Source organism: Clostridium bowmanii (genome assembly GCF_018861315.1).
GTDB lineage: Bacteria > Bacillota > Clostridia > Clostridiales > Clostridiaceae > Clostridium_AD > Clostridium_AD bowmanii.
On the sequence record NZ_JAHLDL010000023.1, the window covers coordinates 1 to 57,671 of the forward strand.

A 57,671-nucleotide genomic window follows, 5' to 3' on the forward strand; every position below is an offset into this window, starting at 1 on the left:
TTTGGTGCTGAAGACCGGAATCGAACCGGTACGGTGTTTAACCACCGCAGGATTTTAAGTCCTGTGCGTCTGCCAGTTCCGCCACTCCAGCTTATTTGCTTTCGACTTACACAATGTGAGATTTTACTTATTCAACGTAATGAGTAATTTAAAACTCATTGGTTGCGGGAGTAGGACTTGAACCCACGACCTTCGGGTTATGAGCCCGACGAGCTACCAACTGCTCCATCCCGCGATATTAAAGTTGAATCTAAAAATTAAAACTAATACAAAATCTTATTTTAATGATTAAACAGTATAACTATACAATCAATAATTTAAAACTTATTGGTTGCGGGAGTAGGACTTGAACCTACGACCTTCGGGTTATGAGCCCGACGAGCTACCAACTGCTCCATCCCGCGACATTAATTCTAAATTGTAAATAAGCTTTTTTGAAAACAATTATAATTTTATACTAATATGTACCATATGTCAATATTTTTTTATGAACTAAAGATTAAATGTAAATGGTAGCGGAAATAGGACTTGAACCTACGACCCTTCGGGTATGAACCGAATGCTCTAGCCAGCTGAGCTATTCCGCCACATTTGGTTGCGGGAGCAGGACTTGAACCTGCGACCTTCGGGTTATGAGCCCGACGAGCTACCAACTGCTCCATCCCGCGATATTTGGTGCTGAAGACCGGAATTGAACCGGTACGGTGTTTAACCACCGCAGGATTTTAAGTCCTGTGCGTCTGCCAGTTCCGCCACTCCAGCTTATTGACTATAATTTCATCTGCGTCTTGCTAATTAGTTACTAACTTAACTTGTTCCACATTTACTAGCATTCGAAGTGTTACTTGTCAGCAACATTTTTTATTATATATGATGTAGAAACTATTGTCAATAACTTTTTGTTTTTTTAAAATAGGAACTAAGTACTTAGTTCCTACAGATTTCACTAATAACTTGACGTTTTTTTACTATATCCTCTGCCTTTTCCCTCTTGATGTTTTTTAACGTCTTGAAATCTTTCTTCACTGTCTTTTAAAAATTTAGTCATTATGTCTTCAAATCCACTTGCATTTGCTTTGCTTTTTTCCTTTTCCCAATCTATCTCCATTGGTTTAATAGATTTTTTAGGCACTCCAGCTTGTTTTATGGACAAACTAATTTTACCATTATCATCTACAGAAATTACTTTAACTTTAACTATATCATTTTCTTTAAGATGATCATTAACATTTTTAACGAATGTATCCGAAACCTCAGATATATGCACTAGTCCTGTCTTGCCCTCCACTTCTACAAACGCACCAAAATTGGTGATATTTACTACTTTACCTTCTACAATGCTTCCAGCCATTAAGGTCATATTAAAAAGACTCCTCCTCAAAAATAATGTTTTTATTTTATATATTAATTTAATAATAAGCATAACAATAATTATAGCATTTAGTTTTTATTATCCATTACAGGAGTTTCACCTTCTTTAACAAGACCTAAAATTTCTCTTGCCAATTTTTCTATATATTTGTCAGTTTTAGATAACTCTACTTCATCCTGCAATACTTTTTTTTCTTCTTTTCTCTTTTGTAATTCAACATTATACTTTTGTAACTCATTCTTTTGTCTTACCATCGTTGCCTGTTGGTGAATTAAAACATAACATACATACACCACAGCAAAAACTAATACCACACTCTTAATACTAAATTTTTTTTTCATATTACATACCCTTTTCCTTTCAATGGAATGAGTATTCTATAAACTTCATAAATCTATTCTAAATTGTATTTCACATTTCTTCAAGCTATTTTTTTATAATTTACTATTTTTTTTTATTCCAAGCTTACAAAATAATAAATTTAATGGATACAAAATGTGATTCCATGCAATTCTAAATACTTTCCCATTGAGTTTTAGAGCTCTATATTGCAGTTTTATAAAAGCCCTACTTAAGAGTTTTAAATATAAGTATGCCCCTATTATCAAACATACATACACATAAAAGTTTATGTAGCCCTCATTAGTATACATCAAAAATATAAAAACGACTATAGAAGTTAATGTCCAAAATAGTAAATCTTGTATTATCGTTAAAAATTTGTTAGGATTTTCGAATCCTCTAATTAATCTATATATGTCAAAAAATATACCAGTTATTATTCCAGACAATAAACTGAAAATTATAAGTCTAACTTGGTTTATCAATGAAATTATCATAACTCTTTTACCTGAACAATCTTGATATTATACTATCTTTTTTGACTTTACTTTTGTCGCTAGTATAAACAAAAGCATCTACCTTCCCAGTTATTATTACATCTCCATTTTGAACATCTAATTTATTCATCTTTAATTCTTTTCCTTTTACTATCATTGTTCCTACATCTGTGTTCAATAATATTTGATTTTCATTGAAATTTATAACCTCAATAACTCCATTAATAGTGAGCTTTTTTCTGTTTTCAAGCATTAAATTGCTTTTTCTATCCTCTATTTTGGTTTCTTTCTTTACTTCCATAATATCCTCCTTATTAATTTTAATAATAAAAATTGGGAATTAAGAAGCTAATCCTATTCACAATTAGGTACATACCATTATATTCCTATAAAATGTATATGCTTATTAAACTTAATTAAGAATTATATTTAACAACATTTATTCATTGTCTTCTCTTCCTGAAACTATTTCATACATTTCTTTTGCACTATCTTTTGTTACATGTTCGGCAATATTTATAATTTTAGCTTGTAAAATTTGATTTGCAAATTGAATTTCGATAGTATCACCTTCAGCCACCACTGTCCCTGCTTTTGCTACTTTATCATTTATAGAAACCCTACCACTTTCGCAAGCTTCCTTTGCTATAGTTCTTCTCTTAATAATCCTTGAAACCTTTAAATATTTATCTAATCTCATATATGCTTCTCCTTTTTAATATGATTTGCTATTTTTAGCATTTGTAAAACAAAATTTTAAAACAAAAAACCCAGATAAATATCTAGGTTTTTCACATCACAGTAAAACTATTTATTTACTATATCTTTAAATTCTTTACCAGCTTTAAATACTGGAACTGTTGATGCTGAGATTTGAATTTCTTCTTTTGTTCTTGGGTTTCTACCCATTCTAGCAGCTCTTGCTCTTGTTTCGAAAGTTCCGAATCCAACTAGTTGAACTTTTTCACCTTTTTCTAATGTTTCTTCAATACTTTCTATAATACCTTTTAGAGCTGCTTCTGCGTCTTTTTTAGTTAACTTAGATTTGTCTGCAATACTTGTTATTAATTCTGATTTATTCACTTTTGTTACCTCCTTATTATTGAGTACACTACTTAGTAGTGCGTACGCTATTAAGCATATTCTTCACTATTAAATAGCATATTCTTCACCAATTTTAAAATTCCTTCTTTTGAACTTGTTTTATTTCTAAATAAATTTATCAACTTTTGGATTCGTTCCATAAAATGTCCATTTCTGCAAGTGACATGTTGCCTAAATCTATGTTTCTGCTACTTGCATTTTCTTCTATGTACTGAAAGCGCTTGATAAATTTATCTATAGTATAATTTACTGCAAATTCGGGGTCTGTGTCAAGTAGTCTAGCAACATTTACAGTAGAAAATACCAAATCTCCCACTTCTTCTAGTATTTTTGCCCTATTTTTGCCTTTATATACATCTTTTACTTCTTGTAGCTCCTCTAACACCTTTTCCATAGCTGGTTCAACTGAGTCAAAGTCAAAACCTATTTTCGATGCTTTTTCTTGAACCTTATGTGCTCTCATTAAACCAGGCAAATTTTTAGGAACATGCTTTAGAGTATCTGTGTAATTTGTAAATCCTTTTTCTTCCATTTTAATGTTTTCCCAGCTTTCTAAAACACCTTTAGAATCTTTACTTTCTGGAATTTTAAAAATATGAGGATGCCTTTTTATCATCTTATTTGTAATACCTTTAATAATATCATTTATATTAAAATATCCTTCATCTTTTCCTATTTGGGCATGAAAAACCACCTGTAGTAGCACATCCCCTAATTCCTCAATAATTTCATCTTCGTCCTTGTGGTCTATGGCTTCCAAAACTTCATAACATTCTTCAATAAGACATTTCTTCAAAGATTCATGTGTTTGCTCCTTATCCCACGCACATCCATTTTCACCTCTTAAGATATTCATAACTGCCAACAAATCGTAAAAATCCACTGCCGCTTCTAATTCTTTTGGCATATAAATTGAAGTTAAGTAGTCGATATCTTCTTGCCTATCTAGCTCATATAATTTAATATTTCTAGTATTTTCCAGTCCTTTTACACCCGCTGCTCTAACAAAATAAATTTCCATATCATCTTTGTAATACTCCAGCAGAGCAAGTTTTACGTCTGTTGCTATAGATTTATTGTAAACTTGTGTTATTAACAGCCCTACCCTTTTATCTAACACTTGATTTTTTATATCGAAGGCATCTATAATTTTTAGTCCTTCAATAGGATCTAATTTTAAGCTTTGAATAACTGCATCTATAAAACTAACTGCGGGGAGAATTTCTATATCTATGTTATTCTCTTCACAAAGTTTTAATAATAGTTTAACAGAAGTTTCTGCCACAAGGGGGTTACCAGGTACTCCATAAATTATATCTCCGTATGTTTCATGTTTTTGGATAAGATCCTCTGCAATGGCCTTATAAATATCATCAAAATTATTATTTTCTTCATATCTATGGTCATAGGTCTCAAATTTAATTGATAGTGTTTTTAGATATTCCACAGTAGGATGCTTTTCTGTTCTTAAATAAATTTTTTTCCCCGCTTTAAGAATCTCAACTGTTTCGATAGTTAGTGATCCTATTGCACCAGGACCCAGTCCCACTACTTTAATCATTAGCTTTCACTCCTTTGTTTTTTATTTTTGCCTAGAAAGCTTATTTTTAATTTCCTGATATTCAAATATTCTGAGCAAAAAAATTAATATTACGTAAACAATAATTCCTATTGTGATGGATACTACGCAAGCAAGTCCACTGCTCATTGTATAATTATAGACATTTGCGTTACTAAATACAACTGCAATTATCATTATACCAGCTGCAATTGATGGTTTTACAAAAGCATCTAAAATCTTAATTTTTATATTTAGTACATTCTTTAAATCCCTCATATTTAATAAGCAACTTGTAATATATCCTAAAATAGTTCCTATAACCGCACCATAGATATTTACAGATGAAAACGTAACTAATACATATGTTACAATAATCTTTATAATGCACCCCAGTGCTAAATTGTATACAGGTTTCATATAATTGCCTATACTTTGGAGTATTGCCGTGCTGGTTTGAGTTAAAATTAAAAATGGTATAGATATTGATATATATTTGAGGATTTCATACCCCGCTGCATCCTTCATAAAAACCAAATGCATTATAGGATAAGCCATAAAAAACATACCTAGTGACGATGGAAGTGAGATAACATTTGACAATTTCACAGCCATATCTACTCTTATAATGAGTTCTCTCCTTTTCCCTAAATAAAAGGCTTCTGCAATTATTGGCACCAAAGACGCGCATAGTGCCACAGAAAGAGCTAAAGGTACATTCATCAGGGTAAATGCCTTTCCAGTCAACTGGCCATACATTACTGCTGATTGTGTTTGCGTAAATCCGGCTTTTAGAAGTTGCTGGGGTACTAAAACTGAATCTATCAATGACATAATAGTACCCACTGCAGCACCTAAAGATATTGGTAGTGCAGCCTTACCTAAATCTGATAAAATATTTTTTTTCTTTGATGTTTTTCTTACTGGCAGCTCTTTTTTCATCCTAAAATAAGTTAGCATTAAATATATACTTCCCATAACTGCACCAACTAAAGTTCCAAGTGCTGCTCCTCCAGCAGCATATTCAATTCCCTTTGGAAACAATAAATATGCAAATAAAACTCCAGCCACAACTCTTCCCACCTGTTCAACTATTTGCGAAATAGCGGTAGGTCTAACATTCTGTAGCCCTTGGAAAAATCCCCTAAAGGTACACATAACAGAAACAAAAATTGGTGCTATTGCAATTACTGTAAAAGAGTAATAGGATTTAGGATCCCATTTTAAAATAGATATAATAGGCTTTGCAAACATTATCATCAGCATAGTAACCACTGACCCTAATGTAAGCATAAAAAAAAGTGTTTGCCTTAATACCTGCCCTACTCCTTCTCTATCATTTCTAGCATTCATCTCTGCAATAAGTTTAGACATAGCTATGGGAACACCTGAAGCTAATGCCACAAACGTCATGTAAAGCGGATACGACATCTGATAGTATCCCATGCCTTCATCCTTTATAAGCGCCTGTATTGGAATTCTAAAAAATAGTCCTAAAAATCTTGCGAATATTCCTGCCAGTCCAAGTATAATTGTCCCTTTTATCAATGAATGTTTCTTCATAATATCCTCCTTATAATGCTATGTGGTAGGTAATAATTACATTCTCTGATTATAATTATTTAACTTAAGGACTTATTATTACTTATATTAAAAAAATAAAAGTATATATTACCGCAAATATGTTTCACTTTGCCTCGTAATATATACTTTTAGGTGTTTACTTTTATTGTTCCATCTGTTTTCCTAAAAAAGATGCTGCAGTTTCTGCTAATTTCAATTCTAAATTTCCAAATTTAACTTCTGCATCTGTTGATATTATTAGTACTGCCCCAATTGCATCTCCTTCTGTTATTATAGGCGCTATTACCTGAGCCTTATATTTATTTTCCATCTCATCATCATACAAGGCTATAACTTTTTCTGAGCCTTCCCCTAATAGAACAGCTTTTCTATCTTCCATTGCTTTTTCTAACTCCATGCTAACTTTTTTATCAACATACTCTTTTTTAGCACCGCCGCTTACAGATATTATGTTATCTTTATCGCATATAATTATTATATTACCTATAGTTTGCTGTAATGACTCAGCATATTCTCTAGAAAATTCACTTAATTCCCCTATAGGCGAGTATTTTTTTAAAATAACTCCACCTTCTCTATCAGTAAATATTTCAAGCGGATCTCCTTCTCGTATTCTCAGAGTTCTTCTTATTTCTTTAGGGATAACAACTCTGCCTAAATCATCTATACGTCTTACTATGCCCGTTGCTTTCATTTAAATAATTCCCTCCTTAAATAAAATCTTATATAATATACTTGCACTATTATTATCTTTCTAAAGTTGGAATTTTATGCACATTTATATATGTTTTATTTTAATATTATAAATACGAATAAAAAAAATAGAGAATACCTAAATATTAAGGTATTCTGTATAGCTTTATAAATATAAAATCTTATAGATTTTTTTCATTTTTTGTTATCTTAGCTTCTGTTTGCCATTTTGTCATGGCAGCTTTCCATGCTGCTTCTTTTTCCTGTGCTATAAGGGTTTTTTCTACTTCTGCCTTAACCGCTTCAAATTTCTTTACAGGATACTCTTCTTTTGCAATGGTTTTTATTATATGCCATCCAAATTGAGTTTGAACAGGAGCTGAAATCTTACCTACTCCTAAAGTTGATGCCGCTGCCATAAAAGTTTTATCCATTTGAGTATCATTGTACTCTACGAATCCTAAATCTCCGCCATTCTCAGCAGCAGTTTGGTCTGTACTCTTTTCTTTTGCTACCTTTGCAAAATTCTCACCAGCATCTAATCGTTTTTTAACCGCTACCGCTTCTGCTTCCGTTTTAAGTAAAATATGAGCTGCATGAACTCTGTTTGGCTTTTCTGTGTATAGTGTTAAATTACTATTGTAGTATGCTTTTTGTTTTGTCTCATCTGTTTTAACATTTTTTGTAACTTCTTTATATAATGTATCTTGAATAATACTTGGTTTTATTCTTCCTTTTAATTGCTCTTCTGTAAGGTTAGCCTGTGTTAATGCTTCCTTATACTTAGCATCTGTTCCTAAGCTTTTCTTGATTTCTGCTAATTGCTTAGCAATTTCTTCATTTAATTTGGCTTCAGTAGGCATTACTTTTAACTCATTAGCTTTATAAATTACTATTTTTTCAGTAATAAGGCCTTCTAACACCTGTTGTTTTTGCTTTGTTATTTCTGTCATAGCTTCAGCATTATCTTTATAATTTGCTCCATACTGTGTTTCAATCTGTTTCATAACAGCCGCTAATTGTTCGTCCACCTGTCCTCTAGTTACTTTAGCATCGAAAACCTTAGCTACTGTACTTTTAGCAATACCTTCAGGTGTTTTTTCAATCATATTACAACCAACTAAAGATGTAGCAAATATAGTTATCAAAGCTGCAGTTATTATCTTTTTTACATTTTTCATTATATTTCCCCCATTCTGTATGTAATATTGACATTTAAAGTTTTGTTACAATACATTACATATTAATTTTAACACATATTTATTTTATCACAAATTCACTTTATTTCAACTATACTTTTTATAAACTTAACAATCTCTATAAGAATTGAAAGAATTTCTTCTTTCTTTAAGCTTTTGTATTTATATGCAAATACTGGTTTATTTCCTAATTTAAATATGATATTTCTATTATATTTACTAACTAAGGCTTTAACTAACTCTCCATTTATTCTTTCACTCCTATCAAATTGTAATACTACCTCCTCATTCACCTCCTTAATTTCTATTATCCCAACCTGTTTTGATATAGACCTAAGATAGGCAATATCCATAAGATTAGCAACTGGTGATGGAATATCTGAAAACCTATCTTCTATTTCCTCTTGTATATCTAACATGTCCTCATGGCATTCAATAGCTGCAATTTTTTTATAAATCTCAATTTTCTGGGACTCATCCTCAATATAAGTACTAGGAATATATGCATCTATCTTAATTTCAACTGATGTCTCAATAGGTTCTACTTCCACATCACCTCTTATTTTTTTCACTGTATCTTCTAGCATCCTACAGTATAGATCATAGCCTACAGCAGCCATATGACCATGTTGAGCGGCACCCATCATATTGCCAGCACCTCTAATTTCAAGATCTCTCATTGCAATTTTAAAACCTGACCCTAGTTCCGTAAAATCCTTAATTGCTTTAAGTCTTTTTTCAGCCACTTCAGTTAATACCTTATCTTTTCTATAAGTAAAATATGCATAGGCGATTCTATTTGAACGCCCAACTCTACCTCTTAATTGATAAAGTTGTGAAAGTCCCATCTTATCAGCTTCATAAATTATCATGGTATTTGTATTTTGGATATCTATTCCTGTCTCTATAATGGTAGTACACATTAATATATCGTACTTATTCTCCATAAAATCTATCATAACAGATTCTAATTCTCTTTCTGTCATTTGACCATGTGCAATGCCCACTCTAGCTTCTGGAACTAACTTACCTATAAATGCTGCCATCTCATTAATAGTTTCTACCCTATTATACACAAAGAAAACTTGACCATTCCTAGTTAGTTCCCTGAGAATTGCATCCCTTATTAGTTGGTCATTAAACTCCACCACATAAGTTTGTATTGGATACCGCTCCTCTGGTGGTGTCTCTATTATACTTATGTCTCTAACTCCAGTAAGTGACATATGTAATGTTCTAGGAATTGGAGTGGCTGTTAGAGTGATTACATCTATATTCTTTCTTATACTCTTTATTTTTTCCTTGTGAGTAACTCCAAATCGTTGCTCCTCATCTATTATTAGTACCCCTAAATCTTTAAATTTTACATCACGCTGAATTATCCTGTGGGTTCCTATTAGTATATCCACATTTCCTTCTTTTGTAGCCTTAAGAACAACTTTCTGCTGTGCGGGTGTTCTAAATCTACTTACCATTTCAATTTTTACAGGAAAATCTGAAAATCTTTTGGTAAGATTTTTATAATGTTGCTCAGCAAGTATTGTAGTTGGCACCAAGAACGCTACTTGTTTTCCATCCATAACTGCTTTAAATGCCGCTCTAATGGCTACTTCTGTTTTACCATACCCAACGTCTCCACATATCAATCTATCCATAGGTTTATCCGATTCCATATCTTTTTTAATCTCTTCAATTGCTATTAATTGATCTGGTGTTTCATCAAATGGAAATTCTTCTTCAAATTGTTTTTGCCATACAGTATCCTTGCTATATCTATATCCTTTAAGTGTTGCTCTTGATGCATAAAGCTTTACCAAGTCCTCTGCAATATCTGCAATAGAAATTTTCACCTTATTTTTTGCCTTAACCCATTCTACTCCACCTAATTTGCTAATCTTTGGAGCTTTGCCCTCACTTCCAATATATTTTTGTACCAAATCTAATTGTTCCACTGGAACATAAAGGGTATCTCCAGAATTATAACCAAGGTCTAAATAATCTCTTTTATGACCATGAACCTCTAATTGCTTAATTCCTCTGTATACTCCTATTCCGTGATTTACGTGAACAACATAGTCCCCCAGTTTAAGTTCTGTAAAACTTTTAATTTTACTTACACCCTTTTTTTTTGCACGACTAGTAGTTTTTCTTTTTGATTGTCCAAAAACCTCACTATCTGAGATAACACATAATCTTAATTCCGGGTATTCAAATCCCTTTAATTGATTACCAAAAGTTACAATCACTTGTCCAAACTGGATTTCTAAAATACTGTCTTTATAGACACTCTCAATGCCTCTATCCCTAAGTATATCTATAAGTCTCTCCCCTCTAGTTCTTGTACCAGAAAGAATTACCGTCTTATATCCTTTAACTTTTTTATCCTTTATATCTTCAATAAGCATATCTAATTGACCATGATAATCATGAATAGTAATTTGAGAAAAAGATATTATTGACCTGGGCTTAAGTATTTTTGTACTTTTAGCAATACCATTTATTGTCATAACCTCTAAACCCTCTAAATCTTCATATATATGCTCCTTATCAATCAAAAGTCCAGCTTGCCTGGGCAGTATACTTCCTCGTTTTAAAAAATTTTGATAGTTTTCCCGAAACTCAAAATACACACTATCTAGTTTACCGAAGCATCTTTGTGCATCATCGACTACTATAAATGAGTCCTTCATGTAATCTAAAAAAGTAGAGGTAGTATCATAAAAATAAGGCATATAGCTGTCAATGGCTTCAAATCTCCAGGTTTCTTTAAGTGCTTCTAAGTTAGAATTAACTAAAGATGTTATTCTTTCAATAACTTCTTTATCTTTTTTCTTATGAAAGCTAGCTCGTATAGTGTCAAAATCACTCTTTATTTCATTGTATCCCTTTTCCATTCTTTCCTGTGTTAGTATTATTTCCTTTGCCGGGAATATATCTATTTTTTTAACCTTGTCAATACTTCTCTGAGTTTCACTATTGAAGGTCCTTATAGAATCTATTTCATCATCAAAAAGTTCTATTCTAAAAGGCAACGCAGATATAGGGGGGTATAAATCTATAATCCCTCCTCTAATAGAAAATTGACCTTTATTATCTACTCTATCTACTCTTTCATATCCACACTGAATTAACTTTTCTGAAAAATCTTTTAAATTCAATGTACTTCCTACCGATAATTTAAAAATATATTTTTGTAATAAATCTATAGGAATATAAGTAGCCGCCAAAGCTTCAATACATGTAATTATTATTTTCTTACCCTTTTCTGTAATCTTTTTCATTACCTTAAGTCTTTCCCATCGAAGGTCCCCTGATATTGCATCCGCATTATAAAAACCCACTTCTCTGGTTGGGAAATAATACACATCATTTGCATAAAAAGATAAGTCATCATATATGTTTTTAGCCTCTACATCACTATGTGTTAAAATTAATATGGATTTGTCTAATTGCTCGTACACACCATTCACTAAATAATTCTTAGCTGATTCCGAAAGCCCGTATACACCTATTGGGTATGTTTTGTCTTCTATATTTTTCAATATATTTTCAAACTGTTTGCTATCTTTCAAAGGCTTCATAAGCCCACCCAGTCTCATCTTAACACCTCTCACTCACTGCATAAATATATAATAATATTTTAATAATAATTTTATTTAAGCAATAAAACCATTAAATTCGTTCATAGCTTCAGTACATCCCTTTGCTATTAGAGTTTCAACAGCTTTTATGCCAGCTTCAAAGGTCTTTTCTACGAGTATTCGATCCTCACTAGAGAATCGTCCTAAAACATAAGGTATTAATGACCTTTCTGGTTGTCCTACACCTATTTTTATTCTCGGAAATATATCTGAATTCATATTACTAATAATACTTTTTATCCCATTATGACCCCCAGCACTACCTTTACTTCGTATTCTTAATTTGCCTACATCCAAACTAATATCATCATATATTATGATGATATTTTCACTGAGAATTTTATAAAAAGAAGCGGCTTCTCTTACACTCTCCCCACTTAAATTCATATATGTATTAGGTTTTAATAGGATTACTTTTTCGCCTGCTATATTAGTTTCACCACACATGCCTTTAAATTTTATCCTATTAACCGAAATATTATACTTACCTGCCATTAAATCAATTACATCAAATCCTACATTATGTCTCGTATGTCTATATTCATCTCCTGGATTTCCAAGTCCAATTACCAAGTACATTATTGCCTCCAAATTTTATTATGTTTAAGCCATATATCTAGCACATAATTATTTTTTATTTTATTTCTAATATTATACTAAAAAAATATTTAAATCCATAAATTTATATAAAAAATTAGTTTTATATAGAATATACCATGTACTATATATTTTTCTTGTAGGTCAGCTTTTAAAAAACAACTAGTTATCATGCTTGCTGTTTTTCAGGAACCTAACCTATATACATGTTAAAATTATGTTAATTATATTATTAACATATTTCTTTTTTTTAGTACTTAATGCGTATTTTTTTGGAACAAGTTTTAATGAGCCTTTAATTCAGAGAGAATTATACTAATGCCTTTAATTTTACCGTCTCTCCAAATCTTACAGGATAAAGTCCCTCCAACCTTGTAACTTTCCAGCACCTTACTTAAATCCTCCATGTTTTTAACACTCTTTCCGCCTATTTCGGTTATAATGTCAGTAGGCATAATGCCGGCTACAGCAGCGCCACTCTCTCGTACAACATCTTGCACATACACACCCTCTACACCATCATCGCCCACCGAAATTGCAGTTCCTCCATAAATACCTAAAGCTGGTCTAATAACTTTACCATAGGTCATCAGATCATCAATAATTTCTTTAGCTTCATTTGTACTAATAGCAAAACCCGTTCCTTCACTTCCAATAACCGAATTAATTTTAAAACTATTTATACCAACAACTTCCCCATAGCTGTTGCACAATGCTCCACCACTATTCCCCGGATTTATTGCCGCATCAGTTTGTATTACTTTATATATAGTTTGTTCCCCAGTTTTTTTATTAACTATATTAATTCTTCTATCTAGTGCACTTATAATTCCAGCAGTAACACTTCCTGAAAACTGATCTCCCAGTGGATTACCAATGGCAATGGCTAAATCACCCACCTTAAGCTTTGAGGAATCTCCAAATTTTGCAATAGGTAAGTTATTAGCTTCAACTTTTATAACCGCCAGATCCGATATAGCATCACTTCCTACAACTTTTGCTTTCAAGACGTTATCATTACTCAGCTTTACTTTTATTTCTGTTGCACCTTCAACCACATGGTAGTTAGTAATAATAAACCCATCACTTTTATATATAATTCCTGAACCACTTTCTTCTGGAGTATCCCATAACCCTCCTTCTTTATTACTTATGCCAACTACTGCTGGTGATACCTTTTGAGAAACCTTCCAAATAGGATTTTCTGCTATTCCTTGAAGGCTGTTACTAAGAGTACTTGGGCTAGCATCTACCCCTTTATCTTTATTAACTACATACTGAGCTGTAATTCCGCCAGAAAGAGATGCTATTAGTATAAAACTAACTACTTTTAAAAATGATTTAACATGACTTTTTTTATTGCTTTTTCTAAATTTAATTTCACCAAAGATATCATTACCAGACTCTGCATTTTTCCACATAGCATCTTCTATTTCTTCACGTGATTCATATTTATTCTTATTACCCATAACATCACCCCCTAATGGTTATAATTAAATCATGCAGTATCTTATTTTACTTTCATTAATGTAAACGTAAAGCAAACACCATTTTCCTTATTTTCAACCCATATATCTTCCTGCAATTGGGTTATTATATTTCTCACTATAGATAATCCAAGCCCAGTACTTTCTTTAGCTGTTCTTGCTTTATCTGCTTTATAAAATCTATCCCAAATATGAAGTAGATCTTCTTCTGCTATTTTAGGGCCATCATTGAAGACAGAAATGAAGGCTTTTTTTCCTTTAGTTTTTGAACTGATTTTTATTTTACCGCCAGTGTTTACATATTTTATTGAATTATCTAATAAATTTGTAATCACTTGAACTAACCTATCCTTGTCTCCCGCTACAAATAAATTATCCTCATCAAAGCAGACATCTACAGAGGCCCTTTTTTCTTTGATTTTTGTTTCATAATTTATAACTGTAAGTCTAATTATTTCGTTAATATCTACTTCCATGATTCTTAAACTAAACTCCCCTGCTTCAATGGCAGACATATCAAGCAAGTCATTTACAAGTCTAGTTAATCTTTGAATTTCTTCATAGGCAATAGACAAATAGTATTTTTCCTTCTCTTGTGGAATTACACCATCTAGTATTCCGCTAATAAATCCTTTAATTGAAGTTATAGGAGATCTAATCTCATGGGATACATTGGATATAAATTCACGCCTATTCTTCTCGTTTTTTTCTATGGAATCAGCCATAAAATTAAAGGATTGAGCAAGTTCCCCTATTTCATCATCTGATTTCAAATAAACTCTCTTATCTACATCTCCATTAGATATTTTTCTAGCTACAGAATTAATCTCTGCTAAGGGCTTTATTATTATTTTTTGTGAAAAATAATATATAACTATACAAGAAAGTATTATTGCAAAAATTGAGGATATCCAAATTATTTCGTAAACCCTTTTTAAGGATTGACTTAATTCTTCAATTGAGTTGTATAATATTATAGAGCCCTTATATGTACCCGAATCCATTATGGGAGTACCGTAAACTCTCACCGCTTTATCAAATATTCCAGCATAGGGTCCTGTAACCTCAAAAGTGTTACCAAGTCTAAGCTGCTCTAGTTCCTTTGCAAATACCTGCTTTCCCATAAATTCCTTATGGTCTTTATTAGATACAGCATAAACAAACCCTGAGCTATTTGTAAGCCAAATATCCGACTTAATATAATCACCAATTATTGTTATTATATCATTCACTTGCTGCGAGGTAACCTCCCCTGCCATATACTTCTTAGCATAATCTTGTATCATATTGGAGTTACTTAAAAATTGGTCTTTCCGCTCATCGAAAAAATAATTTTGGAACCAATAAGATAAAAAAGAAGCAATAATTATAAGGCTCATAGATATTATAATAGTATAGGTGGCTAGCATCTTGGGAAACAGCCCTTTTTTAACCATTTATTTCACCTCAAATTTATATCCTACTCCCCAAACTGTCTCGATTTGCCAATTTGGCCCCCCTTGAAGCTTTTCTCTTACCCTTTTAACATGTACATCTACAGTTCTAGAGTCACCTGGATAATCGTATCCCCAAACCTCACATAGTAACTGTTGCCTAGTAAAAACCCTATTCTTATTAAGAGCTAAATAATGTACTAATTCAAATTCTTTAGGTGGCATTTTTACTTCTTCACCTTTATAAGTAACATTATAAGAATTAATATCAATTTCTAAATCCTCAAAATTTAAAACTTCTTTACCACCATTATCTAAGTTGTAACGCCTAAGCACAGCCTTGACTCTTGCAATTATTTCTTTTGGCTCAAAAGGCTTTACTACATAGTCATCAGCTCCCAGTTCTAGCCCTAATACCTTATCAAAGGTTTCTCCTTTAGCCGTAAGCATAATAACCGGTGTTTCGTGTTCTTTTCTTATCCATTTTAGAACATCTATACCATCAATATAAGGCAACATTATATCCAGCAATACCAAATCTGGTTTATAACTTAAAAATGCTTCCTGCGCAGCCCTACCATCATGTACTACTTTTGTTGCATATCCTGAATTTTCAAGATACATCTTAATTACCTCAGCAATATTTTTATCATCATCAACTATTAATATTTTTCCTATAGTTCCTTCCATATCCTTACCTCCAACTTATTTTTCTATTATTTCAATCTATTATTCTCGTATATTTTTTTCTCTGCTACTTTTCTGTTCTTCACTTTTAAAAGGACTAGCCAATCTGACTAGTTTATTTTTATTGAGCTTTCTAGTAACAATTCATTTTAGAAATAATTTATCTTATCACTAATTTATCATACTTTAATGTTAACTAATCAGTTTTTATAAAAATGTTACAAATTATTCACTGTTATACACCGTTAATTTGCATTTTTTACACATACGATGCTTATATTCAGTATAAACCTTTTCTCTCTATTATATAAATAATTTTAAATTTTAATGGAACAAAAAAATAGTGATGCTCAACTATAAAAATAATTGAGCATCACTATTTTAAAATATGTATCTATAAATCAGATTCTTCCTCAAATAATTTACTTACAGAGACATCCTCGTATATTCTCTTTATAGCCTCTGCCAAAATTGGTGCTACGGATAATGTAATGAACTTATCACAATGTTTATCCTCTGGCAAATCAATGGTATTTAATATTATTAATTGTTTTATTACTGAGTCATTTATTCTTTGAATAGCAGGCCCAGATAATACTCCATGACTGCAACAAGCATAAACATCCTTTGCTCCTAGTTTAACTAGTGCATTAGCCCCGTTAGTAATAGTTCCAGCAGTATCTATCATGTCGTCCATCATAATACAGGTTTTTCCCTTAATATCACCTATAACATTCATAATCTCAGAAACATTAGCCTTTGGTCTTCTCTTATCAATTATAGCTATTGATGCATGCAATTTATCTGCAAATTTTCTTGATCTAGCAACACTTCCAAGATCTGGCGCTACTACAACTACATCATCTCTATCCTTAAATCCATTTTGAATGTAATATTTTGCAAGTATAGGGGTTCCCATTAAATTATCAACAGGAATATTAAAATAACCTTGTATTTGAGCTGCATGTAAATCCATAGTAAGTACTCTATCAGCTCCTGCAGTTGTTATAATATCTGCCACAAGTTTCGCTGTTATTGGATCTCTAGCTTTTGCTTTTCTATCTTGCCTTGCATATCCATAATATGGTATTACAGCTGTTATCCTTCCTGCTGAAGCTCTCTTAAAGGCATCAATCATAATAAGTAATTCCATTAAATTGTCATTTACTGGTTCATTAGTTGATTGAACAACAAACACATCAGCGCCTCTAACAGTTTCATGAATATTAACAGATATTTCACCATCACTAAAAGTTGTAACATTTGAATCTCCAACTTTTAGCCCTAGTATTTCAGCTATATCTGCGGCTAATTTAGGATTTGAATTCCCTGTAAAAATTTTAATATTTTTGCCGTGGTTTATCATCTGTAATCCTGATTTTCAAAATAATATAAAAATATATTTAAGTATACTTTATATCAATTTTCATTCCATACACTAAATAGAATGGTAGTATCATAATATTTAACCACTAATTTACATTTTATGTGCATTTAGCAGTATATAAATATCGATTTTACTACAAAAATCAGTTTTCCACCTCCCTTTATATTTTACTTATTAGATATTGTACTTTATGCCTTATTTATTATGTCCTTTTTTCACTACCCAATTCTCAATGTTTCTCTGCCTTGCTCTAGCTATGGCCAAAGCATTCTCAGGAACTTCATTTGTGATTGTAGATCCAGCTGCAATGTATGTATTATCATTAACTTTTACAGGTGATACTAAGTTAGTATTACATCCTATAAATGCATTATTGCCTATTATCGTTTTAAATTTTGATATTCCATTATAATTTACAACTACAGTTCCGCAACCAAAATTACAGCCACTTCCAACCTCTGCATCACCTATATAGGTAAGATGGGATACCTTTGTATTATCTCCAATAATTGATTTTTTAATTTCAACAAAATCTCCTATTCTAGCATGTTTCCCGATATTACTTTCTGGTCTAATATACGCATATGGACCAACTGTGGTACATTCGCCTACCTTACTTTCAATTATTACAGAACTCTGAACTGAAACTCCATTTTCAATAGTACTATCAACGATTCTATTATTCTGATAAAGAACACAGTTTTCTTTAATAATTGTGGTACCTTGTAGTATATTGCCTGGATATATAATAGTATCTTTTCCTATTTCCACTTCTAAGTCAATATAAGTGTTATTAGGATCCATTATCGTAACTCCATTTTCCATGTGTTTTCTATTAATTCTTATTTTCATAATTAATTCTGCATCTGCAAGCTCAACTTTAGAATTAACAGCAGTAATTTCTTCCACTGGTACATCAAAAGCTCCAACCTTAAACCCTCCACTTTTCAAAATACCAATAACATCTGTTAAATAGTATTCCTCTTGTGCATTATTATTATTTAATCTATCTAAACTATTAAGTAATTCTTTTATATTAAAGCAGTACATTCCTGAATTTATTTCTTTAACTAATAATTCTTCCTCTGTACAATCTTTAAACTCAACTATTTTTTCAACCTCATTGTTTTCATTTCTAATTACTCTTCCATATTTTGCAGGGTCATCCATCTTTGAAGTTAATATGGTAGCTTTAAACTCCCCTTTTTGATGATATTGTAACATTTCCCTAACGGTATTTTCAGTAATCAGCGGACCATCTCCAACAAATATTGCTACGATGCCATCATTACCCTCTAAGAATTCTTTTGTACACATTACTGCATGTCCTGTCCCTAACTGATCTTTTTGAAGGGAGTAATTAACTTTTCTACTTTCTGTTGCTTCTTTAACCGTCGAAGCTCCTCTTCCAATTACCACATCAACCATTTCAATATCAGCACTTCTCATAGTGTCAATAACATGGTTTATCATTTCTTTACCACAAACTTTATGCAGAACCTTAGGAGTATTAGAGTTCATTCTTTTCCCTTCACCAGCAGCTAATATTATAGCGCATTTATACAAATAAAACACCTCTTTATACAAAAATTCGACACATACAAACATTATATCTTATATTATATTCAATTAAAACACTTCTTATAGTATATTTTATATTATATTTAATTGCAACCAGACTTCTCACTTTTTATATACTTTCTTTCAAAAAAACAAAAAGGGTTTTCACCCTTTTTATTTTTCTAAATTTTCTTCTACCTTTTCTTCTACTTTTTCTACCGCCTTTACTACAGGCTCTTCACTTTTTACTTTCTCATACTCTTCCAAAATAGCTGTCTGAATCTTCTCTCTTGTTCCAGTATTTATTGGGTGAGCTATATCCTTGAATTCTCCATCCGGAGTTTTCCTACTCGGCATAGCAATAAAAAGTCCGCTTTGTCCTTCTATAACCTTAATATCATGAACAACAAATTCATTGTCAAAAGTTATTGATACAATCGCTTTCATTTTACCCTCTGTAGCTATTTTTCTAATTCTAACATCTGTAATTTCCATACACTCCACCTCCAAGTTGCTTTATATTGCGTTATAATTATACTATTTCTCTATAACTTAGGTTTTTCCTTCTTAAATTGTAAAAAAATATTAAATCTTTTGAATATTATGCTTTTTCGAAGAATTTTGATGGAGTTAGCTCAGATTTACCTTCTATACTTATTCCCTTAAATTGAATAATCGATATGTACTCCTCAATTAATTTATGCCCACTTTCAACATTATCCATGAAAACTCCAATTCCTAAAAGTTCACTTTCAAACTCTTTAAGCAAATTAATTATGCCTCTTGCAGTGCCTCCAGCTTTCATAAAATCATCTATAAAAATACATTTACTTCCTTTCTTTATAGAGTTTCTTGTAAGGGACATAGTTTGAATTCTATTGCTAGAACCGGACACATAGTTGATACTAACAGTACTTCCTTCAGTAACCTTAGGATCACGCCTTACAATAACTAATTGAACCCCCAGCATCTTTGCCACTTCGAAGGCTAGTGGTATTCCTTTAGTCTCTACAGTTACAACATAATCAATGTGTAACTCATTAAAAGCAGATGCAAGAATTACTCCTGCTTTATGCACAATTTCTGGATTATACATAATATCAGTCATATATATAAAATTCCCTGGTATTACTCTATCCTTATGGCTTAAAACTTCACATAGTTCCTCAGCAAATATTCTACTTTCAGGCCTTGAGACTCCACAAATATACCTTACCCCACCAGCTGCGCCTGCAACTGTTTCTATTTTTCCCATAGATAGCATGCTCAAAGTTTCGCGAACAATAACAATATCTTCGCTAATTGTAGATTTAGCTGCATTAAATAACTCTGTAAAGTTTTTTAAATTTATTATCTTGTTAGGATTTTCCGTTAATATTTTAGTAATACCTGTAACTCTTTGATTTCTACTATATTTATTCACTATATATCACCCATATCTTTATTTTGCGAATTTTATCGATTAAATTTTAATTATCATTCGTAATTTTATTGTAAATCTTTTTTGCCACTATTACAATGCTTATCGAACTAATTTCAAAACATTGTGGTTATTTCATATAAACTGTTTATTCATAATCAATATTTTATTGATTATTTTTATTTTTTACAATTTATAATCTCATATTGTGTGCGTTTTAAAAATATTATTCGTTTTGTGTGTTGTTTTTATATGATGTTGTATATAATTAAAAGAAGGTCTTAAGCCACTGAAAAAGACTTTCATACTGATTTAATATTTATTTTAGTGTGCCTTATATTGATTACTTTGTTATAATCAATACTATGTATTCTGCATATCCTAAATAGGTGTAATAATTTTTAAGGAGTTGATATAATGTCTTTTGATTTTATAAAAGATAAAAACAAGAAGATTCATTTTATAGGAATCGGCGGTATAAGCATGAGTGGCCTTGCTGAAATACTTATAAAAAACAATTATAAGGTTTCTGGGTCAGACATGCAGTCATCACATATAACAGATAAACTTAGTAAAAGTGGTGCTGAAATTTATATAGGCCATAATGGTGATAACATAGGTGATGCAGATTTAGTTGTTTACACTGCTGCTATTTCTCCTGAAAATCCTGAATATATTAAGGCTGTGGAGTTAAATCTACCTTTAATGGATAGAGCTGAATTTTTAGGTCAAATTATGAAAGGACATAAATATAATGTAGCTGTAGCTGGAACCCATGGTAAAACTACCACAACTTCCATGATTGCTCACATAATTTTAAATGAAGATGTAGACCCTACCATATTGGTAGGTGGAGAACTGGATGCTATAAGCGGTAATGTTCTAGCTGGAAATAGTGATTATTTTATTACTGAAGCCTGTGAATATAAGGCCTCATTCTTAAAATTCTTTCCCTATATAGGGGCAATAACAAATATAGATGCAGATCACCTAGATTACTATAGAGACATAAACCACATTAAAGATACCTTCAAGAAATTTATTGATCTTATCCCTAAGGAAGGCTATTTAATTACATGTATTGAGGATGAAAATGTTAAAACTATTCTCCACAACTATGAATACAAATGTAATATAATTACTTATGGTCTTAATGAAGGAATACTTCAAGCTAAAAATATTAGCTATAACGAGTCAGGTTGTGGTACCTTTGATGTGTATAAAGAAGGACTTCTACTATTCCAAATAAAGCTTAATGTACCCGGCCTTCATAATGTTTTAAATGCTCTTGCAAGTATAGGAGCTTCCCTGTGCCTTAATTTTTCTAAAGCCTCAATTATTTCTGGGCTTTCTAGTTTTAGGGGTACCCATAGAAGATTCGAACTAAAGGGAACTAAAGATGGTGTTACTGTTATTGACGATTATGCTCATCATCCTACAGAAATTAAAGCAGCTTTAAGTGCTGCAAAAAATTATCCTCACAATAAAATTTATTGTGTTTTTCAACCACATACTTATTCAAGAACCATAAGCTTATTTGAAGATTTTTCAAATTCTTTTTATGACATAGACAATTTAATCCTCGCAGATATTTATGCAGCTAGAGAAAAAGATACAGGGGTAATAAATTCCGATATGCTCGGCGATAGAATAAGAGAGAAGAATGTAAATTGCATAAATCTTCATAACTTCGCTGAAATTGTTCAATATCTAAAGAACAATTTAAAAGAGGGAGATTTGCTTCTTACAATGGGCGCAGGAGATGTATTTAAGATAGGGGAAATGTACTTAAAATAATAAAATTTATTTTTTTCCAAATTTAGTATTGACATACATTGTCAAATAAAGTATTCTTAAAAAGTAACCAAATGAAAAAACTGTTAATAATTTTAAATTTGAAAAGGAGGTAGTCATCATGATAAATAAAAAAATGTATGCTAATGCCAACGTTACATCTAATTGTATTACATTCAGCAATATTTTTATGTCTAAAATTATATATGATAGCTCTACCTTAATGAAAATTATCTTTTCATAATTGTTTATCTTTATTAAAGTATTTTATGAAATTATAAACATTGGTCATGGGCTACTCGCCCATGACCTTTTTATATGAATTAATTTATTATGTTTGCATATTGATGCAGCATAAGATTAATGATTTTTTAAGTCATGGATATCTCCATGGCTTTTTTATGTTAACTAATCACATAAGTGATTAATTATAAATATCAAAAACAAATAAAGGGAGGAATTACATTGTACACATCAAAAGGTTTAACAAAATCAAAATCTATTTTAGGAGGAATCACTATGGGGTTTACATTCTTTAAAAGTAGAGTTCTACACAGTCGTTATCGGCGAAAGCCATTATATTTAAGCAATAATTGCCATAACAATGCCTTATATTATTTTATGATATTAAATAAACGTGTCTAATCTTGTAGCATTGTGCCACTGATAATTATGATTTATATATTATATAAATGCCTTAAATATTTTCAGAAATAGAGTAATTTCTATTTCTGAAAATATACTAATCAAAACTGACCATTTAAAGGAGGCGACATTTTTATGAAACGAATTTTAAAATATGTTACAAAATACAAATTCTTTATTATTATAGCTACTATTGCAATGTTAGTTAGCATAGCACTTGACATGTTTAATCCTTATTTAGTAAAAATTATGATTGATAAAGTTCTACGAAATAGTGAATATAATCTTCTAAACTTTGTGTTAATATCCCTTGCTGGAATTACTCTCACTCGTTCAATACTTGGATATATTAGAGAATACAGCTTAGACTATTTATCCTCTAAAGTAAGCATAGATTTAAAGACAGAACTATTTGATCATATTCAAAGTTTACCATTTGAATATTTTGACAGCATGAACACTGGTGAACTTATGTCAAGAATGGGTTCTGACGTAGATAATGTATGGAGGTCCATTGCTTTTGGAATAGGCCTTGCTATAGAGCAGGTAATTTATTTTCTAGCTGCCTCTGTACTTATATTTCGTATGAACTGGAAACTTGCACTGGTAACTCTTATAACTATGCCTCTTATTGGCTATATAGCAATGAAGCTTGAGAAAGAAGTTGGGCAGGCTTATGGCGACATAAGTGATCATAATGCAGTTTTAAACACCACAGCTCAAGAAAACATTGCTGGTGTAAGGCTTGTAAAAGCTTTTGCTAGAGAGAGACATGAGACCTTAAAGTTTTTAAACCACAACAGAACAAATTATGATCTAAATATGAAACAAACTAAGATATGGAGTAAACATTTCCCTATGATAGAGTTCTTATGTAACATATCGGTTCTGGCCGTAGTATGTGTTGGTGGAGTGCTAGTAATTGGGAAAAGCCTATCTATTGGTGAATTGGTTGCTTTTAGCCAATATGTGTGGATGCTAATTTGGCCTATGAGAATGATAGGTTGGCTTACAAATATTATAACTCAAGCAAATACTTCTGCTAAAAAAATCTTTGATATAATGGATGTTAAACCGGAAATTAAAGATAAAGATGATGCCTTACGTATGCCTTTAATTAAAGGCACCATAAAATTTGAAAATGTGTCTTTTAAATATAATGAAAATTATATATTGGAAAATATAAATTTAGAGATACCTGCCGGAAGCACTGTGGCAATAATGGGCACAACAGGTTCTGGCAAAAGCTCTCTTGTAAATCTTATAGGCAGATATTATGATATTTCCAAAGGCTGCATTACTGTAGATGGCAATGATGTTCGTGATATATGCCTCCATGATTTGAGAAGTAAAATGGCTGTAGTCCATCAAGATACCTTCTTGTTTTCAGAGAGTATTTATGAAAATATTCGTTTTGGAAACCTTGAAGCCTCACCTATACAAATAAAAAAAGCTTGCACGGATGCCTGCGTGGAGGAATTTCTAGGCAGTCTACCCGATGGCTATGAAACAATTATCGGAGAAAGAGGACTAGGGCTTTCCGGCGGTCAAAAACAAAGACTTTCTATTGCAAGAGCGCTAGTTAAAGACTCTAGCATCCTAATACTAGATGATGCCACTTCAGCCCTAGATATGGATACTGAATACAATCTTCTTAAGAATCTTCACAATAGAAATAACAAACAAACTACTTTTATAATTGCACATAGAATATCTGCAGTCAAAAATGCTGATATGATTCTATTCCTTGAGGATGGTCATGTGGCGGAAATAGGAAATCACCAGACTCTCCTTGAAACGAGAGGAAAGTACTATGATGTGTACAATCAACAATTTAAAGACTTTATTGACCTAGAAGGGGTGGTAGTATAATGGCTAGAAATTCAACACAGCAAGATGAACAGTTTGAAGAAACTTCAAAGGGAAAATTAATGATAAGGATATTTAGTTATCTAAAACCTTTTAAATTAAAAGTCGTTTTAGTTATTCTGCTTATGATACTCGTCATGGTATGTTCTCTACTAAACCCTTATATTTTAAAGCTTGCCATAGACAAATATATAGGGACCTCTAATATACGAGGCCTTGCACAAATTGCTGGATTTATGTTAGTTTTCAATGTAATATCCCTCATTGCCTCTCGAATAAGAATTAATATTATGGCGTCGGTTACTAACTCTGCACTACTGAATATAAGGCAAGAATTGTATACTCATATTCAGAAACTATCCTTTACCTTTTTTGATAACAGACCCGTTGGAAAAATACTTGCAAGAGTTATTGGAGACGTAAGTTCTCTGCAAGATCTATTTGATAATAGTGTAACTAGCTTTATCCCTGAAATCTTGACTCTTGTGTTTGTAACAATTATTATGTTTTCTATGAATATTAAATTAGCTCTAATTTCAATCTCATTCCTACCAGTGCTAGTTATTTGCCTTTTTTCTATAGAGATATTTTCTAGAAAGCGTTGGCAAATATATAGAGCCAAACGGTCTAATCTTAATGCCTTTACTCATGAAGATTTCTCTGGCATAAGAATAGTTCAATCTTTTGCCACTGAAGACAAAACCTCTAAAACCTTTGTAAACTATGTTAGCGATATGATGAATTCCTTTCTGAAGGCTGTTAGGTTAAATGATTTATTTTGGCCCATGGTGGAATTATCTTGGGGGGTTGGAAGTCTACTCGTATACTGGTATAGTGTGCCTCTTATAAAATCAAAAGCCTTAACTATTGGTGAACTGGTTGCCTTTACTGCATATATTTCAATGTTTTGGAGACCTATTATGAATATCAGTAATTTTTACAATACGTTAATAACAAACTTTTCTTCTGCGGAAAGAATCTTTGAAATACTAGATATCAAGCCAGATATCATAACTATTGATAAGGCTATAAAAATGCCTAAAATAAAAGGCGATGTTGAATTCAAAAATGTAGTTTTCAGCTATGATAATGATGTTTCTGTATTAAATAATGTAAGCTTTAAAATAAAAGCTGGAGAAACTATAGCTTTAGTAGGACCTACCGGGGCTGGTAAAACTACAATAATAAACTTAATTAGTAGATTTTACGATGCTGACAGTGGAGAGGTTTTAGTAGACGGTAAAAATGTGTCTCATGTTGATATTGAATCTCTCCGAAGTCAAATGGGAATAATGCTACAAGATACTTTTCTCTTCTCTACTACTATTATGGAAAATATTCGTTATGGAAAATTAGATGCCACAGATGCGGAAGTAATAGCCTGCGCTGTTGCAGTTAACGCAGATTCTTTTATCATGAAGTTAGATAATGGTTATGCTACGGATGTAAATGAAAGGGGATCTAGACTTTCTGTTGGTCAAAGGCAGCTTATATCATTCGCTCGCGCACTCCTTGCTAACCCAAGAATATTAATACTAGATGAAGCTACTTCAAATATTGATACCACCACAGAAAGGCTTGTACAAAAGGGCATTAAAAAACTCCTATTTAATAGGACTTCCTTTGTTATAGCACACAGACTATCAACTGTAAGAGATTGTGATAAGATAATGGTTATAGATGATGGAAGAATAGTAGAGGGTGGAACTCATGCTCAACTTATAAATTTAAAAGGATTATATTACGATCTCTATATGTCTCAATATAAATTTTTGAATGAAGGGGCTTAAGGGCGCTTACAATTGAGATCTAATGATTAACAATTAAGATAAAGCCAATACTTCTAATTATTGAAATTATAGAAACAGCAAGCTTACCCTTTAGGAAAACTTGCTGTTTTTTTACTTACAAATACTTTAAAATATCTACTAGTTCAAATTTATTATAGTCTCGCACAAGATTTTGAAGTACTTTGCAATGGCCAGCTCCATAAATAACCAATATTCTATCTCCAGATTCCGCTATACTTTGTAGGTTTCCTAAAATATATAAATTTCTTCTATACCACTGGGTAAGCATGTCTACCCCATAATAAGTATCTATTGACCTTACTTGAGCCAAATGTAAATATAAATTACTATGCTCATTTAAAATTCGCTTGGGATCATTAAGATGTCTTAGAATTTCTCTAACAGTATTATTTTTTATAAATTCCTTTTCCCTTATCCCATATTCCTTTATTATCCTCATAAACTTCTCATAAAGCTGTGGTAAATTCTTTTCAACATATTCAAATAACTCCTCTGGTAAATCTACTGGATAATCTATAGGATAAATTTTACTATGATTAAACATTTGTCCCAGCCTAAATCCTAATTGAACGATTTCACTCCTATAACTTATTGTTTCATTATACAAATAAGAATTATTTTGGCAATACCTTGAATAAACCTCATTTAGCTCCTTTTCTTTCCCATTATTTAATTCCACTGCAATTTTATTTGGCTTAAATTGAGATAGCTTTTGTACAACTTCTTTAATCTCATCTTGCTTTTTATCAACGGTAATATCTCCTACTTCAAGATTAATTAAATGCTGTCCAAAATTTTCAAAATTGTAGGTTCCTAGTATTAGTATTTTTGCCTTCGCCCCCATGAATATCCTCCTACTATATATTAATTTCTATTTCATGTGGATTATATATTATACCTGTGCCGCATAGCTCTGACCATATGGAATTTCTGGAGCAACCCATATTACCTCACCCATACTCTGATTTATCTTTTCACAAAATAGTCTTGGCGAATAAATATCTGTACCTAAGGGCAAATGATGTCCATGTGCTTCCACTGATCCTATTGGAATAATTACTGTATTGATTATTTTACTATATTTTTTAAAATCATCAGAAGTATATTCTATTATATGCATAAATTCTTTTTAGTGAGAGAGGTTAAGTACCCTAAGCTCACTAAATATTCACTTCCTTTCTAGCAATAATAATATAAAGGCTTTGCCTTTCATATGTAATTACCTTATGGTAAATTTCTTAGAAGGAGAGCTTTCTTTCCCACTGACTTTCATATCTACAAAAAACTCTCTTGCTCTTACTTCTATGTATGTTTCTTTATAATCCATTTCAAAGTTTGCCATAGTAGAATGAATCCCACTGTCATTTAAAAAGTGTACCGTACATATATTATTATCTTCTATAGTACAAAATCTAATAAGTATGCTTTTAACTGACGGAAATTGCACTCTAGACACCATATATTTAGGAGGATTGCATAAATACAGATTTACGCAGCTAAAATTTATTGGAATTATTAAATCAAGGTCATACTCATTCTTTTGTATTTGCCTTACTTCAAAATCACTAATTACTTTTAGGTTACTTTTTTCATAAATCATAGGTGCCTCCGATAAAAGATTCAATATAATTATTTTATTACAATATTATATCATATTCATTTTAATATTTCTTAATTCTCATCTTCTTATCTTACCAACAAATTATATACGCAAAAATAATTTTTATTACTTGAAAATAGTTATTGATACAACTATAATATAAATAAATAAATAAATAATAGTAATTAATGTGTACATTTATATTATAAAAAATTTGGAGGTATTATTATGAGTATAAAAATTAAAATTTTCTCCGACTATATTTGACCCTTCTGTTATGTCGGCAAAGGTATTGTCGAAAAGCTAGAAAGTGAATACGACCTGGATGTGGAATGGTTAGGACTAGAAATACACCCCGAAACTCCTTCCAGCGGTGTAAGCCTTAACGAAAAATTTAGCAAATCTAATTTAGATAGTATGCTAAAAAACCTTAATCACTCGGGCTCTCTTTATGGAATTAACTTTGGAAAATTAGAAAGAATGCCTAACTCCCATAATGCTTTAGAGGCTGCAGAATTTGCTAGGTCCCACGAAAAGTTAAAAGAGTATCATTCTTCATTAATGGATGCTTACTTTAGAGATTTAAAAGATATCGGTGATTTAGATGTGCTTTCCGACTTAGGCAAAAATTTAGGCCTAAATAAAGAAGAACTTATTGATGCTGTTAAAAACAGGAACTATGAAACTATTTTAAATAATAGCGCTAATGATGCACATAGTATGGATATTAATAGCACTCCTACTTTTATAATAAATGATAAATACTCAGTAGTTGGTGCACAACCTATAGAAGAATTTAGAAAGATATTAGATAAAATTAAATAAAATGATAAGCCTTGCAAAATGCAGGGCTTATTATTTTATGCTATTTCATAAGTTTCTTTAATAGTTTAATCTTACCACTATATGGTGCATATCTTATTTTAACATCTAATAGATTGCTTTTTTTGGTAACACTTTTTTTATGTGAAAAAACATCATAGCTTCCTTTTCCATGATAAGCATTCATACCACTAGCACCTACTCCGCCGAAAGGTAAATATGGCGATGCTACATGCATAATTGTATCATTTATGCATCCTCCACCATAAGAAATTCTATCTATAATCCTCTCTTGGTGCTTTTTATTATTAGAGAAGAGATATAATGCTAGAGGTTTAGGCCTTGAATTAACCATTTCTATAACCTGCCCTAAATCATCAAATTCTAAAATTGGCAGAATAGGTCCAAATATCTCATCTAGCATAATAGGATCATTCCAAGTTATATTATCAATAATAGTTGGTGCAATATATTTTTCCGCCCTATTATATTCCCCCCCAGTTACAATTTTACCGCCACCTAATAATCCTATAAGCCTATCAAACTGTCTTTTATTTATAATCCTTGGAAAATCATTGCTCTTTTCTGGATTTTCACCAAAAAACTCCACAATGCACTCCGCCATTTCGGTTATAAGTTTTTCTTTAACACTTTTGTGTACTAATATATAATCTGGTGCAACACAAGTTTGTCCTGCATTTATAAATTTTCCCCAAGCTATTCTTTTTGCTGCTAGCTTTATATCAGTGTCTTTATCCACAATGCAGGGGCTTTTTCCACCCAGTTCTAATGTTACTGGAGTAAGATGTTTAGATGCAGCCTCCATCACTATTTTACCAACAGGTACACTACCCGTGAAAAATATGTAATTAAATGCCTCTTTCAAAAGTGCCTCCGAAGACTCCTTCCCACCATATGCTTCAACCACACAAACGAATTCCTCAGAAAAGCTCTCTTCAATGATTTTTATAATTACTTCAGTAGTCTTTGGAGCATTTTCAGAAGGTTTTAACATAGCACAATTACCTGCAGCTATGGACCCAATTAAGGGTGATATTAATAGTTGGAACGGATAATTCCAAGGTGAAATAATTAAACTAACCCCATAAGGCTCTGAATAAATATAACTTGAAGATAAAAAATGCGTTAATGGAGTTCTTACTTTTTTAGTTTTTGCCCAAGACTTTAAATGCTTTATAGCAAAATTTATCTCTTCTAAAATTATTCCAATTTCAGTAGCATAGGCTTCAAACTCAGATTTATGCAAATCAACCCATAGAGCCTCCAATATTTGTTTCTCGTTATTTTTAATAGACTTTTTTAGGGCACACAATTTTTCAATACGAAAATCTAAATTTCTTGTGGCTCCAGAATCAAAATATTTCCTTTGCTTTTCTAAAGTTCTCTTTATCTTACTCATTTTTCACTACTCTCCCCCTAATATTTTCTTTTATGCATATTTAAGTTTTACTCATAAGGTGTTTTTTTGGTTCCCATAACTAAACTCTATATTTTTGTTTTTTCTATTAAGCATAGTTTAGTCTTTTTCATTTCATTTGACAATCATTATTGATTTAGAAAACAATTTTTAAAATTACATGATCTAACATCATTAAAATACTCAACTTATGTGAATACTTTATTTATATAATTTAGTTTCAATTTTTATAAATATATTGCGTAAAAACATTAATCTTTGGTAACACTAAACATCAACTACCCCACGATTAAAGTCGTAGGCATGAAGAATAAATTTTCTAGTGTCTTAGTTGATTAGACTAAGCGAGAGCTATGTTGTTTAGGTCATGATACCTACGAATCCTAGTTTGTAGCTATATCGTATAGTGTAAAAAGATTTGAGGGTAAAAAACGGTGTGCTATATGTTATACATGATAAGCCATTACAACATTGTCGAAGGGTAATAAACAGGTTTGGTAATTGCTTGCAAAAAGTTGCTACTAACTTGTTTATATACTACTATATTAAAATATAAAAAGGAGGTAGGTTGGATTTGAGTGCCTAAGGCATTCCTCTCATGGTCAAAATCACGAGTATCCAGCCACAAAAGCCATGAAAAATTTTCTGATTTCGGCTATAGTAGATATTATAATAATTTTTTCTTCATATTTTCTATTTAGAAGTGTTATAAGTGGACCAACTCGTCATAGATTATACGAAAAATTTATGAGTTCTTTCGCGAAATTTGTAATCATTATTTTCGTGGCTAGTACGCTAGTCACTTCTCTTACTGCACTAGTTTTATACAAAACAAGGTATATAGTATATATCAACATAGTAGCTCCTGCCCTAGTATCTATACTGGTTGGTTTTGTTATGTCTACTGTACCTACTAGAGGTGTAGGTGATAAAGAAAAAGATGCTAAAAAATAGTAATAAATATAGAGCAGTTTCTGTTAGAATGTTTTAATACTCTAAGAGAAACTGCTCTGTTCTTTTAAATTATTAATTTCACAAAAGTATATGTTAATCTAAATCCATACATAAGCAAAACCTAAAAGAAGCCCTTGCACTACATAATCATACATTATTTTCCCCCTTCTTAATTCATTACTTTCTGAATTCCAATATTAAGTACTTCATAAGAAATTTATAAGATAAACTCCTATATTTCTTACATTTGGAAAAAAATTTGCAAATACTGTTGACATTTATATCTTCCTATTATATAATAAAGAAGTCATCGGGGTGTAGCGCAGCTGGGAGCGCGCGTGGTTTGGGACCATGAGGTCGCAGGTTCAATCCCTGTCACCCCGACCAAAAAAGAGTTGTTTAACGACAACTCTTTTTTTATTGTGAATTTTTCCTGATTTATGTATAAAACAACTCCTTTTTCACAAGATAAACAATGTCATACTATTTCATTGTTTTTTCTGAATATCATGCCAACATTATTACATAGCAAATATGCCTTAGGAGTGATTATTGTGAATAAATACTATAATGAGGTTTTTAAAACCCTAGTTAAATCATATCATGAAGATAATTTTGAAATCAAGGTACACGAATTATTATCAAAAGATAATGTTAATAAAACTGAATTGAGTTCTATAATTTCTTCACTTTGTGGAGTTGATGTAGGCTTTTCAGATAGTTACATAGATGATTTAAAAAAAGCTATCCGCTGTTATGAATCAAATTATAAAATTGTAAACAAAGTTAAACACTGCAATATGGAGTGTACAGAGAAACCTGGAAAGACTCTTTGCCAAGCTTCCTGCCCATTTGATGCTATATTAATTGATAACAAATGTAATACTACCTATATTGATAATGATAAATGTACAGACTGCGGATTTTGCGTAGATGCATGTCGTACTGGTGCCTTAATGGATAAAGTAGAGTTTATTCCACTTTTAGATTTACTAAAAGGAAATACTACAATAATAGCAGCTGTAGCCCCTGCAATTACTGGCCAATTTGGAGAAAATGTTAATATAGATAACCTTAGAACCGCTTTTAAAAAGATTGGCTTCACAGATATGGTTGAAGTTGCTTTTTTCGCTGATATGCTTACTTTAAAAGAAGCCATAGAATTTGATGAACACGTCAAAGTAAAAGAGGATTTAATGATTACCTCTTGCTGTTGTCCAATGTGGGTAGGAATGGTAAAAAAGGTATACTATAATTTAGTTACCCATGTATCTCCATCTATTTCTCCTATGATAGCAGCTGGAAGAGTCTTAAAACAATTAAACCCAAAATGCAAAGTAGTCTTTATAGGACCCTGTATTGCTAAAAAAGGTGAGGCTAAGGATAAAGACCTTTTAGGTGACATAGATTATGTGCTTACCTTCTCAGAACTTAAGAATATTTTTGATACATTAAACATTGAGCCTGAAAAACTTCAAGAAGATGTCTCTAGTGAATATGCTTCTAGAGGTGGTAGACTTTATGCTCGTACCGGAGGGGTATCTATAGCTATTGGGGAGGTTCTAGAAAGATTATTTCCTGAAAAATATGGTTTGTTTAATGCTATTCAAGGGAATGGTGTAAAAGAATGTAAAGATCTACTTACTAAAGCTCAAAACGGAGAAATTAATGCAAATTTTATAGAGGGTATGGGTTGTATTGGTGGCTGCGTTGGAGGACCAAAATCACTGATTAGAGCAAGTTCTGGTAAACTTAGAGTAGATGAATTTGCAGAGAATTCGAAAATCAAGATAGCCATAGATAGCGATTGTATGAAGGAAATTCTAAATAGAATCGGAATTAACAATGCTGTGGATTTTAAAGATAAAGATAAAACTAAAATATTTCGCAGAGAATTTTAGTTAATATTTTACAATGTAATTATTGACTAAGATATGATACAATATTTAGTAATTAGAATAAATATTTTTCGAGTCCGAGGGAGGGTTTTATGAAAGCATTATTTGAATATATAAACCATAGGGACATTAACATTCTTAGAATTATAAATAATTCTTGGAAGTGTAGGTTTCTAGATACTATAATGCCAGCTATGACTTACTTAGGCTCTTTTCCATTTATGTTTGCATTCTGCACTTTAGCTTTTTTTTTGAGTACTACCCTACTTCACGTCATGGCTACTCGCGCTATGATTTCTATTACAATTAGTACTGGTATTGGTAAACTTCTTAAAATAACTGTGACTAGATTAAGACCCTTTATAGATATTCCAAATTTAAATATAAAAAAAATAGGTATAGATAAATACTCCTTCCCGTCTGGACATACTACTGGCGCGTTTTCATTAGCTGTGATAATAGCTTTATATTTCCCTATTTTCGGATTTATAACTATACCACTAGCCTGTTGTGTAGGAATCTCTAGAATGTATATAGGAGTTCATTACCCTACCGATGTCATGGTGGGTGCTTTTCTAGGAATTACCTGTTCTTTTCTAACTTACAGGTTCTTTTAATGTAACTGAAAACAAATAACAATAGCTACCGCAGAGAACCTGTGGTAGCTGTTGTTAAATAAAGATACTTGCTGAATTTAAAATTTTAATATATTACCATATTCCATAATACTATAATTATATAAGAGGTGATTTAATGCTAACAAATATTAAAGCTGCGATTTTCGATTTAGATGGTACCCTTATCGACTCTATGTGGGTTTGGGGTAAAATAGACGAGGATTATTTTAAGAATAGAAATATGGATTTACCAAAAAATCTAAAAAGCCAAATAGAACATCTTAGCTTTGATGACACTGCGCAGTATTTTAGAACCAATTTTGGTATATTAGATACTATAGAAGAAATTAAAAAAGAATGGACAGATTTTGCCTATGGGGAGTATCTTAACAATGTAAAACTAAAACCTGGTGTAGTTGAATTTTTATCTTTACTTAAAACCTCCAATATAAAAATTGGACTGGCTACAAGCAATAGTAAATTATTGTTAGAAGCTGTGCTTAAAGCTAATGGTATATACCATTATTTTGACTGCATAACTCTCACTAGTGAAGTCTCTAGAGGTAAAAACTTTCCTGATGTATATTTGCTTGCTGCTGAAAAATTAGGTGTAAAACCAGAGGAATGCATTGTATTTGAAGATATACTCCCCGCAGTTAAAGGTGCAAAAGCTGCTGGAATGAAGGTAGTAGGTGTATATGATGATTTTTCCAAAGAACAAAGGGAAGATATTACGAGTCATGCAGATATGTATATAATCGAATATCGTGAATTAACTCCAGCCATTTAAAACTCATGCATCCACATGAGTTTTTTTATATGAATTTTTTTGTTTTATGTAGAATAGTATATACTAAGCATAAATATAACATATGCACAAACTTTTGAGCTATACTCTATTATATTAATAAATCATTGTTTTAATAAGTAATTTTTAAGGAGAGATACTATTGCTTATTTTTTTATTTTCAGTTGTTTTGATAGGTTTTGGTGTATATTACACTCTAATGAATCAAAAGCTATCAACTCAGAAAACTCAACTAAAGGTTGTTTCTAGACAAAATAGAGAATTCAAATCAAAAATTACAAGCGCGCATAATGCGCAAGTACCTGTTATAATAAAATACAAAGCTCCACTCTTTAAAGAAGGAACTACAAAAGAGATTTGTAGCCTATATCTAAGTCCTATGGAAAATTCACCCGTTATATCTAACATTGCTAAAAACATTGTTGTAGAAATTCAAGATTCTGCTGAGCTCTTTGATATTGGATGGTATGAAATATCTGTGAATTCCCAGACTAACATTAATAATAAAGGCTGGATAAAAAAAGTCAGCATAATTACCCAGGATGACACCATTAACAATTAAGATGATACAATCTAATAAAATTATCAAAGGGCATATATTTTTGTAAAATATATGCTCTTTAAAAGCAATCTAATATCAGTCTTTTTTATTTGTTTTTTTATTGTGTTTAGTTCCTAAATTATTTACTTTTTTCTCCTTTTCTTGTTGGCTTGCACAAGACGGATCCTTCTTTTCTCCCATAGCATTTATACCTCCCTTAAACAAAATATTTAATTCTAATATCACTTTACTATTTTGTTCAATATACAAATTATAATGCTATGAAATTAATAACAATAATCAATGTTACATTTTATGTAATAATTACGAATTAACTTTACTCAATTCCATCTATCTCTAATTTTACTCTATTAACTTTAGGTTATTTACAACATTTATTTTTTAACATATAAATTTAAAGGAATATTTTTACATATATTAGGATATAGTAATAATATATCTAATGGGTATAAAGTGAGGTTGATTTTATATGAAAAAAATAAAAGTAAAGGTCGGAATAGATAAAACTAAATTAATAAAAGGTGACAAAAGACTTATTGCATGTGGAAAGAACTTTTGAAAGATTGTTTAATAAAAAATTAATTATTGATATTATTATTATTATTATTTTTAAGAAACCCATTTTTTAGGATTATAACCAACTACATAAGGAGAAAAAACACCTATATCAAAATTATTTTGATATAGGTGTTTTTTCTATCACTGTCATTTCATGTGATCAAATAAAGGTTTTTATATTTTCGAATGCTAATTATGTTATAATTTATACATAAAGCTAACAATTTTGTTAGAACTAAAGGAGTTTAATATGAGAATAATATCTGAAAATAACCTATGTTTAAATAGACCATATATAAATTTAAAAAAACTACCCCTAAAAACTTCATTAAGAGTAGGTGAAATTACTGAAGCTGGTTTTAAAAGTACCTATATAATAAATCAACATACACAAAACTTATCTACTAATGAGAATTACATTCTACAATCAAGTAATGGAATTGAGAAAATAACACTTGATACAGAATTATTGAATGAACTCTTATTAGTTGAAGTCAATTATTCATCTGGAAATAGTAATAAATCTAAATTCAAGGTTTACCTTGTTTTATGTAATATAAAATATTCCTTACCATTTAGCTCATTCGAAGATATTTATAAAAATTGTATGGATATCTTAACTAGAGAACTTCATGAAAAAGAAGAATTAACTTACATAAAAGATTGTTTTAGAATTTCCGAAAAAGATGAAGCCACAGTAGATATAATGTTGAATTTAGAAAGATTGCAAGAATTTAAAGATAAGGTAAACTACAAAAGAAATATTTATTATTTTGTTATAAATAACATCGCTGCAACCACTTCAAAGTATGACATTAATGCTAAACCTTACGATATACTACTAAGTGATATACTAAAAGTTCTAAGATATAACAGTTCTACAAGACTTTATACCATACTAGAACCTATTAATGAGACAACTAAAATAAAGTTAAATGAAAATGATATTATTTGTGATCTAAGTGAAATTAATTTTCCTACTATCAGCATATACACCAATTATGGACTAGGAAAATTATTAGATGTTAAAAATAATGTTATTCCAAATACTAATACATTATCATTATTTGCTAATATACTAGACCTAGGACTCGAAGTTTTAAACTAAAAATGCTATTAAATAATAGTATTCCCTGCCACAATATTAACAACTTCAGAAGGAAATTTTCCTAATTTAAAATTGGGAGACTTTCCTTCTAAAATATTATTAAATATAAAAAGAGCTAGAAATTATTCTAGCTCTTTTTAGGTTAAATCACAATATTTCTGTTGTATAATTTCTGCAACAATATTTTTAATATATCATTGACAAATATATCATCACACGATATATTGGAGGTTGATACATTTGTACACTAATACCCCTTTGACAGAAGCTTTATTTTATATATTATTGGCTACACGTACACCAAATTATGGATATGGCATTATTCAAGATGTAAGCGAAATGACAAGTAGAAGTGTAGTATTAGGCCCAGGAACATTATATGGAGCTATTAATTCACTGCTTACAAAAGGATGGATTACTCTGTATAGTGAGGATAAGGAATCTAGAAAAAAAAAGGAATACCTTATCACAAATACAGGGAAAGAAGTATTCCAAAATGAAGTAAAAAGGTTAAATGAACTTATAAAAAATGCAAAAAAGATGGATGATTAGGGGGATGCGATTATATGTTAAAATTCAAACTATATTATGACAAGGACGTAGAGGAAGATTGGTTGAAGAAAATGTGTTTAAATGGATGGGCATTCAAAAAATTTTTCCTTGGATTTTATACTTTTGAAAAATGTGAGCCTGGAGAATACAATTATCAAATAGAGTTGCTTGATAGTTGGAATGGGGAAAAACATGATTATTCAGCTTTTATGGAGGATACAGAAGTAAAAGTTATATCTCAATGGTGGAGGTGGGTGTATTTACAGAAGATGGCATCGGATGGTCCCTTTGAAATGTATACAGATATAGAATCAAAAATCACTCAATACAATAAGATTAAGAATTTTTTCAAAGTAGCTCTGGTTGTAGAATTGATTTGTTTCTTTATGGAGGCTATGGCAACAATTAATACTGGTTCCTATATTTTCGCAATATTCACTGTATTACTTGCAGTAATATGTTTGGCAATATTACAAATAGTTTGGAAATGCAAATGGAAAATTGAACAATATAAACATGAAAAAGATATGTAATTATATAAGAAAGAAATAGTAATTGCTTTTCATATTTTATCCCCTATGAAATAAAAGAAAGCCTAGAAAATATTATAAAAATATCTCCTAGGCTTTTGTCCATTCATGTACACAATTACTTGTACGTTTTCAATCAGATTTGACCAATCTATTATAAATAATGCTCTTAAAATTTAGTTATCATTATACTATTTTAGTTGTCCATTCTTCACAGTCCCATACATCTGTTACTACATCCTCATAGAAATCTGGCTCATGGCAAACTATAAGTATACTTCCTGTATATTCTTTTAATGCCCTCTTGAGCTCTTCTTTAGCATCTACATCTAAATGATTGGTAGGTTCATCTAGAATTAATATATTAGTTTCCCTATTTAGAAGTTTCGCAAGTCTTACCTTTGCTTGCTCTCCACCACTAAGCACAGTAATTCTACTTTCAATATGCTTTGTAGTAAGTCCACACTTAGCAAGTGCAGATCTTACCTGGCCTTGGGTGAAGCTAGGGAATTCTTTCCAAAATTCTTCAATACAATTATTGCGGTTGACTCCCTTTATTTCTTGTTCATAATATCCAATATATTGATAATCTCCTAAGTTTGTATGACCGGAAACAGCTTTGATATCACCCATAAGGCTTTTTAACAAAGTTGTTTTACCAACACCATTTGCACCAGTTAGAGCAATTTTTTGTCCTCTTTCCATATACAAATCTAATGGCTTAGATAAAGGGGTATCATATCCAGTGACTAAATCCACCGTTTTAAATATTATCTTCCCCGATGCTCTTGCAGTTTTAAAATTAAATTGTGGTTTTGGTTTATCTTTTGTAACTTCCATTCTATCAATTTTATCTAATTTCTTTTGTCTTGATTTTGCCATACCACTAGTAGAAGCTCTTGCTTTATTTTTAGCAACAAATACCTCAAGTCTAGTAATTTCTTTTTGTTGTCTTTCATAATCAGCTTCCATTTGAAGCCTTTTAGCATCATGGACTCTCAAAAATTCTTCATAAGAACCAATATATCTAGTTAACTTTTTATTTTCCACATGATATATTATATTAACTGCATCTTTTAGGAATTCAATATCATGAGATATTAGGATAAATGCACTTTCATAATTTTGAAGATATCTCTTAAGCCACTCCACATGATGTTCATCCAAAAAGTTAGTAGGCTCATCAAGCAGTAGTACATCTGGAGCTTCTAATAAAAGTTTTGCAAGAAGAACTTTCGTTCTTTGTCCTCCACTTAAATCTGCAACATCATTTTCAAGACCAACATCTTTAAGTCCAATTCCTGCTGCTACCTCATCTATCTTAGAATCAATAGCATAAAATCCATTATTATCAAGCAAGTCTTGAATTATTCCCATTCTATCCAATAACTTTTCTAGTTCGTCAGGTGTCGCTTCTCCCATTTTCTCCGTTACATTAAGCATTTCCTCTTCTAAATCAAAAAGATATTTAAAAGCCTCCCTTAAAATTTCCCTAATGGTTTTTCCTTTTTCAAGAACAGTATGCTGATCCATATATCCAAATCTGACGTTACTTGACCATTCAACGTCACCTTCATCCGGCATAAGCTTACCTGTGATAATATTCATAAAGGTTGATTTACCTTCTCCGTTAGCTCCTATAAGGGCTATGTGTTCCCCTTTAAGTAATCTAAAAGATACATCTTCAAATATTGATCTGTCGCCAAATCCATGACTCATATTTTTTACTACTAATCTACTCATTTGTTTTTTCTCCTTAATATAGTGTAATTCTATATATTTATTATTTTTTCTATTTTAAAAGTATTTCTACTCATACACTTATTTATATATAATATCTGGACATTATATATATGGATTACCAATCAAAGAAAATCCGTCCAATTTTTATCTAAATATCCTTAATTCAAGTGTGCATTTAAAAATCGCACATATACAAGTGTAATTTATAAATGAACTTTTGTCAAAAGAATTTTATGTATTTCATATTACAAATTAAAGCAGTGTGGTATAATACTATAGATAAATAACTTGATATTTTTTATTAAATATTGTTTTGTAACCCTAAAAAGTACAGGAGGGATTTTGAATGACTTGTAAATTTTACTTATATAGAGGTAAAGGCAGAAATGCCGAAAATGGTCACCTTTGGATATATGCTAATGAAATTGAAAATTTTGATGGTGAATATGAAAATGGAGATATAATTGAAGCATATAATTTTAGAGGAGAATTTATTGGAAAAGGTTTCGTAAACGATGCTTCTAAAATTGCTATAAGAATAATGACCAGAGATATTGACGAAGAAATAAATGAAGAGTTTTTCAAAAAAAGGCTTCGCGCAGCTTGGACATATAGAGAAACAGTTATAGACACTTCTAGTTGTAGATTTTTATTTGGAGAAGCAGACTTTATACCGGGAATGATTATAGATAAATATGAAGACTATTACGTTATTCAATCTTTAGCATTAGGTATAGATAAATATAAAGACATAGTTGTTAAGCTACTAACGGAGGAATATCATGCAAAGGGTGTATATGAAAGAAGTGATGCTAGAGTCCGTGAACTCGAAGGCATGGAACAAACAAAAGGCTTTTTAACTGAGCCCTTTGATACCAATATACAAATTGTTGAAAACGGAGTTAAATATAATGTTGACATTGAAAATGGTCAAAAGACTGGATTTTTCCTAGACCAAAAGGAAAACAGAGCTGCCATTCAAAGATTATGCAAGGGCGCTGATGTTTTAGATTGCTTTACGCACACAGGTTCTTTTGCGCTTAATGCAGGTATAGCTGGGGCTAAAAGTGTACTTGGGGTGGATATTTCCGATTATGCAGTAGAATGCTCTAGAAAAAATGCAGAACTTAACGGACTTTCAGATACCGTTAAATTCGAATCCCATAATGCTTTTGATGTATTAAGAGAATGGTCAAGAGATGGAAGGCAATATGACGTTGTAATCCTAGATCCACCTGCATTTACAAAGTCACGTTCTACTATAGATGGTGCTACAAGAGGATATAAAGAAATTAATCTACGTGGTATCAAATTGGTTAAGCCAGGCGGATATTTTGTAACTTGCTCTTGCTCTCATTTTATGTACCCTGATTTATTTAGAGATACAATAGCTGAAGCGGCATTAGATGCTAAGCGAACACTTAGACAAGTAGAGTTTAGAACTCAGGCAGCAGATCATCCTATACTATGGAATTCTGATGAATCTTACTACTTAAAATTTTATATATTCCAGGTGGTTTAAAAGAAAAAAGTATATATTACTAAAGAGGCTTTCACGTCGCCTAGTAATTCTAAAATTCATTTTATTTACAGCTTCTAAAAAATGCGAACTCGCTAATGCTCAAACACGCATTTTTCTTCACGAAGCTATAAATAAAATGAATTAAGAATTGCTAGGACTTGTTCAAATGCCTCTTACGTAATATATACTTTTTTAGCGAGCTTAAAACTTTTTTAAAGGATAATACCATTCTTATATTCTGGAACCTTGTCTATAATATCTTTTCTACAGCAGTATTCTAAATCTGCCTCCAGGCCTAACTCTGTAATTCTTTTATAGTGACTTGCATACTTTATAAAACTGTGGATATCTTCATTGTTTTTATAAATATAATGAGAAGTAAAAGCAATGTCGGAAAGATCTGCCTCAATTTCTTTTAACACACAATCTATTATGTAGCCACTACATAAAAAATCATCTATAGAAAATTCACCATAAGTGCCTGCATTAACTATTACTACATCTTTATTTATTTCTAATATCTTCTTTGCTATAGCCTTAGCATTTAACATGGCCCCTAATAGAATGCTACTAGCCCCAGTGCAGCCCTTTATAGCTTTAGTACCATTGGTAGTAGTCATCACAAGTGTTTTGCCTTCTATGGTGCCTCTGGTGTATTCTAATGGAGAGTTTGAATAGTTAAAACCCTCTATTTTTAGTGCATCTCGCTCTCCTCCAAGCATAAACTCCTCTTTGCTATTTCTCACAATTTTAGCTGCGTCGTCCACAGTTAAAACAGGGATTACACCGATGCAACCATTATTCATAGCAGTAATTATTACACTAGTTGCTCTAAGCATATCTATAACTACCACAGTTTTATTTTCTATCTTTTCTTTCTTTATATCTTCAGCAGAAACTATTATATCTATTTTCATTTTTTTCTCTCCTTTGTGATTCACCTACAATTATAGAATAACTGGGGACGGTTAACAACTTTTTAAGTTAAATTAAATTAACAAAAAATGTCGGGGACGGTTAACAACTAATTAAACTAATACCTTAATAATATGAATATTACCCTACTCATTGGGAATAATATATATAAAAACTAATGACTAGGGGTGATTTTTCATGGCGAGAATGGCAAGATTAAAAGCAGCTGATGCTATATATCACATTATGTGTAAAAGTATCAGCGAGGTAGATTTATATAGGGATTCTGAAGATAAGGAAAAGTATTTATACCTTGTTAAGAAATACAAAAAGCTCTATAATGTTAAAATTTACGGGTACTGTCTTATGGATAACCATGTACATTTATTGGTTGATTCTAATGGCTCAGACATATCAAAAGTCATGCATGGAGTAAACTTTTCTTATGCAGCATACTTTAATAAAAAATATAAAAGGGACGGACATCTTTTTAAAGATAGATTCAAGAGTAAAATAGTAGATAATGACTCATACTTGAAGACAGTATCTTTATATATACATAATAATCCTACAGATATAGGTAAATTTAAGGATTGTCCTGAAACCTATGCTTTTTCTAGTTTAGGAATATATATAGGCAAAAGACGAGATTATTTCAACATAATTGATTATAGATTTGTTATGGGCTTTTTCGGTAATAATCTTGACACTGCAAGAAAAAATTACATTAGCCTTATTTTGGGATGCACCGATGAAAAATTAAAAGAAGAACTTGAATTTAAAGATGAAAAAACAGAATATAGACGTGGTAGAAAAATAATTGAACGAAATTTCACATCCGAAGACGTGCTGAAATTTATAGCATCAAAGATGAATATATCAGAGTTTCATTTTCATACAAGATACAGTAGAAAGCTTGTAGGTGCAAAAGCCCTAACAGTTGTTTTAATGAGGAGTCTCTGCAATTTTAAGTTTAGCGATATATCCAACGCACTTGGAAACATTACACAGTCTCGAATTTCTCAATTAACTAGCATCGGTATTGAGTTAATTGAAACTGAGAAACAACATGAAAATATTATGGAGGATTTTATTAATTCTATGCTTATTAAGAATGTAATTATATAAATGCTATTAAGCAATTTATGTCAAATAGATAAAATTTATTGATTTAATCTATTTAGCCCATATATTTATAAATTTATAATAACAAACAAAAATTTTCATATTTGATAAATAGTTATTTTATTTTTAATTGAGTCGGACAAGCATTTAAAAATTTATTGTTCTATTAAGTTAAATAATGAAATATCTTATTAATACATAAATTTAGGAATAAAAGGAGTGCGTTTTTATAGAAAATTAAAAATAACCTATATGCTTAACAATTGTTAACCGTCCCCATTTATTTTGTTGATAAATGAGTTAATTGTTAACCGTCCCCTTTTATCCCACTTTCTCCCCCCTCGCTAAAAAAACTCTGCTTTTACAATAAGTAAAATCAGAGTTTTTTAATTAATTGTATAATTATTCCTTATTTTCCTTCCATATTAGGAAGGCTATAAGAAATACGGAGGCATCTTTAAAGTCCCTGATATCAAAGTTTGTTTCTTTCTTAATCTTATCCAATCTATAAATAAGAGTATTCCTATGAACATATAGTTTTCTAGCAGCATCACTTATATTAAGACCACAATCTACAAATTGCTCAATAGTTATTACCATTTCACTATCAAGGGCATCGAATTTGTCCTTTAGCATGGATAATAGCTCCTGCTTAATTTTACCGTCTACATTATATACAATTTTTTCAAATAACATCTTATTATAACTAAATGTATGGTCTTTTATATCGAATTTTTTCCCAAGTTCCATACATTGCAGTGCATCATTGTAAGCTTTCTTAAGCCCCTTTATATCATAAGTTCTATCTGCATAACTTACATAACATTTGCAATACAAATCTGATGAGATAGATTCCTTTATACTTTCTGTGTGGCCCTCTACTTCATCAAAATCACCAATTACAATTATGCTATCGTTATATATTAAACTTACAACTGGCTCATTATCATATATTTGTTTTATTATGTTAAGAGATTCATAATTACTTCCGTCTACACTTATTAGTAGCACATAACACCCATTCTTAAGAAAAGGCAAATTAAGACTAACATTATCAATAGAAATTTCTCTATTTTCTAATATATCAATAACTGCTTGTTCTTTAGTTAAAAAATGCTGGGTATATTTGTTTTCTATAATATATTCAAGTAAAGATGTACAATTTTCATACTTCTTTTCTAAACTGATTATACCCTTAACTCTCCCTAGCATAATAGTAAAGTTAGTTATATGTGAATTTTCAATATCTAAGTCACTAATGTACAGTGCAATACCATCTTCTGTAACTACATTAAATGGTATATTTGAAGAATGACTTAAATCCTTCAAGAATTCTGTGAAATTGTACATATTGGATTTCCCCCTAAATTATTGTGTTTTCAGTTTCTTTATCAAACACATGAATTTTACTTGTATCTAGCGCAATTTTAATTGTATCCCCAACCTTAGCTTTAGAGGATCCATTAACTCTAGCTACAATATTTGTATTTCCTTTTTTCATATATATGTTAGTTTCTGCACCCATAAGCTCTGCAACCTCAACTTGAACTGCTATTACTGAATTTTTATTTTTCTCTATAAATTCAATACTGTCATCAATATCTTCTGGTCTAATACCCATTACAACAGTTTTTCCTATATAGGATTTCTCTTTTATAATATCAGCTTTATCCTTTGGTAATATTACAATTTCATCATCAAAAGAAAGTACGATTTCACCATTTTGTTCTAAAACCTTAGCTTCCATAAAGTTCATTTGAGGGCTTCCTATAAACCCAGCAACAAACATATTAACTGGGTGCTCATATATATTAGAAGGAGTATCTACTTGTTGAGCTAGACCATCCTTCATTACAACTATTCTCGTTCCCATAGTCATAGCTTCTGTTTGATCATGAGTTACGTATATAAAAGTTGTTTGTAGTTTATGATGAAGTTTTGCTATTTCAGTTCTCATTTGTACTCTAAGTTTTGCATCTAAATTTGATAGAGGCTCGTCCATCAAGAATACCTTTGGATTTCTTACTATAGCTCTTCCAAGTGCTACTCTTTGTCTTTGTCCACCTGATAATGCTTTTGGTTTTCTATCAAGTAAATGCTCAATATCAAGTACTTTAGCTACGTCAGTAACTTTTTGCTTTATTTGATCTTTAGGCATTTTTCTTAGTTTTAAACCAAATGCCATGTTATCATATACAGTCATGTGAGGATATAGTGCATAGTTTTGAAAAACCATAGCTATATCTCTATCCTTAGGTGCCATATCATTTACGAGTTTATCTCCAATATATATTTCACCTTGTGAAATTTCTTCAAGACCTGCTATCATTCTTAAAGTTGTTGATTTACCACAACCTGATGGTCCTACAAAAACTATAAATTCCTTATCTTCTATCTCAAGATTAAAATCTTTAACTGCTGTTACGTTTCCAGTATAAACCTTGTATATGTGCCTTAATGATAAATTTGACATAATATATTCCTCCTACATGTACATTCTAAATGTTTTCTATATATATATTGTAAACCTTTAAACCATATTTATCTATTTGCAAAACCCCCAAAAGTGGTAAAGTTAATTTGTAGAAAGACACAAATGCACCAATTGCGACAATTGTACCATTTTTAATCTAAAGCTTAAAATTCACTCCTTGATATAAATCCATTTCCTTTAATTTGTTATCTATGGCATTTAAGACTTCCCATTTTTTCAAACTCCACATTGGCCCTATTAATAGTTCCCTTGGAGCATCCCCAGTTAATCTATGTATAACCATATTAGGTGGCAGCATAGTGATTGCCTTAACAATTATATCTATGTACTCGTCTTTTTCCATGAACCTAAGTTTTCCTTGGTTGTATAGATCCACCATTGGCGTATGCTCTACAAGATAGAGCAAATGCATTTTTATACCTTTTATGTCTTTATGCGCCACGTAGTCTATTGTTTTCAACATATCAGATCCACTTTCTCCAGGAAGGCCAAAAATAGTGTGAACTATCACATCAATATTTCTTTTATTAAGCTCTTTAAGAGCCTCTTCGAATTTCAAAAGTTTATATCCTCTATTAATGATAGCGGCACTTTCATCACTTCGAGTTTGAAGACCTAGTTCTACCCAGGTGTATACTCTATTTGAATATTCCTCTATAAGGTCAAGCACCTCATCATCTAAGCAATCAGGTCTTGTAGCTATAGCCATTGCTACTACTCCCTCCTGTGATATTGCCTCCTCATATTTTTTCCTTAATACTTCTACAGAAGCATATGTATTGGTATAAGCTTGAAAATATGCAATGTATTTTCCTGTCTTCCATTTTTTGCTCATCATACTAACTATATCTTCAAATTGACTTGTGATAGAAAATCTTCTATCACCACCAAAATCTCCTGAACCCCTTTCGCTACAAAACAAACACCCTCCGCTGCTAATAGTTCCATCTCTGTTAGGACAAGAGAATCCAGCGTCCAAAGCAATCTTAAAAACCTTATCACCAAATTTATCTCTTAAAAAATAATTTAAGCTGTGATATTTTTTGTCACCCCATGTTTTCTGCACTAACCTCACCCTTTCTTTATTTGTGGACCATTTAATAAAATAACTAGTCATTAGACTAGTTATTTTATTAAAGTTATTAACACTATGTTAATTATACCTTATGTCCATAGTGAATGTATTAATTATAATTTATCTACAGTAAAATCCTTTAAATCCAATTTCCATTTACCAATAATGTCTGTTTCTGAATTACTAACATTAGTTTTAGGTATCACTTCATAAATCATAGTTCCTTCACCAAAAGAAGAAAATACTATCTGTACTTTTTCAATTGGATAATCTTTTTCGAAATTGATAGGGATCATATCTCCATTGTCTACTTGATAAACCCTTATACATTTTCCAATGTTTTTCTTGGTATATTGTACAAGTAGAAACTTCTCATCTAAGGAAAAAGTCATAAACTCAACTTTACAATTTAGTAATAAATCTATCGGAATTAACTCCTTACCAATTGGTTTCTCCTTAGCTACCGCTCCAGATCCCCCACCTTCCGAAGCCTGAGCTCCTGATTTTGCAGCATCACCTTGGACTGCTAGAGACTCATCAATATTTACAACACCAATGAATGAATTAGTTTTATAGGTGCTAATTGCAAGTTTTTCTCCTTCATAACTAAAATTTATTGCACCGAATTCTTTTAAGGGCACCATTAATTTATATAACTGTGCTCCATCATCTCTCGAATACATATATTTAGGAAATCCCGCTTCATCAATAATTAAATTTGTTTTAACATTCTTCTTATCTCTGAATCTTATACCTATACCTTCAACAAAGGCTTCTTTTTGTGGTGCATTAGTAATTTCACTTATCCTATATTCTGCTCCGTCTTTAACAACTTTAATAGAGTATTCATCCAGACAAGAAGACGAACTATCCATAGAGGTTCTTGTAATTCTAACCTTAAAAACTCCAGATCTACCAACCTCATTGCTTTCAGTAACTTTATACCCCTTTATCTTCATTTCACTAAGTTGAAAGTCTAAAGATTTTCCAAGCAATTCTTTAGTATACAATTTCTTACCACTTTCATAATCTTCCCTCATTATAAAATCCATATAATTATTAACTACATTAGTTGCAGTTTTGATTTCAAAAGCGTTAACCTTTGGTTTTTCCTCTTCCTCTTTTTTTACACATGCTGTGAAAGATAAAACATAGAATAGTACTAATAAACAGCATAATATTTTTTTCAATATTCTCACTCCCTCTTAATTCAATAATGATACTTATAATTACTTTTGTACTTGTGCTTTACAAAATCAAATTTATCCTTGTAATTATAGTTTCCCTATAAATAAATTTTTAATTTATAAAATCATTATTTATTATTAATAAATACACATATATTTATAAAGACAAGTATCTTATTTGCTTATTACCATTATTTAATAATTTTATGGAGGAGATAATTTGAAAAAAAACATTGGTTCTATATTTCAAACTGCAGCTGTATTCATTGGTACCATAGTTGGCGCAGGGCTTGCTTCAGGCCAAGAGATAACTCAATTCTTCAGTACTTACGGATATGTGAGCTTTTGGGGAATTCTTATTTGTGGCTTAATCTATATTGTAATAAGTTCTATTATAATCTCTATTAGTCTAAATTATAAACTAAGTTCCTATACCGAATTTATAACTCTTGTAAGCCCAGGTTTTTTTGGTGTAATTACAGATATTTTTACAAGTTTCTTCTTAATCAGTGGCGCTGCCATAATTTTAGCAGGAAGTGGAGCACTTCTTCGTCAATATTTTGGTGTTTCAAAATGGATAGGTATTTTACTTATGTCTATAATCTCTTTGTATACACTTCTTAAGGATACCAAAGGACTAATAACTATAAATTCATTTATAGTTCCTGTTCTTACTACAATTATTATAACTATATTCATTCTATATTTAATGTTCTACAAAGATATGGTTAGTGCTTCTTATATAAAACAAATTCCGTCTTATAAAAATAGTATTATTCCAGGTCAATGGTTTTTTTCAACCTTACTCTATGCTGGCTTTAATATGTTATGTTGTAGTGGTGTGCTAGTCCCAATAAGTCAAGAAATGAAACGCAAACGTGTTCTTATTCCTGGGGTTATAATAGGAGCATTAGTTTTAACACTATTATGCTATTTGATAAATATAATGCTATTATTAAACATACCCCAAATTTTCAAGTACGAAATCCCACTATTATACATAACACACCGCTTTGGTATGTTAATGCAAATTCTTCTACTTTGTGTGATTTGGTTTGAAATGTTTTCAACTGAAGTCTCTGACATATACAGTGTAGGAAAAACCTTTGAGAAAAAATATAATATTTCTTATAAAAAAGCTGTGATATTAGTACTGATTATAGCTTTGCCTATTTCACAAATTGGTTTTAGAAATTTAATTAAAGTACTTTATCCTGGTTTCGGTGCTATAAGTTTTATTTTTCTAATTCAATGTGTTATATTTTATATGAAAACTACCAAAAGACCGAATTGACATTATATATATCCAATTGTACAATTCTTATATGTAATAAGTTAAATCATCTTCTGCGAAGCTGCAATATTAACGACTTCAGAAGGAGATTTAGATTCCCACTAAAGTTTTATTTTTGTTATAGTACAGACCTTCCATTTATAGAAGTAGGAGCCTTCCTTCTGAAATGTCGTTAAATCTAAAGATTGAAATTATTAAACAAGGAGATAAAAATGATTAATAGAGGTACAGAGGAATTAAATAATTCCTGTTTTTTATACATGCTAGAAAAATGCAATTTATGTCCTAGGAAATGTTTTGTTAATAGATTAGATGGAGAATTAGGATTCTGCACGGCTTCTAAAGATATAAAGATAGCCAAAGTCACCTTGTACGACTGGGAAGAGCCCTGCATTTCAGGTACATCTGGTTCTGGAACCGTGTTTTTTTCCAATTGTAATCTAAACTGTGTATTTTGTCAAAATCATAAAATAAGTCAGGTCGGCACTGGAAAAATAGTGTCTATAACTCGCCTTAGCGAAATTTTTTTAGAGCAACAACAAAAGGGAGCTCACAATATAAATTTAGTTACTCCAACCCACTATGTACCGCAGATAATAGAAGCTCTAAAACTTGCTAAAAGTAAGGGCCTTAGCATTCCTATTCTCTATAATTCAAATGCATATGAAAATATTGACACAATTAAAGCTCTAAAAGGTTTTATTGATGTTTATTTACCAGACTTAAAATATTATAGGGATAAATATGCCCTTAAATATTCAAATGCTCCTGATTATTTCAATGTTGCCTCGAAAATTATTACTGAAATGGTTTCCCAGGTTGGAGAAGCAAAATTTAATGATGATGGAATAATTCAAAAGGGAGTAATAATTAGGCATTTAATGCTACCTGGCTTGTTATTTGATTCTAAAAAAGTGATAGATTTTTTATATACCACCTTTAGTGAATCAGTATATATTAGCTTAATGAATCAATATACCCCTATGCACCAGGCATTTGAATATCCTGAAATAAACAAGCAATTAAACCCAAATCACTATGATTGTCTAATAGACTACTGCTTAAACTTGGGCATAACCAAGTGCTTTATTCAAGAAGGTGGAACCGCCTCTAAAGCTTTCGTCCCTGACTTTGATTTAAGAGGAGTATAATCTCTAAAAAAGCCTAAGCAATAAATAACCACCCAAATAAAGGCCTCCATGACTTTAGTCATGGAGGCCTTTAACATATAATTATTCTACATATTGCACACTTCTATCTCTATAAAAATTGAATTTCATGTTTTTAAAAGAAACATACAATAAAAACGCGAATATTATTGCTATAGCCACGTCTGCAAAATAATGTTGCTTTATAAACATAGTAGACAAAATTATTAAGCCAGATATAATAAAACAAATTATTTTAGTGGATTTATAAACCTTATCCGATTCACAAGTATACAAAGTTATTAGCACAGAATTTAAAACATGAATACTTGGAAAACAATTATAGGGATTATCAGCTGCATACAAATTTAAAACCAAATTGCTGAAGAAGTCAGTTCCTTTTATCATAGGCCTTGGAACATATGTTGGATAAAAATAATATATTATATAGCATGTAATCATACCTATATTTAGAGTTATAAGCAGCTTTAAATACCTTTCTTTATCTAATATACATAAAAAAGCAGAAAATATCAGCATAAATACATACCAAGATACATAGGGTAATATAAAATATTTATTAAATGGTATAAATTTATCCACAACTGTAAATACAGAGTTAGTATCCCCTCTAAATTGATTTAATATTGGATAAGTCATACTTATAATTAGTATGCTCAGTCCTAATAATGCTCTCTTAATAATATCCTTCCATTCATACGTGGAGGCCTTCTTTTGTAATTGCTCCATTTGGGCCCCTCCTAACCATCTTAATACTATTTATATTTTGTATCTTTTCAAATCCTCTTTAAAGGAGCTTGTTATCTTTTTAAATTCATATATATTTAAAGTAAGCTTCTTTATTTCATTAGTATAACTTTCGACACTTGCACTTACCTCCTCTGAAGATGCAGAATTTTCCTCCGCAATAGCAGCTAGAGACTCTATTGTTTCATATATATTTGCAATAGATTTTGCTTCTCTGTCTAAATCATTTATAGTATTTATCATTGATGTTGAAACTGTTCTAACAGACATTGTAGCCTCATAACTTATATCTCTTACTTGTTCTAACCCCTTAGTTTCATTTTGGAGAATATCGTACTGATCACCAATTTTATCAACAAGTATATTTATATCCTTAACAAATTCTATTAAATTACTGTTAATTTCCTCTACTGCACTCTTAGACTGTTCTGCAAGCTTTCTAACCTCATCTGCAACTACAGCAAACCCTCTTCCTTGCTCACCTGCACGGGCAGCCTCTATAGATGCATTTAGGGCAAGCAAATTTGTTTGTTCGGCAATTTGAGAAACAATTGATACTATATTAGTTATATCACGAGCCTTTGTTTCTAGTCTAATACCATTATCCTTAACTTCTTGAAATTTTTCTAGTGTTCCAAGTATATTTTTGCTTGTACTATCAACACTTTCATAGCTATTATTTATCTTTACAATAGCTTTTTCCAATTCATCTTTATTGTCATTTTCATTTTTAACAATACCATTAAGTGATCTAATATTGTCATTTAAAATTAAAACGGCATTTTCAGTATTCTCCGCTTGGCTACAAGAAGTGCTAGCCATTTGCAAAGCTGCTCCTGATATGTCTTCAGAGGTATTGTTCATAGTATGAGAAATTTTATTTATATTTTCAGCGAAAGTATCCATCTCATCAGTTACACCTTTAAACTCAACAAAATCTGTTCTAAATCCTTTTTTATATTCCTTAAGTTTCCTGAATAGCTCTTCATATTCATCCCCAGTGACTATATCCCCATCTTCAACATAATTATTGCTATTAATTTGGTCTATAGTTTGTAAAATTAGCTTTGCAGGTCTTCCCATTATAAAAGATGCAAGGCTTGAAGTAGCTCCAGAAATTATAGCAAGTGCTACTACCTTTACCATATTATCTAATCCCATTATTGGCATAGCAACCAGTAAAGATATAATAAAAGTAAATGCCCCTACCTTTCCAGGTATATTCTTAATAAATCCCAAAGATAACATTTTATTAATTTTATATGTTTTCTTATAATAAATATCCTTTTCAAAGGTAAGTTTTAAACTTAAACTTTCTGATGTTCTTTCTATTTGCTCAATTTCAATTTTCTCATTAAAGTACTCGCAAGTTCCATCTAAAAGCCCTAGAAAATAATCAAACATTCCTCTTTTAGAATTATAAGTAAAGATAGCCTGTCGACTTGATATTGGTGTTATACCTACCAGTGGTGGTTTAGCTCCAGCAAACTTTTTGGTCATCACCACATGTATATCAAATAGCGATTTCAAAAAAGAATATACATTTTCAGTGTCAAAAAACGCAGGAAAGTCTCTATGAAAAGCTATTAAATTATCTTTTCCTATGATTCCCCACAATTTATCAATTGGTATGTTTTGTTCTTGCGATATATTACCAATTACATTTTTAACTTGTCCATCATCTACGTTCTCCACTGGTGAAAATATTTTACTAGAACTCCACCCCACAGACTCCATAGCATTGTCAACCACACTCTCACCATAAAGTTTTCTACAAGTTTTCATCCATGTCGCTACTACTGTTCCTTTCATAATGTTAATCCCCCTAGTTTATCTATTGTTGATTTTTGTTATTTAAATTATTAAAGTGTTTTTTCTTTAATATAGCACTTAATCCTTTTCTTTAAAATATATTATAACTTAATAATAGTACTTTGTTAATAAGGTTAATTATTAATTTTTGTTTAATTTCTCATAAATTACTATTACCTTATACTTTAAACTCTACTCTATCTAGTCTTGCAATCACTTTAATATCTGTATGTTTAACTGTATCAGTCCTTATAGAACTTCTATTGCTTATTAACAATATTTTGTTGCCATCCAATTTTTTTATTTGTCTCAATACTCTTTGTCCATTAAAATCTACTAATGAAATAGAGTTGTTTTCTATTTCATGTGTCAAATGAGCAAAAGCAATATCTCCAATACAAATTCTAAACCCAAGCATATCATCGTTTTCTATTTCTAAAAACAATACTTTATCTTGAGCATATCCCTCTACTTTGTTTGATATTATAGGCAATTGTTTTGCACCTATAGTCTTAACTAAATCATATTTATAAATATTAACATCTTTTAAAACTGAACTAAAGGCATCATTCCAAACCTCATTTACTTTTTCTGTGCTAGGTCTTTGGAGTTTTGGTTGTCTCTCTTGTACGCGCTCATCAGCTTGAAAGGAAACAGAAGTATCTTCAATCTCTTCACCTAAAATTTTAGATATTTTTTCTAAAAATTTTTCGTTAATAACTTTTTTACCCATTTCCACTTCATTAATAAAACTCTCAGATACTCCAATTTTTTTACCTAATTGTTTCTGAGTTATTGCTTTTGCTTCTCTTACTGTTTTAATTTTATCTCCCACTCTGCTCATAATTCTCCGCCCTTCTAATTAAATAATTATTTTGAAATCAATTTTCGACAATTTAAAATTTTCATAAAACCTCTGTTATATTTTAACATAAAATATAAATCTTCTGCAATTAGCAGAAGATTTATATTTTCATATGCTATATTACATTTTTCTATAAGCTTCTCTCTCTTCCATTAAATGTTCTAATAAAAAACTAACCGTCCACTTTATAGATGTTGGTGTCACTGCCGCTAGTATAGTATCACTAGTTTTAATTTCTCTTATACTATCAATTAGATCATATAGTTCCTTATCCTTATAATTGTTAAATAAAAGTAATTTTTCATGAGGTAATTCGATGTTACACTCTTTATGTTCTACGTTGCCTAATATATCTTTAATTGTAACGTTACCCATGTTTTTCTGAATTACTTTGCAAGGTAATATACTTTTCTTTGATAGTAAACTATTAAGTTTTTCTTCTTCCTCTTTAGTTAGTCCATATGCAAGGATAAGTCTTTCATCAATAATTTCCATACTATCTTCCCCCTACAATTTAATATTTTTTAAATTAGATAATTATACTTTTATTATATTTTTTTTGGCTCACTGTATTCAATATCAAAAGATTCAACACTCATACTTTTAATTTTTTGTTCTTTCTTTGGCTTATCTCTAAAATCTCTGTCTACCTTAGCTATTTCTAGTGCATTTTCCATACCTTCTGTTACTTTTCCAAAAGCTGCGTAACTTCCATCTAAATGATAAGAATTAGCTACCATAATAAAAAATTGGCTTCCTGCTGAATTTGGATCATTAGATCTAGCCATTGATAAAACACCAGTGGAATGCTTTAAATCATTTTTAAATTTATTAGAAGAAAACTCACCATTTATTGAATATCCTGGTCCACCTACTCCTGTTCCTTCAGGGCATCCACCTTGAATCATAAAGCCTGGAATTACTCTATGAAAGCCAATCCCATTGTAAAAACCTTTGTTTATAAGACTAATAAAATTATTTACTGTATTAGGTGCAACCTCTGGGTATAATTCTGCCTTTATAACTTTTCCACTTTCCATATTAATTGTTACTATTGGATTCATATAATTATCTCTCCTTTTGTTATATATTCTTTATAAATTATATCACATTTTATATTATTTACTATTTTTTATATATTACGCACCTTCAAAAAAATAACTAATATGCCTAATAGTTATTTTTGAAGATGCCACAACTAATACCTAACTAAATAATTTCTTCCCCCAAACTTATTTGAAGAAATATTTTTTCCTCAGGTTCTTCTAATTTTATATAAATATTTCCTCCGGGAAGTATTATTAAGAAATGTTCCACTAGTATATCTACCTCTTGATTTTTATCAATGCTAACTGTATCTATTTCTAAGTTTCCATTGGTCTCTTCACCATCAAAATCATAACCAACATTTAAACTACCAAAGGTCCTTATATCATTTAACTGTTTATCCTCACTTGCAATGATTAAATGTGCAATGTTTTTATTTTCTACTGATTTGCATACTAAATGATTTACCACACATAAACAATTACTTTGTATTGGATTATTAATTATTATGCAATTAAATTTTTTTCTTTCTTCAATTGTCATGTTAAATATATCATGCCCTGTATGAAGTTCATTGTTGTTTTTTAATTTGAATACTTTCATTTCATCACCTTATTTCTGATGTTTTTTTATATAAGGCAAAAACAAACAAATAGCAAGTCGATATGTTAGTTTATTCTGACTTGTTATTTGTTTTAATGAGCCTAATTTAATGTATTCACCTAGACTATAAAGTGTGTTTACGATTTTAATAACCTATAGCTTAAATCTATCATATTGCTACTTGTAGATGAACAGCTAGTTGTAGATGAACTATATATAGTTACAATACCTTCCGTTTTCTTTTCATTTAAAAGACTATTACAATTAAGTTGCCTTTTTAGCTGATTTACTGTGCCTATACTCCCATCAATTATAAAAGTTTTATCTCCAACAATTTTAACTAATTCATTTTTGATAAATGGATAGTGAGTACATCCAAGTACAATGGAAGCTATGTCTAAATGCATGAATTCCTTCAATTTATCTTTTAAATAACTTTCAATTTGTTCGCCCTCTACAATTCCACTTTCTATTAATTCAACCAGGCCCGCACAAGGAAGTGGTATCATATTCACTTCTTTATTGTACCGCTTCATTAAATTACTAAACTTCTTTTCAGCCAGTGTCATAGGAGTAGCCATAATAATTATACTTTTACCCCTACTAATTTCTACAGCAGGCTTTAATGCTGGTTCTATACCAATTATAGGTATGTCCTTGTACCTCTCCCTAAGATCATCTATAGCTGCACTAGTGGCCGTATTACAAGCAATCACCACTGCTTTCACACCTTTGCCTAGTAGAAAGTCTACTGCATTAAATGTTAATCTTTTAACTTCATTTACCTCTTTAATTCCATAAGGTGCATTTAATGAATCCCCAAAATACACAAAGTCTTCATTTGGAAGTACTTTCAAAGATTCCTTTAACACACTTATCCCACCAACACCTGAGTCAAAAAAACCTATTGGTCTTTCTTTATCATTCACGTTATCACCGCCCCATTAAGATTATCTAATTTATAAAAAAGACAACTATATCTTACACCAACCACATTTTTTTAGCACATATACACTATACCTCAAATAATATATTAATAAATCTATCCATTTAATTAAATAGTAACATAAAAAGGAGGAAATGGTATGCCTTCATTACCTAGTTTAAATAAAATAAAAGATTCAATAAGCAATGGTTTAGAAATTATTTCAAGCAAGTCGGAAAATTTAGTTGAAGTATCTAGGCTTAAATATAAAATTCATTCTGAAGAAAACAGCATGGAAGACCTCTACAAAGATATGGGTAAGGAATTGTACACAATTTTTAAAACTAATAAACACGTTGATGGATCCCTATTAGATTATTGTAACACATTAAAAAAAATAGAGAACCGTATAAAAAAACTTCAAAAAGAACTTTATAAAACTGATAATAAAGAATAGTACATTTTATTCTCTGTTCTTTTCTATAATATAAAAAATAGTAATGTGTTTACTTACTATTTTTTATATTATTTGTTTAAGTATATGTTATATTATTACTTCCTTATCTTCACTATGTAATTTATTTAGATGTTTAATCTCTACTAATAGGAATATAGCTGTTAATATAGAAGCTAATGCATCTGATGCTGGCCCTGATATCCATACACCATCTAGGCCCAAAAATCTCGGTAAAATAAATAATAAGGGTATAAGTATTATAACTTGTCTGCTTAAGCCTAAAAATATAGATATTTTAGCTTTACCTATAGCTTGAAAATAGTTAGAACTAACTATCTGAAAGCCTATTACTGGAATCATAAATAAATATAATCTAATTCCATGGACACCTACTGCTATTAACTCTGGATCCTTATTGAATATACTTATAAGCTGTACTGGGAACGATTGTATGATTATAAACCCAGTGGTAGTAATTATTGTAGCTGAAAGTATTGCCAGTTTTAGAGCATGCTTTACACGATGGTATTTTTTTGCTCCATAATTATATCCAATGATCGGTTG

Annotated in this window: 53 protein-coding genes, 7 tRNA genes and 1 pseudogene (1 of these 61 running past the window's edge); 18 read left to right on the top strand and 43 right to left on the bottom strand. The window is 30.8% G+C overall.

Annotated elements, in window-relative coordinates:
* Positions 1–2: 2 nt before the first annotated feature.
* From KPL51_RS15125 to purR, 25 genes are all read right to left on the bottom strand, one after another.
* Positions 3–91: transfer RNA gene (locus KPL51_RS15125), tRNA-Leu, on the bottom strand.
* 68 nt (positions 92–159) lie between these two features.
* Positions 160–235, bottom strand: a tRNA-Met gene (locus KPL51_RS15130).
* Positions 236–328: 93 nt separating this feature from the next.
* Positions 329–404, bottom strand: a tRNA-Met gene (locus tag KPL51_RS15135).
* Between the two features lie 106 nt (positions 405–510).
* A tRNA-Met gene (locus tag KPL51_RS15140) sits at positions 511–587 on the bottom strand.
* Positions 588–592: 5 nt separating this feature from the next.
* Positions 593–668 (bottom strand) — tRNA-Met (locus tag KPL51_RS15145).
* A 5-nt stretch (positions 669–673) separates the two neighbouring features.
* Positions 674–762 (bottom strand) — tRNA-Leu (locus KPL51_RS15150).
* 184 nt (positions 763–946) lie between these two features.
* Positions 947–1,360, bottom strand: coding sequence for a S1 domain-containing RNA-binding protein (locus KPL51_RS15155; RefSeq protein WP_164945020.1), 414 nt, complete (start codon positions 1,358–1,360; stop codon positions 947–949).
* An 80-nt stretch (positions 1,361–1,440) separates the two neighbouring features.
* Positions 1,441–1,713: an FtsB family cell division protein gene (locus KPL51_RS15160; RefSeq protein ID WP_216163231.1), complete on the bottom strand. Its 273-nt coding sequence runs from the start codon at positions 1,711–1,713 to the stop codon at positions 1,441–1,443.
* A 93-nt stretch (positions 1,714–1,806) separates the two neighbouring features.
* Positions 1,807–2,211 (bottom strand): spore cortex biosynthesis protein YabQ, encoded by a 405-nt coding sequence (gene yabQ, locus KPL51_RS15165; protein WP_216163233.1) that lies wholly within the window; start codon positions 2,209–2,211, stop codon positions 1,807–1,809.
* A 7-nt stretch (positions 2,212–2,218) separates the two neighbouring features.
* Entirely contained in the window at positions 2,219–2,512 is a 294-nt protein-coding gene (gene yabP / locus KPL51_RS15170) for a sporulation protein YabP (protein WP_216163235.1), read from the bottom strand.
* 138 nt (positions 2,513–2,650) lie between these two features.
* Positions 2,651–2,911: an RNA-binding S4 domain-containing protein gene (locus KPL51_RS15175; protein WP_216163237.1), complete on the bottom strand. Its 261-nt coding sequence runs from the start codon at positions 2,909–2,911 to the stop codon at positions 2,651–2,653.
* Positions 2,912–3,018: 107 nt separating this feature from the next.
* Positions 3,019–3,294 carry a non-specific DNA-binding protein Hbs gene (hbs, locus tag KPL51_RS15180; RefSeq protein ID WP_216163239.1) on the bottom strand — a complete coding sequence of 92 codons (276 nt, stop codon included), beginning with the start codon at positions 3,292–3,294 and terminating at the stop codon, positions 3,019–3,021.
* 139 nt (positions 3,295–3,433) lie between these two features.
* A complete protein-coding gene (gene yabN, locus KPL51_RS15185) occupies positions 3,434–4,876 on the bottom strand; it encodes a bifunctional methyltransferase/pyrophosphohydrolase YabN (RefSeq protein ID WP_216163241.1) in 1,443 nt (480 codons plus the stop codon).
* A 21-nt stretch (positions 4,877–4,897) separates the two neighbouring features.
* Positions 4,898–6,436, bottom strand: coding sequence for a putative polysaccharide biosynthesis protein (locus tag KPL51_RS15190; RefSeq protein WP_216163243.1), 1,539 nt, complete (start codon positions 6,434–6,436; stop codon positions 4,898–4,900).
* Positions 6,437–6,599: 163 nt separating this feature from the next.
* Positions 6,600–7,151, bottom strand: a complete 552-nt coding sequence (gene spoVT / locus KPL51_RS15195) for a stage V sporulation protein T (RefSeq protein WP_216163245.1) — start codon at positions 7,149–7,151, stop codon at positions 6,600–6,602.
* Positions 7,152–7,332: 181 nt separating this feature from the next.
* Positions 7,333–8,331, bottom strand: a complete 999-nt coding sequence (locus KPL51_RS15200) for a peptidylprolyl isomerase (protein WP_216163246.1) — start codon at positions 8,329–8,331, stop codon at positions 7,333–7,335.
* A 95-nt stretch (positions 8,332–8,426) separates the two neighbouring features.
* Positions 8,427–11,948: a transcription-repair coupling factor gene (gene mfd / locus KPL51_RS15205; RefSeq protein WP_216163248.1), complete on the bottom strand. Its 3,522-nt coding sequence runs from the start codon at positions 11,946–11,948 to the stop codon at positions 8,427–8,429.
* 57 nt (positions 11,949–12,005) lie between these two features.
* Positions 12,006–12,569 (bottom strand): aminoacyl-tRNA hydrolase, encoded by a 564-nt coding sequence (pth, locus tag KPL51_RS15210; protein ID WP_216163250.1) that lies wholly within the window; start codon positions 12,567–12,569, stop codon positions 12,006–12,008.
* Positions 12,570–12,871: 302 nt separating this feature from the next.
* Positions 12,872–14,008, bottom strand: a complete 1,137-nt coding sequence (locus KPL51_RS15215) for a S1C family serine protease (RefSeq protein WP_224854287.1) — start codon at positions 14,006–14,008, stop codon at positions 12,872–12,874.
* A gap of 89 nt (positions 14,009–14,097) precedes the next feature.
* Positions 14,098–15,510: a sensor histidine kinase gene (locus KPL51_RS15220; RefSeq protein ID WP_216163254.1), complete on the bottom strand. Its 1,413-nt coding sequence runs from the start codon at positions 15,508–15,510 to the stop codon at positions 14,098–14,100.
* Positions 15,511–16,197, bottom strand: a complete 687-nt coding sequence (locus KPL51_RS15225) for a response regulator (RefSeq protein WP_216163256.1) — start codon at positions 16,195–16,197, stop codon at positions 15,511–15,513. It lies immediately after the preceding gene.
* Between the two features lie 391 nt (positions 16,198–16,588).
* Positions 16,589–17,560, bottom strand: a complete 972-nt coding sequence (locus KPL51_RS15230; protein ID WP_216163258.1) for a ribose-phosphate diphosphokinase — start codon at positions 17,558–17,560, stop codon at positions 16,589–16,591.
* Positions 17,561–17,776: 216 nt separating this feature from the next.
* A complete protein-coding gene (gene glmU / locus KPL51_RS15235) occupies positions 17,777–19,147 on the bottom strand; it encodes a bifunctional UDP-N-acetylglucosamine diphosphorylase/glucosamine-1-phosphate N-acetyltransferase GlmU (protein ID WP_216163260.1) in 1,371 nt (456 codons plus the stop codon).
* A 168-nt stretch (positions 19,148–19,315) separates the two neighbouring features.
* Complete coding sequence (spoVG, locus tag KPL51_RS15240; protein WP_216163262.1) at positions 19,316–19,636, bottom strand: septation regulator SpoVG; 321 nt, start codon at positions 19,634–19,636, stop codon at positions 19,316–19,318.
* Positions 19,637–19,742: 106 nt separating this feature from the next.
* Entirely contained in the window at positions 19,743–20,564 is an 822-nt protein-coding gene (gene purR / locus KPL51_RS15245) for a pur operon repressor (RefSeq protein ID WP_216163264.1), read from the bottom strand.
* A gap of 414 nt (positions 20,565–20,978) precedes the next feature.
* Between purR and murC the strand changes: the two genes are divergently transcribed.
* From murC to KPL51_RS15260, 3 genes are all read left to right on the top strand, one after another.
* Complete coding sequence (gene murC / locus KPL51_RS15250) at positions 20,979–22,358, top strand: UDP-N-acetylmuramate--L-alanine ligase (RefSeq protein ID WP_216163266.1); 1,380 nt, start codon at positions 20,979–20,981, stop codon at positions 22,356–22,358.
* Between the two features lie 777 nt (positions 22,359–23,135).
* On the top strand, positions 23,136–24,872 hold the full coding sequence (locus KPL51_RS15255; protein WP_216163268.1) for an ABC transporter ATP-binding protein: 1,737 nt from the start codon (positions 23,136–23,138) through the stop codon (positions 24,870–24,872).
* Positions 24,872–26,659 (top strand): ABC transporter ATP-binding protein, encoded by a 1,788-nt coding sequence (locus KPL51_RS15260; protein ID WP_216163270.1) that lies wholly within the window; start codon positions 24,872–24,874, stop codon positions 26,657–26,659. The genes KPL51_RS15255 and KPL51_RS15260 overlap by 1 nt, the downstream gene beginning before the upstream one ends.
* A 115-nt stretch (positions 26,660–26,774) precedes the next feature.
* Here the strand turns inward: KPL51_RS15260 and KPL51_RS15265 are convergent, their stop codons facing one another.
* From KPL51_RS15265 to KPL51_RS15275, 3 genes are all read right to left on the bottom strand, one after another.
* Positions 26,775–27,524 carry a DUF5694 domain-containing protein gene (locus KPL51_RS15265; RefSeq protein ID WP_216163272.1) on the bottom strand — a complete coding sequence of 250 codons (750 nt, stop codon included), beginning with the start codon at positions 27,522–27,524 and terminating at the stop codon, positions 26,775–26,777.
* A gap of 48 nt (positions 27,525–27,572) precedes the next feature.
* Positions 27,573–27,800: a creatininase family protein gene (locus KPL51_RS15270; RefSeq protein ID WP_216163274.1), complete on the bottom strand. Its 228-nt coding sequence runs from the start codon at positions 27,798–27,800 to the stop codon at positions 27,573–27,575.
* A 99-nt stretch (positions 27,801–27,899) separates the two neighbouring features.
* Positions 27,900–28,280, bottom strand: coding sequence for a hypothetical protein (locus KPL51_RS15275; protein WP_216163276.1), 381 nt, complete (start codon positions 28,278–28,280; stop codon positions 27,900–27,902).
* Between the two features lie 279 nt (positions 28,281–28,559).
* On the opposite strand from KPL51_RS15275, the pseudogene KPL51_RS15280 reads away from it, so the two are divergent.
* A pseudogene (locus KPL51_RS15280) lies at positions 28,560–29,105 on the top strand (DsbA family oxidoreductase); the annotation flags it as partial.
* Between the two features lie 40 nt (positions 29,106–29,145).
* On the opposite strand, the gene KPL51_RS15285 reads toward KPL51_RS15280, so the two are convergent.
* On the bottom strand, positions 29,146–30,522 hold the full coding sequence (locus KPL51_RS15285) for an aldehyde dehydrogenase (RefSeq protein ID WP_216163278.1): 1,377 nt from the start codon (positions 30,520–30,522) through the stop codon (positions 29,146–29,148).
* A 651-nt stretch (positions 30,523–31,173) separates the two neighbouring features.
* Here KPL51_RS15285 and KPL51_RS15290 point away from each other — a divergent pair.
* The 9 genes from KPL51_RS15290 to KPL51_RS15330 all read left to right on the top strand — a co-directional run bounded on the left by KPL51_RS15290 (position 31,174) and on the right by KPL51_RS15330 (position 38,130).
* Positions 31,174–31,494 (top strand): hypothetical protein, encoded by a 321-nt coding sequence (locus KPL51_RS15290; RefSeq protein WP_216163280.1) that lies wholly within the window; start codon positions 31,174–31,176, stop codon positions 31,492–31,494.
* 311 nt (positions 31,495–31,805) lie between these two features.
* A tRNA-Pro gene (locus KPL51_RS15295) sits at positions 31,806–31,881 on the top strand.
* A gap of 167 nt (positions 31,882–32,048) precedes the next feature.
* A complete protein-coding gene (locus KPL51_RS15300) occupies positions 32,049–33,395 on the top strand; it encodes a [Fe-Fe] hydrogenase large subunit C-terminal domain-containing protein (RefSeq protein WP_216163282.1) in 1,347 nt (448 codons plus the stop codon).
* An 89-nt stretch (positions 33,396–33,484) separates the two neighbouring features.
* Positions 33,485–34,009: a phosphatase PAP2 family protein gene (locus KPL51_RS15305; RefSeq protein WP_216163284.1), complete on the top strand. Its 525-nt coding sequence runs from the start codon at positions 33,485–33,487 to the stop codon at positions 34,007–34,009.
* 136 nt (positions 34,010–34,145) lie between these two features.
* Positions 34,146–34,799, top strand: a complete 654-nt coding sequence (locus tag KPL51_RS15310; RefSeq protein WP_216163286.1) for an HAD family hydrolase — start codon at positions 34,146–34,148, stop codon at positions 34,797–34,799.
* Positions 34,800–34,959: 160 nt separating this feature from the next.
* Complete coding sequence (locus tag KPL51_RS15315; protein ID WP_216163288.1) at positions 34,960–35,379, top strand: hypothetical protein; 420 nt, start codon at positions 34,960–34,962, stop codon at positions 35,377–35,379.
* A gap of 808 nt (positions 35,380–36,187) precedes the next feature.
* Positions 36,188–37,045, top strand: a complete 858-nt coding sequence (locus KPL51_RS15320; RefSeq protein ID WP_216163290.1) for a hypothetical protein — start codon at positions 36,188–36,190, stop codon at positions 37,043–37,045.
* A gap of 240 nt (positions 37,046–37,285) precedes the next feature.
* Positions 37,286–37,597 carry a PadR family transcriptional regulator gene (locus tag KPL51_RS15325; protein ID WP_216163293.1) on the top strand — a complete coding sequence of 104 codons (312 nt, stop codon included), beginning with the start codon at positions 37,286–37,288 and terminating at the stop codon, positions 37,595–37,597.
* A gap of 14 nt (positions 37,598–37,611) precedes the next feature.
* The gene (locus KPL51_RS15330; RefSeq protein WP_216163295.1) at positions 37,612–38,130 is read left to right on the top strand and encodes a DUF2812 domain-containing protein; all 519 of its coding nucleotides are present in this window, start codon (positions 37,612–37,614) and stop codon (positions 38,128–38,130) included.
* 183 nt (positions 38,131–38,313) lie between these two features.
* Here KPL51_RS15330 and KPL51_RS15335 read toward each other — a convergent pair whose 3' ends face one another.
* Entirely contained in the window at positions 38,314–39,870 is a 1,557-nt protein-coding gene (locus KPL51_RS15335; RefSeq protein WP_216163297.1) for an ABC-F family ATP-binding cassette domain-containing protein, read from the bottom strand.
* Between the two features lie 346 nt (positions 39,871–40,216).
* On the opposite strand from KPL51_RS15335, the gene KPL51_RS15340 reads away from it, so the two are divergent.
* Positions 40,217–41,392: a class I SAM-dependent rRNA methyltransferase gene (locus KPL51_RS15340; RefSeq protein WP_216163299.1), complete on the top strand. Its 1,176-nt coding sequence runs from the start codon at positions 40,217–40,219 to the stop codon at positions 41,390–41,392.
* Between the two features lie 212 nt (positions 41,393–41,604).
* On the opposite strand, the gene KPL51_RS15345 is transcribed toward KPL51_RS15340, so the two are convergent.
* Positions 41,605–42,309 (bottom strand): 2-phosphosulfolactate phosphatase family protein, encoded by a 705-nt coding sequence (locus tag KPL51_RS15345; RefSeq protein ID WP_216163301.1) that lies wholly within the window; start codon positions 42,307–42,309, stop codon positions 41,605–41,607.
* Positions 42,310–42,505: 196 nt separating this feature from the next.
* On the opposite strand from KPL51_RS15345, the gene KPL51_RS15350 reads away from it, so the two are divergent.
* Entirely contained in the window at positions 42,506–43,435 is a 930-nt protein-coding gene (locus KPL51_RS15350; protein WP_216163303.1) for a transposase, read from the top strand.
* Between the two features lie 399 nt (positions 43,436–43,834).
* Here the strand turns inward: KPL51_RS15350 and KPL51_RS15355 are convergent, their stop codons facing one another.
* The 4 genes from KPL51_RS15355 to KPL51_RS15370 form a co-directional block, all read right to left on the bottom strand.
* Positions 43,835–44,782 (bottom strand): PucR family transcriptional regulator, encoded by a 948-nt coding sequence (locus tag KPL51_RS15355; protein ID WP_216163305.1) that lies wholly within the window; start codon positions 44,780–44,782, stop codon positions 43,835–43,837.
* A 13-nt stretch (positions 44,783–44,795) separates the two neighbouring features.
* A complete protein-coding gene (locus KPL51_RS15360; RefSeq protein ID WP_216163307.1) occupies positions 44,796–45,905 on the bottom strand; it encodes an ABC transporter ATP-binding protein in 1,110 nt (369 codons plus the stop codon).
* 157 nt (positions 45,906–46,062) lie between these two features.
* Positions 46,063–46,992, bottom strand: coding sequence for a tRNA modification radical SAM protein MnmL/YtqA (gene mnmL, locus KPL51_RS15365; RefSeq protein ID WP_216163309.1), 930 nt, complete (start codon positions 46,990–46,992; stop codon positions 46,063–46,065).
* Between the two features lie 122 nt (positions 46,993–47,114).
* Positions 47,115–48,191, bottom strand: a complete 1,077-nt coding sequence (locus KPL51_RS15370; RefSeq protein ID WP_216163311.1) for a hypothetical protein — start codon at positions 48,189–48,191, stop codon at positions 47,115–47,117.
* A 217-nt stretch (positions 48,192–48,408) separates the two neighbouring features.
* On the opposite strand from KPL51_RS15370, the gene KPL51_RS15375 reads away from it, so the two are divergent.
* Together KPL51_RS15375 and KPL51_RS15380 are read left to right on the top strand one after the other, a co-directional pair.
* Positions 48,409–49,482 carry a YkvI family membrane protein gene (locus KPL51_RS15375; RefSeq protein ID WP_216163313.1) on the top strand — a complete coding sequence of 358 codons (1,074 nt, stop codon included), beginning with the start codon at positions 48,409–48,411 and terminating at the stop codon, positions 49,480–49,482.
* Positions 49,483–49,742: 260 nt separating this feature from the next.
* Positions 49,743–50,633, top strand: a complete 891-nt coding sequence (locus KPL51_RS15380; RefSeq protein WP_216163376.1) for a radical SAM protein — start codon at positions 49,743–49,745, stop codon at positions 50,631–50,633.
* Between the two features lie 81 nt (positions 50,634–50,714).
* On the opposite strand, the gene KPL51_RS15385 is transcribed toward KPL51_RS15380, so the two are convergent.
* From KPL51_RS15385 to murI, 7 genes are all read right to left on the bottom strand, one after another.
* Positions 50,715–51,380 carry a phosphatase PAP2 family protein gene (locus KPL51_RS15385; RefSeq protein WP_216163315.1) on the bottom strand — a complete coding sequence of 222 codons (666 nt, stop codon included), beginning with the start codon at positions 51,378–51,380 and terminating at the stop codon, positions 50,715–50,717.
* A 30-nt stretch (positions 51,381–51,410) separates the two neighbouring features.
* On the bottom strand, positions 51,411–53,210 hold the full coding sequence (locus KPL51_RS15390) for a heme NO-binding domain-containing protein (RefSeq protein ID WP_216163317.1): 1,800 nt from the start codon (positions 53,208–53,210) through the stop codon (positions 51,411–51,413).
* Between the two features lie 178 nt (positions 53,211–53,388).
* Positions 53,389–54,054 carry a helix-turn-helix domain-containing protein gene (locus tag KPL51_RS15395; RefSeq protein ID WP_216163319.1) on the bottom strand — a complete coding sequence of 222 codons (666 nt, stop codon included), beginning with the start codon at positions 54,052–54,054 and terminating at the stop codon, positions 53,389–53,391.
* 141 nt (positions 54,055–54,195) lie between these two features.
* Positions 54,196–54,570 (bottom strand): DUF3783 domain-containing protein, encoded by a 375-nt coding sequence (locus KPL51_RS15400; RefSeq protein ID WP_216163321.1) that lies wholly within the window; start codon positions 54,568–54,570, stop codon positions 54,196–54,198.
* Positions 54,571–54,623: 53 nt separating this feature from the next.
* Complete coding sequence (locus KPL51_RS15405; protein ID WP_216163323.1) at positions 54,624–55,139, bottom strand: peptidylprolyl isomerase; 516 nt, start codon at positions 55,137–55,139, stop codon at positions 54,624–54,626.
* 145 nt (positions 55,140–55,284) lie between these two features.
* A complete protein-coding gene (locus KPL51_RS15410) occupies positions 55,285–55,725 on the bottom strand; it encodes a hypothetical protein (protein ID WP_216163325.1) in 441 nt (146 codons plus the stop codon).
* Between the two features lie 137 nt (positions 55,726–55,862).
* Positions 55,863–56,654: a glutamate racemase gene (gene murI / locus KPL51_RS15415; RefSeq protein ID WP_216163327.1), complete on the bottom strand. Its 792-nt coding sequence runs from the start codon at positions 56,652–56,654 to the stop codon at positions 55,863–55,865.
* A gap of 156 nt (positions 56,655–56,810) precedes the next feature.
* Between murI and KPL51_RS15420 the strand changes: the two genes are divergently transcribed.
* On the top strand, positions 56,811–57,107 hold the full coding sequence (locus KPL51_RS15420; RefSeq protein WP_216163329.1) for a hypothetical protein: 297 nt from the start codon (positions 56,811–56,813) through the stop codon (positions 57,105–57,107).
* 87 nt (positions 57,108–57,194) lie between these two features.
* Here KPL51_RS15420 and KPL51_RS15425 read toward each other — a convergent pair whose 3' ends face one another.
* Positions 57,195–57,671 carry the final stretch of an MATE family efflux transporter gene (locus tag KPL51_RS15425; protein WP_216163331.1) on the bottom strand. It continues 888 nt past the right edge of the window, so only the last 477 of its 1,365 coding nucleotides appear in the window; its start codon lies off the right edge, out of view — the gene reads right to left on this strand; its stop codon occupies positions 57,195–57,197.

What these genes read in the sequence shown, in the direction of transcription:
- KPL51_RS15155 (WP_164945020.1), bottom strand. Translation starts at nt 1,360, where the DNA reads ATGACCTTAATGGCTGGAAGCATTGTAGAAGGTAAAGTAGTAAATATC.
- KPL51_RS15160 (WP_216163231.1), bottom strand. Translation starts at nt 1,713, where the DNA reads ATGAAAAAAAAATTTAGTATTAAGAGTGTGGTATTAGTTTTTGCTGTG.
- yabQ (WP_216163233.1), bottom strand. Translation starts at nt 2,211, where the DNA reads ATGATAATTTCATTGATAAACCAAGTTAGACTTATAATTTTCAGTTTA.
- yabP (WP_216163235.1), bottom strand. Translation starts at nt 2,512, where the DNA reads ATGGAAGTAAAGAAAGAAACCAAAATAGAGGATAGAAAAAGCAATTTA.
- KPL51_RS15175 (WP_216163237.1), bottom strand. Translation starts at nt 2,911, where the DNA reads ATGAGATTAGATAAATATTTAAAGGTTTCAAGGATTATTAAGAGAAGA.
- yabN (WP_216163241.1), bottom strand. Translation starts at nt 4,876, where the DNA reads ATGATTAAAGTAGTGGGACTGGGTCCTGGTGCAATAGGATCACTAACT.
- KPL51_RS15190 (WP_216163243.1), bottom strand. Translation starts at nt 6,436, where the DNA reads ATGAAGAAACATTCATTGATAAAAGGGACAATTATACTTGGACTGGCA.
- spoVT (WP_216163245.1), bottom strand. Translation starts at nt 7,151, where the DNA reads ATGAAAGCAACGGGCATAGTAAGACGTATAGATGATTTAGGCAGAGTT.
- KPL51_RS15200 (WP_216163246.1), bottom strand. Translation starts at nt 8,331, where the DNA reads ATGAAAAATGTAAAAAAGATAATAACTGCAGCTTTGATAACTATATTT.
- mfd (WP_216163248.1), bottom strand. Translation starts at nt 11,948, where the DNA reads ATGAGACTGGGTGGGCTTATGAAGCCTTTGAAAGATAGCAAACAGTTT.
- pth (WP_216163250.1), bottom strand. Translation starts at nt 12,569, where the DNA reads ATGTACTTGGTAATTGGACTTGGAAATCCAGGAGATGAATATAGACAT.
- KPL51_RS15215 (WP_224854287.1), bottom strand. Translation starts at nt 14,008, where the DNA reads ATGTGGAAAAATGCAGAGTCTGGTAATGATATCTTTGGTGAAATTAAA.
- KPL51_RS15220 (WP_216163254.1), bottom strand. Translation starts at nt 15,510, where the DNA reads ATGGTTAAAAAAGGGCTGTTTCCCAAGATGCTAGCCACCTATACTATT.
- KPL51_RS15225 (WP_216163256.1), bottom strand. Translation starts at nt 16,197, where the DNA reads ATGGAAGGAACTATAGGAAAAATATTAATAGTTGATGATGATAAAAAT.
- KPL51_RS15230 (WP_216163258.1), bottom strand. Translation starts at nt 17,560, where the DNA reads ATGATAAACCACGGCAAAAATATTAAAATTTTTACAGGGAATTCAAAT.
- spoVG (WP_216163262.1), bottom strand. Translation starts at nt 19,636, where the DNA reads ATGGAAATTACAGATGTTAGAATTAGAAAAATAGCTACAGAGGGTAAA.
- murC (WP_216163266.1), top strand. Translation starts at nt 20,979, where the DNA reads ATGTCTTTTGATTTTATAAAAGATAAAAACAAGAAGATTCATTTTATA.
- KPL51_RS15255 (WP_216163268.1), top strand. Translation starts at nt 23,136, where the DNA reads ATGAAACGAATTTTAAAATATGTTACAAAATACAAATTCTTTATTATT.
- KPL51_RS15260 (WP_216163270.1), top strand. Translation starts at nt 24,872, where the DNA reads ATGGCTAGAAATTCAACACAGCAAGATGAACAGTTTGAAGAAACTTCA.
- KPL51_RS15265 (WP_216163272.1), bottom strand. Translation starts at nt 27,524, where the DNA reads ATGGGGGCGAAGGCAAAAATACTAATACTAGGAACCTACAATTTTGAA.
- KPL51_RS15270 (WP_216163274.1), bottom strand. Translation starts at nt 27,800, where the DNA reads ATGCATATAATAGAATATACTTCTGATGATTTTAAAAAATATAGTAAA.
- KPL51_RS15275 (WP_216163276.1), bottom strand. Translation starts at nt 28,280, where the DNA reads ATGATTTATGAAAAAAGTAACCTAAAAGTAATTAGTGATTTTGAAGTA.
- KPL51_RS15285 (WP_216163278.1), bottom strand. Translation starts at nt 30,522, where the DNA reads ATGAGTAAGATAAAGAGAACTTTAGAAAAGCAAAGGAAATATTTTGAT.
- KPL51_RS15290 (WP_216163280.1), top strand. Translation starts at nt 31,174, where the DNA reads ATGAAAAATTTTCTGATTTCGGCTATAGTAGATATTATAATAATTTTT.
- KPL51_RS15305 (WP_216163284.1), top strand. Translation starts at nt 33,485, where the DNA reads ATGAAAGCATTATTTGAATATATAAACCATAGGGACATTAACATTCTT.
- KPL51_RS15310 (WP_216163286.1), top strand. Translation starts at nt 34,146, where the DNA reads ATGCTAACAAATATTAAAGCTGCGATTTTCGATTTAGATGGTACCCTT.
- KPL51_RS15320 (WP_216163290.1), top strand. Translation starts at nt 36,188, where the DNA reads ATGAGAATAATATCTGAAAATAACCTATGTTTAAATAGACCATATATA.
- KPL51_RS15330 (WP_216163295.1), top strand. Translation starts at nt 37,612, where the DNA reads ATGTTAAAATTCAAACTATATTATGACAAGGACGTAGAGGAAGATTGG.
- KPL51_RS15335 (WP_216163297.1), bottom strand. Translation starts at nt 39,870, where the DNA reads ATGAGTAGATTAGTAGTAAAAAATATGAGTCATGGATTTGGCGACAGA.
- KPL51_RS15340 (WP_216163299.1), top strand. Translation starts at nt 40,217, where the DNA reads ATGACTTGTAAATTTTACTTATATAGAGGTAAAGGCAGAAATGCCGAA.
- KPL51_RS15345 (WP_216163301.1), bottom strand. Translation starts at nt 42,309, where the DNA reads ATGAAAATAGATATAATAGTTTCTGCTGAAGATATAAAGAAAGAAAAG.
- KPL51_RS15350 (WP_216163303.1), top strand. Translation starts at nt 42,506, where the DNA reads ATGGCGAGAATGGCAAGATTAAAAGCAGCTGATGCTATATATCACATT.
- KPL51_RS15355 (WP_216163305.1), bottom strand. Translation starts at nt 44,782, where the DNA reads ATGTACAATTTCACAGAATTCTTGAAGGATTTAAGTCATTCTTCAAAT.
- KPL51_RS15360 (WP_216163307.1), bottom strand. Translation starts at nt 45,905, where the DNA reads ATGTCAAATTTATCATTAAGGCACATATACAAGGTTTATACTGGAAAC.
- KPL51_RS15380 (WP_216163376.1), top strand. Translation starts at nt 49,743, where the DNA reads ATGCTAGAAAAATGCAATTTATGTCCTAGGAAATGTTTTGTTAATAGA.
- KPL51_RS15385 (WP_216163315.1), bottom strand. Translation starts at nt 51,380, where the DNA reads ATGGAGCAATTACAAAAGAAGGCCTCCACGTATGAATGGAAGGATATT.
- KPL51_RS15390 (WP_216163317.1), bottom strand. Translation starts at nt 53,210, where the DNA reads ATGAAAGGAACAGTAGTAGCGACATGGATGAAAACTTGTAGAAAACTT.
- KPL51_RS15395 (WP_216163319.1), bottom strand. Translation starts at nt 54,054, where the DNA reads ATGAGCAGAGTGGGAGATAAAATTAAAACAGTAAGAGAAGCAAAAGCA.
- KPL51_RS15400 (WP_216163321.1), bottom strand. Translation starts at nt 54,570, where the DNA reads ATGGAAATTATTGATGAAAGACTTATCCTTGCATATGGACTAACTAAA.
- KPL51_RS15405 (WP_216163323.1), bottom strand. Translation starts at nt 55,139, where the DNA reads ATGAATCCAATAGTAACAATTAATATGGAAAGTGGAAAAGTTATAAAG.
- KPL51_RS15410 (WP_216163325.1), bottom strand. Translation starts at nt 55,725, where the DNA reads ATGAAAGTATTCAAATTAAAAAACAACAATGAACTTCATACAGGGCAT.
- KPL51_RS15420 (WP_216163329.1), top strand. Translation starts at nt 56,811, where the DNA reads ATGCCTTCATTACCTAGTTTAAATAAAATAAAAGATTCAATAAGCAAT.